43 protein-coding genes (1 of these 43 running past the window's edge) are annotated in these 42,201 nt (G+C 68.2%); 32 read left to right on the plus strand and 11 right to left on the minus strand.

All coding sequences use genetic code 11. The features are described from left to right. The 7 genes from JHD77_RS26605 to JHD77_RS26635 all read left to right on the plus strand — a co-directional run. On the plus strand, positions 1-516 hold the 3' portion of the coding sequence (locus JHD77_RS26605) for a TauD/TfdA dioxygenase family protein (protein ID WP_023083875.1). 384 nt of this gene lie to the left of the window's left edge; only the last 516 of its 900 coding nucleotides appear in the window; its start codon lies beyond the left edge, outside the window; the stop codon is at positions 514-516. A gap of 646 nt (positions 517-1,162) precedes the next feature. Beyond that, positions 1,163-2,281: a Re/Si-specific NAD(P)(+) transhydrogenase subunit alpha gene (locus tag JHD77_RS26610; protein ID WP_191519391.1), complete on the plus strand. Its 1,119-nt coding sequence runs from the start codon at positions 1,163-1,165 to the stop codon at positions 2,279-2,281. Positions 2,282-2,356: 75 nt separating this feature from the next. Beyond that, on the plus strand, positions 2,357-2,665 hold the full coding sequence (locus tag JHD77_RS26615; protein ID WP_003083974.1) for an NAD(P) transhydrogenase subunit alpha: 309 nt from the start codon (positions 2,357-2,359) through the stop codon (positions 2,663-2,665). Next, positions 2,665-4,101 (plus strand): NAD(P)(+) transhydrogenase (Re/Si-specific) subunit beta, encoded by a 1,437-nt coding sequence (locus JHD77_RS26620; RefSeq protein ID WP_003083975.1) that lies wholly within the window; start codon positions 2,665-2,667, stop codon positions 4,099-4,101. Before JHD77_RS26615 ends, JHD77_RS26620 begins: the two co-directional genes overlap by 1 nt. Positions 4,102-4,443: 342 nt before the next feature. Further along, entirely contained in the window at positions 4,444-5,256 is an 813-nt protein-coding gene (locus tag JHD77_RS26625) for an energy transducer TonB (RefSeq protein WP_191519392.1), read from the plus strand. Positions 5,257-5,284: 28 nt separating this feature from the next. Further along, positions 5,285-6,004 (plus strand): MotA/TolQ/ExbB proton channel family protein, encoded by a 720-nt coding sequence (locus tag JHD77_RS26630; protein WP_003123822.1) that lies wholly within the window; start codon positions 5,285-5,287, stop codon positions 6,002-6,004. 1 nt (position 6,005) lies between these two features. Beyond that, positions 6,006-6,407 carry an ExbD/TolR family protein gene (locus tag JHD77_RS26635; RefSeq protein WP_003106175.1) on the plus strand — a complete coding sequence of 134 codons (402 nt, stop codon included), beginning with the start codon at positions 6,006-6,008 and terminating at the stop codon, positions 6,405-6,407. Positions 6,408-6,589: 182 nt separating this feature from the next. On the opposite strand, the gene JHD77_RS26640 is transcribed toward JHD77_RS26635, so the two are convergent. Then, complete coding sequence (locus JHD77_RS26640) at positions 6,590-6,802, minus strand: DUF3079 domain-containing protein (RefSeq protein ID WP_003111981.1); 213 nt, start codon at positions 6,800-6,802, stop codon at positions 6,590-6,592. A gap of 215 nt (positions 6,803-7,017) precedes the next feature. Between JHD77_RS26640 and JHD77_RS26645 the strand changes: the two genes are divergently transcribed. Beyond that, entirely contained in the window at positions 7,018-7,599 is a 582-nt protein-coding gene (locus JHD77_RS26645) for an alpha/beta hydrolase (RefSeq protein ID WP_003106176.1), read from the plus strand. A gap of 7 nt (positions 7,600-7,606) precedes the next feature. Here JHD77_RS26645 and JHD77_RS26650 read toward each other — a convergent pair whose 3' ends face one another. The 5 genes from JHD77_RS26650 to JHD77_RS26670 all read right to left on the minus strand — a co-directional run bounded on the left by JHD77_RS26650 (position 7,607) and on the right by JHD77_RS26670 (position 13,051). Beyond that, on the minus strand, positions 7,607-9,064 hold the full coding sequence (locus JHD77_RS26650) for an amidase (RefSeq protein ID WP_004346843.1): 1,458 nt from the start codon (positions 9,062-9,064) through the stop codon (positions 7,607-7,609). A 65-nt stretch (positions 9,065-9,129) separates the two neighbouring features. Continuing rightward, on the minus strand, positions 9,130-10,164 hold the full coding sequence (locus JHD77_RS26655) for an ABC transporter substrate-binding protein (RefSeq protein WP_003106178.1): 1,035 nt from the start codon (positions 10,162-10,164) through the stop codon (positions 9,130-9,132). A 22-nt stretch (positions 10,165-10,186) separates the two neighbouring features. Beyond that, positions 10,187-10,996, minus strand: a complete 810-nt coding sequence (locus JHD77_RS26660; protein ID WP_003106179.1) for an ABC transporter permease — start codon at positions 10,994-10,996, stop codon at positions 10,187-10,189. Further along, positions 10,993-11,913 (minus strand): ABC transporter permease, encoded by a 921-nt coding sequence (locus JHD77_RS26665; RefSeq protein ID WP_003106180.1) that lies wholly within the window; start codon positions 11,911-11,913, stop codon positions 10,993-10,995. Before JHD77_RS26665 ends, JHD77_RS26660 begins: the two co-directional genes overlap by 4 nt. 25 nt (positions 11,914-11,938) lie before the next feature. Continuing rightward, entirely contained in the window at positions 11,939-13,051 is a 1,113-nt protein-coding gene (locus JHD77_RS26670) for an ABC transporter ATP-binding protein (RefSeq protein ID WP_003106181.1), read from the minus strand. 230 nt (positions 13,052-13,281) lie between these two features. On the opposite strand from JHD77_RS26670, the gene JHD77_RS26675 reads away from it, so the two are divergent. The 10 genes from JHD77_RS26675 to madM all read left to right on the plus strand — a co-directional run bounded on the left by JHD77_RS26675 (position 13,282) and on the right by madM (position 21,669). Beyond that, positions 13,282-14,175, plus strand: a complete 894-nt coding sequence (locus JHD77_RS26675; RefSeq protein WP_003106182.1) for a LysR substrate-binding domain-containing protein — start codon at positions 13,282-13,284, stop codon at positions 14,173-14,175. A 120-nt stretch (positions 14,176-14,295) separates the two neighbouring features. Beyond that, on the plus strand, positions 14,296-15,960 hold the full coding sequence (gene mdcA, locus JHD77_RS26680) for a malonate decarboxylase subunit alpha (RefSeq protein WP_003106183.1): 1,665 nt from the start codon (positions 14,296-14,298) through the stop codon (positions 15,958-15,960). Further along, entirely contained in the window at positions 15,960-16,841 is an 882-nt protein-coding gene (locus JHD77_RS26685) for a triphosphoribosyl-dephospho-CoA synthase (protein ID WP_003145068.1), read from the plus strand. Before mdcA ends, JHD77_RS26685 begins: the two co-directional genes overlap by 1 nt. A gap of 1 nt (position 16,842) precedes the next feature. After that, the gene (locus JHD77_RS26690) at positions 16,843-17,142 is read left to right on the plus strand and encodes a malonate decarboxylase subunit delta (RefSeq protein ID WP_003084001.1); all 300 of its coding nucleotides are present in this window, start codon (positions 16,843-16,845) and stop codon (positions 17,140-17,142) included. After that, positions 17,135-17,998 (plus strand): biotin-independent malonate decarboxylase subunit beta, encoded by an 864-nt coding sequence (locus tag JHD77_RS26695; RefSeq protein WP_003084003.1) that lies wholly within the window; start codon positions 17,135-17,137, stop codon positions 17,996-17,998. Before JHD77_RS26690 ends, JHD77_RS26695 begins: the two co-directional genes overlap by 8 nt. After that, positions 17,995-18,801 carry a biotin-independent malonate decarboxylase subunit gamma gene (gene mdcE, locus JHD77_RS26700; RefSeq protein ID WP_003158511.1) on the plus strand — a complete coding sequence of 269 codons (807 nt, stop codon included), beginning with the start codon at positions 17,995-17,997 and terminating at the stop codon, positions 18,799-18,801. Before JHD77_RS26695 ends, mdcE begins: the two co-directional genes overlap by 4 nt. Positions 18,802-18,816: 15 nt before the next feature. Beyond that, positions 18,817-19,509 carry a malonate decarboxylase holo-ACP synthase gene (locus JHD77_RS26705; protein ID WP_003118606.1) on the plus strand — a complete coding sequence of 231 codons (693 nt, stop codon included), beginning with the start codon at positions 18,817-18,819 and terminating at the stop codon, positions 19,507-19,509. Next, positions 19,506-20,438: a malonate decarboxylase subunit epsilon gene (mdcH, locus tag JHD77_RS26710; RefSeq protein ID WP_003112670.1), complete on the plus strand. Its 933-nt coding sequence runs from the start codon at positions 19,506-19,508 to the stop codon at positions 20,436-20,438. Before JHD77_RS26705 ends, mdcH begins: the two co-directional genes overlap by 4 nt. Before the next feature lie 56 nt (positions 20,439-20,494). Then, positions 20,495-20,899 carry a malonate transporter subunit MadL gene (madL, locus tag JHD77_RS26715; RefSeq protein WP_003112671.1) on the plus strand — a complete coding sequence of 135 codons (405 nt, stop codon included), beginning with the start codon at positions 20,495-20,497 and terminating at the stop codon, positions 20,897-20,899. Between the two features lie 5 nt (positions 20,900-20,904). Further along, positions 20,905-21,669 (plus strand): malonate transporter subunit MadM, encoded by a 765-nt coding sequence (gene madM, locus JHD77_RS26720; protein WP_003084016.1) that lies wholly within the window; start codon positions 20,905-20,907, stop codon positions 21,667-21,669. 84 nt (positions 21,670-21,753) lie between these two features. Here madM and JHD77_RS26725 read toward each other — a convergent pair whose 3' ends face one another. The 3 genes from JHD77_RS26725 to JHD77_RS26735 all read right to left on the minus strand — a co-directional run bounded on the left by JHD77_RS26725 (position 21,754) and on the right by JHD77_RS26735 (position 24,420). Beyond that, positions 21,754-22,683, minus strand: coding sequence for a LysR family transcriptional regulator (locus JHD77_RS26725; protein ID WP_003084019.1), 930 nt, complete (start codon positions 22,681-22,683; stop codon positions 21,754-21,756). A 187-nt stretch (positions 22,684-22,870) separates the two neighbouring features. Further along, positions 22,871-23,308 (minus strand): hypothetical protein, encoded by a 438-nt coding sequence (locus JHD77_RS26730; protein ID WP_003101914.1) that lies wholly within the window; start codon positions 23,306-23,308, stop codon positions 22,871-22,873. Positions 23,309-23,499: 191 nt separating this feature from the next. Next, complete coding sequence (locus tag JHD77_RS26735) at positions 23,500-24,420, minus strand: LysR substrate-binding domain-containing protein (protein ID WP_003084035.1); 921 nt, start codon at positions 24,418-24,420, stop codon at positions 23,500-23,502. A 350-nt stretch (positions 24,421-24,770) separates the two neighbouring features. Here JHD77_RS26735 and JHD77_RS26740 point away from each other — a divergent pair, with 350 nt between their 5' ends. The 4 genes from JHD77_RS26740 to JHD77_RS26755 all read left to right on the plus strand — a co-directional run bounded on the left by JHD77_RS26740 (position 24,771) and on the right by JHD77_RS26755 (position 30,387). Further along, the gene (locus JHD77_RS26740) at positions 24,771-26,261 is read left to right on the plus strand and encodes an aldehyde dehydrogenase (RefSeq protein WP_191519393.1); all 1,491 of its coding nucleotides are present in this window, start codon (positions 24,771-24,773) and stop codon (positions 26,259-26,261) included. 57 nt (positions 26,262-26,318) lie between these two features. After that, on the plus strand, positions 26,319-27,752 hold the full coding sequence (locus tag JHD77_RS26745) for an APC family permease (protein ID WP_003084045.1): 1,434 nt from the start codon (positions 26,319-26,321) through the stop codon (positions 27,750-27,752). Positions 27,753-27,782: 30 nt separating this feature from the next. Then, positions 27,783-29,165, plus strand: coding sequence for an aspartate aminotransferase family protein (locus tag JHD77_RS26750; RefSeq protein ID WP_003101901.1), 1,383 nt, complete (start codon positions 27,783-27,785; stop codon positions 29,163-29,165). Between the two features lie 163 nt (positions 29,166-29,328). Next, positions 29,329-30,387, plus strand: a complete 1,059-nt coding sequence (locus JHD77_RS26755; protein WP_003101898.1) for an ABC transporter substrate-binding protein — start codon at positions 29,329-29,331, stop codon at positions 30,385-30,387. A gap of 77 nt (positions 30,388-30,464) precedes the next feature. Here JHD77_RS26755 and JHD77_RS26760 read toward each other — a convergent pair whose 3' ends face one another. Both JHD77_RS26760 and JHD77_RS26765 read right to left on the minus strand, forming a co-directional pair. Then, positions 30,465-31,346, minus strand: coding sequence for a dihydrodipicolinate synthase family protein (locus JHD77_RS26760; protein WP_003101895.1), 882 nt, complete (start codon positions 31,344-31,346; stop codon positions 30,465-30,467). 59 nt (positions 31,347-31,405) lie between these two features. Next, positions 31,406-32,188: an aldolase gene (locus tag JHD77_RS26765; protein ID WP_003084054.1), complete on the minus strand. Its 783-nt coding sequence runs from the start codon at positions 32,186-32,188 to the stop codon at positions 31,406-31,408. Between the two features lie 154 nt (positions 32,189-32,342). On the opposite strand from JHD77_RS26765, the gene JHD77_RS26770 reads away from it, so the two are divergent. The 10 genes from JHD77_RS26770 (at position 32,343) to JHD77_RS26815 (ending at position 42,073) form a co-directional block, all read left to right on the plus strand. Then, on the plus strand, positions 32,343-32,882 hold the full coding sequence (locus JHD77_RS26770; protein WP_003084057.1) for a helix-turn-helix domain-containing protein: 540 nt from the start codon (positions 32,343-32,345) through the stop codon (positions 32,880-32,882). 150 nt (positions 32,883-33,032) lie between these two features. Then, positions 33,033-33,884 (plus strand): CoA transferase subunit A, encoded by an 852-nt coding sequence (locus JHD77_RS26775; protein ID WP_003084060.1) that lies wholly within the window; start codon positions 33,033-33,035, stop codon positions 33,882-33,884. Next, complete coding sequence (locus JHD77_RS26780; protein WP_003084062.1) at positions 33,881-34,663, plus strand: CoA-transferase subunit beta; 783 nt, start codon at positions 33,881-33,883, stop codon at positions 34,661-34,663. The genes JHD77_RS26775 and JHD77_RS26780 overlap by 4 nt, the downstream gene beginning before the upstream one ends. Next, positions 34,660-35,865, plus strand: coding sequence for a 3-oxoadipyl-CoA thiolase (pcaF, locus tag JHD77_RS26785; protein ID WP_003101891.1), 1,206 nt, complete (start codon positions 34,660-34,662; stop codon positions 35,863-35,865). Before JHD77_RS26780 ends, pcaF begins: the two co-directional genes overlap by 4 nt. A 149-nt stretch (positions 35,866-36,014) precedes the next feature. Beyond that, a complete protein-coding gene (locus tag JHD77_RS26790) occupies positions 36,015-37,313 on the plus strand; it encodes an MFS family transporter (protein ID WP_003101889.1) in 1,299 nt (432 codons plus the stop codon). Positions 37,314-37,335: 22 nt separating this feature from the next. Further along, positions 37,336-38,715, plus strand: a complete 1,380-nt coding sequence (locus JHD77_RS26795; protein ID WP_003145060.1) for a 3-carboxy-cis,cis-muconate cycloisomerase — start codon at positions 37,336-37,338, stop codon at positions 38,713-38,715. Positions 38,716-38,729: 14 nt separating this feature from the next. Further along, positions 38,730-39,521: a 3-oxoadipate enol-lactonase gene (gene pcaD, locus JHD77_RS26800; RefSeq protein ID WP_003161006.1), complete on the plus strand. Its 792-nt coding sequence runs from the start codon at positions 38,730-38,732 to the stop codon at positions 39,519-39,521. A gap of 10 nt (positions 39,522-39,531) precedes the next feature. After that, positions 39,532-39,933 carry a 4-carboxymuconolactone decarboxylase gene (gene pcaC, locus JHD77_RS26805; RefSeq protein WP_003084072.1) on the plus strand — a complete coding sequence of 134 codons (402 nt, stop codon included), beginning with the start codon at positions 39,532-39,534 and terminating at the stop codon, positions 39,931-39,933. 174 nt (positions 39,934-40,107) lie between these two features. Beyond that, entirely contained in the window at positions 40,108-41,049 is a 942-nt protein-coding gene (locus JHD77_RS26810) for a LysR family transcriptional regulator (RefSeq protein ID WP_003084073.1), read from the plus strand. A 190-nt stretch (positions 41,050-41,239) separates the two neighbouring features. Then, complete coding sequence (locus JHD77_RS26815) at positions 41,240-42,073, plus strand: hypothetical protein (RefSeq protein WP_029610601.1); 834 nt, start codon at positions 41,240-41,242, stop codon at positions 42,071-42,073. The last annotated feature ends 128 nt before the right edge of the window (positions 42,074-42,201 follow it).

Consider the following 42,201-nt stretch of genomic DNA (forward strand, 5'->3'; position numbering starts at 1 on the left):
CCGTCCTCCGGCTCGTTCCTCTACGCACTGGAGGTGCCGTCCAGTGGCGGCGAGACGCGCTTCACCAACCTGGCGCGCGCCTACGAGAGCCTCGACGAGGCGACCCGGCGCGAGATCGATGGCCTGCGCCTGATCAACTACAACCCCTTCATCCGCCTGCACGAGGGCGGCTACGGCGGCGGTTTCGCCACCTACCGCACGCCGGACATCGAACCGATCCAGGGCAGCGAGCACCCGCTGGTACGCACCCACCCGGAAAGCGGCCGGCGCGTACTGTTCCTCAGCGCCCACACCGAGGTGGAGATTCCCGGCTACGACCCCGCGCGGGGCCAGGCGCTGATCGGTCGCCTGCGCGAACATCTGGCGCGCCCGGAACTGAGCTACAGCCACGCCTGGTCGGTGGGCGACATCGTCTGGTGGGACAACCAGGCCGTGCTGCATGCGCGCAACGCCTTCCCGGCCAGCGAGCGGCGGCGCCTGAAGCGCATCAGCCTGGCGGGCAGCCGTCCGTTCTGAGCCGGCATCCCCCAGCGTGCGCCGGCTCCTCCGTTGCCGACCGGCGTAGGTCGCTGCGCGCCGCTCTGGCGAGCCCCTTCCGTTCCGGCGAATAGCTAGCAGAACTGCGACATGCTGTCGCAGTTCTGCCATTTCTCCGCGTCTATCCTGCCCATAGGGCAATTCACCTTTGGTCTAACGAGCTGGCCTGCAGCGCCCATGGAAAGGCGATCCTGACTTTGTAGTCAAAGTTTTGCTTTGCTACTTTGGCCAGGCATCAGGGATTGCTGATACAGCGTATTAAAAACATTAATTACCCCGGCATTCCGCGGCGCTGGCAGGATATTTTCCCGTCGAAACCGTAGCGGCTTGACCTGATAGCCGGTCATTCACGGCAGGGATGTCATATTCTCGCGCGGGCTTCCCCGGATAGGCTGCACGCCAGTCAGGACGCGCCCGGCGGTGATGGGCGGGAATTGTTGGTCGGTTTATGACTTGTAGTTTCTCTGTCGTATGCCTTCAGAACTTGTTGAAGGCTTTTCGGCTCGATTGCACAATGCCGCGCCAAGGTTCGTTCGCGAATCGCGGTATGTGAGCTAGACCTCCGCAGCCGGTGCGCCATCCGCAGTGCCCCGGACTACTCGACAATCACGCAGGAGATTCGTGAGTGCAGATCGGTGTCCCCCTCGAGACCCATGCCGGTGAGACGCGGGTTTCCGCCACCCCGGAAACCGTCAAGAAGCTGATCGGCCAAGGCCACCAGGTGATCGTCCAGAGCGGCGCCGGCGTCAGCGCCAGCCAGCCGGACAGTGCCTATGAAGCCGCCGGCGCGACGATCGGCAGCGCCGCCGAGGCCTTCGGCGCCGACCTGGTGCTGAAGGTGGTCGCGCCCAGCGCCGCCGAGCTGGCCCAGATGAAAAGCGGCGCCGTGCTGGTCGGCATGCTCAACCCCTTCGACAACGAGAACATCGCCCGCATGGCCGAGCGCGGCATCACCGCCTTCGCCCTCGAGGCCGCGCCGCGTACCTCGCGGGCGCAGAGCCTGGACGTGCTCTCCTCGCAGGCCAACATCGCCGGCTACAAGGCGGTGATGCTCGCCGCCAACCACTACCCGCGCTTCATGCCGATGCTGATGACCGCCGCCGGCACCGTGAAGGCCGCCCGCGTGCTGATCCTCGGCGCCGGCGTCGCCGGCCTGCAGGCGATCGCCACGGCCAAGCGCCTGGGCGCGGTGATCGAGGCTTCCGACGTGCGTCCGGCGGTGAAGGAGCAGATCGAGTCGCTCGGCGCCAAGTTCGTCAACGTGCCCTACGAGACCGACGAAGAGCGCGAGTGCGCCGAAGGCGTCGGCGGCTACGCGCGGCCGATGCCGGCCTCGTGGATGGAGCGCCAGGCCAAGGCCGTGCACGAGCGCGCCAAGCAGTCGGACATCGTCATCACCACCGCGCTGATCCCCGGCCGCAAGGCGCCGACGCTGCTGCACGAGGCGACCGTGGCGGAGATGAAGCCGGGCTCGGTGGTCATCGACCTGGCCGCCGCCCAGGGCGGCAACTGCCCGCTGACCGAGGCCGACCAGGTCGTGGTCCGGCACGGCGTGACCATCGTCGGCCACAGCAACCTGGCCGCGCTGGTACCGGCGGACGCCTCGGCGCTATACGCGCGCAACATCCTCGACTTCCTCAAGCTCACCCTGAACGCCGAAGGCTTCAGCGTGAACCTCGAGGACGACATCGTCGCCGCCTGCCTGATGTGCCGCGACGGCCAGGCGGTGCGCAAGAACGGCTGAGCCGCTGCGTCGGGAAGCTTCGATAACGATAAATGCGCACGCCTCGCGCCTGCGCCCTGAAGACCGGTGAAAACGATGGATATCATTTCTGACGGGATCTACAACCTGATCATCTTCGTGCTGGCCGTGTACGTCGGCTACCACGTGGTATGGAACGTCACCCCTGCCTTGCACACCCCGCTGATGGCGGTGACCAACGCGATTTCCGCGATCGTCATCGTCGGCGCCATGCTCGCCGCCGCCCTGACCGTGACCCCGCTGGGCAAGGCCATGGGCACCCTCGCCGTGGCCCTGGCCGCGGTCAATGTGTTCGGTGGCTTCCTGGTCACCCGGCGCATGCTGGAAATGTTCAAGAAGAAAGCGCCGAAGGCGGGGGGCCACTGATGAGCATGAACCTGGTCACCCTCCTGTACCTCATCGCCTCGGTCTGCTTCATCCAGGCCCTGAAAGGCCTGTCGCACCCGACCACCTCGCGCCGCGGCAACCTCTTCGGCATGGTCGGCATGGCCATCGCCGTGGCCACCACCGTCGGCCTGGTGTTCAAGCTGGGCGCGGAGATCGCCACCACCGGCGTCGGCTACATCGTCGTCGGCCTGCTGGTCGGCGGTACCGCCGGCTCGATCATGGCCAAGCGCGTCGAGATGACCAAGATGCCCGAGCTGGTCGCCTTCATGCACAGCATGATCGGCCTGGCCGCGGTGTTCATCGCCATCGCAGCGGTGGTCGAGCCGCAGTCGCTGGGGATCGTCGCGCACCTGGGCGACACCATTCCCACCGGCAACCGCCTGGAGCTGTTCCTCGGCGCGGCCATCGGCGCCATCACCTTCTCCGGTTCGGTGATCGCCTTCGGCAAGCTCTCCGGCAAGTACAAGTTTCGCCTGTTCCAGGGCACCCCGGTGCAGTTCTCCGGGCAGCACCTGCTGAACCTGGTGCTCGGCCTGGCAACCCTCGGCCTGGGCCTGGTGTTCATGTTCACCGGCAACCTCACCGCCTTCGCCGTGATGCTGGCGCTGGCCTTCGTCCTCGGCGTGCTGATCATCATCCCCATCGGCGGCGCCGACATGCCGGTGGTGGTGTCGATGCTCAACTCCTATTCCGGCTGGGCCGCGGCGGGTATCGGCTTCTCGCTGAACAACTCGATGCTGATCATCGCCGGCTCGCTGGTCGGCTCTTCGGGCGCGATCCTCTCCTACATCATGTGCAAGGCGATGAACCGCTCGTTCTTCAACGTCATCCTCGGCGGCTTCGGCGCCGAAGCCGACGCCGGCGGCCCGGCGGGCTCCAAGGAGCAGCGTCCGGTGAAGTCCGGTTCGGCCGACGATGCCTCGTTCCTGCTGACCAACGCCGACAGCGTGATCATCGTCCCCGGCTACGGCCTGGCGGTGGCCCGCGCCCAGCACGCGCTGATGGAACTGGCGGAGAAGCTGACCCATCGCGGGGTCACCGTGAAGTTCGCCATCCACCCGGTCGCCGGGCGCATGCCGGGGCACATGAACGTGCTGCTGGCCGAGGCCGAGGTGCCCTACGAGCAGGTGTTCGAGATGGAGGACATCAACTCCGAGTTCGGCCAGACCGACGTGGTCCTGGTGCTCGGTGCCAACGACGTGGTCAACCCGGCGGCGAAGAACGATCCGAAGTCGCCCATCGCCGGCATGCCGATCCTCGAGGCCTACAAGGCCAAGACCGTGATCGTCAACAAGCGCTCCATGGCCAGCGGCTACGCCGGCCTGGACAACGAGCTGTTCTACCTGGACAAGACCATGATGGTGTTCGGCGACGCCAAGAAAGTCATCGAAGACATGGTCAAGGCGGTGGAGTGATTCCCCGCTGAGTCCACCAGAACCCCGGCCCAGGCCGGGGTTTTTCGTTTTCGCGGGTTGTCCGCGCAGCGTTCTCCGCCGCTTCCAACGGCGAAAACACCAGCCTTTCAGGAATATTTTTCATGCCCGCAAGGCATGGGTTTTTCGTCGGATCGCTGTAGCCCGCCAACCACGCGGCCTGTGGCGACAGGGGCGAAACCCATAGCTCCAGAAGTTATTTCCATAACAAAAATAATTACTTCAGGCGCTAAGCCTCCTTGCCAATCATGCAACTCCCTGCGCCGCTAGGACTCCAGCACGGACCTGAGCGGCCATCGAGTTCGTCAGTGCAAGGAGCTTTTCATGGCAACACCCCAGCCCGTCGATGCCCGCACGCAGCCCTGGCGCGAGACGCCCGGCGGCGACCTGGTGGCGCTCGGTCGGCCGGTTCGCCAGGCGTTGCACCTGGTTCGCCACAACCCGGCACAGGGTCGGGTGCTCAGCCGGCGCGAGACGATCCTGCTGGTCCTGTTCGCCCTGACCCTGCACGGAGCGGTGATCCATTGGCTGAGCCAGCAGAGAACCCCGGCGCTGCCCGAGGTGCCGCCACAGGTGCCGCCGATGACCATCGAGTTCACCGCCCCGGCGCCGCCGGTGGTGGAACCGCCGCCGCCCGAGCCGTTGCCGCCGGTGGTCGAGGAACCGCCACCACCGGTGTTCGACGAGAACGCGGTGAAGCCGCCGCCGCCGAAGCCGGTGCCAAAGCCGAAACCCAAGCCCAAGCCGCAACCCCGGCCCAAGCCGGCGCCGAAGGCCGTCGAGCCGGCTCCGCCCGCGCCGCCGCAACCCGCCGCGCCACCCGCCCCGCCGGCGCCGGCCGCCGCCCCGGCGCCGCTGACGCCGCCGTCGGCGAACGCCGGCTACCTGCACAACCCGGCGCCGGAATACCCCGCCCTGGCCATGCGCCGCGGCTGGGAGGGCACCGTGCTGTTGCGGGTGCATGTCCTCGCCAGCGGCAGCCCGAGCGAGATCCAGGTGCAGAAGTCGAGCGGACGCGAAGCCCTCGACCAGGCCGCGGTGAAAGCGGTCAAGCGCTGGTCCTTCGTTCCCGCCAAGCGCGGCGACAAGGCCGAGGACGGCTGGGTCAGCGTACCGATCGATTTCAAGTTGAACTGAATCTGCAGCGTCACGAGGAGCATCCGTCATGAGTCTGTTAACCACCCCGCTCGAATCCGTCGAAGGCGCCGTCATCTGGCTGCTGGTCGGCTTTTCCGTGGTCACCTGGGGCCTGGCCCTGGTCAAGGGCGTGCAGTTCGCCCGGCAGAAGCGCCAGGACCGCCAGTTCCAGAAGCAGTTCTGGAGCGCCACCAGCCTCGACTCCGCCGGCGAGCAGGCGCAGGACAAGCAGGGCGCCGGCGCCCGCGTGGCCCAGGCCGGCTTCGCCGCGATCCAGGTGCAGGACAACGGCCAGCCCGACCTGGCCCAGTCGATCAACCACCAGGACCGTCTCGAACGCGCCCTGCGCCAGCAGATCCAGCGCGAGCGGCGTTCCCTGGAGTCGGGCCTGGCGGTGCTCGCCTCGATCGGCTCGACCTCGCCCTTCATCGGTCTGTTCGGCACCGTCTGGGGCATCATGGAGGCGCTCAAGGGGATCAGCGCGGCCGGCTCGGCGAGCCTGGAGACCGTGGCCGGGCCGATCGGCAGCGCGCTGATCGCCACCGGCGTGGGAATCGCCGTCGCGGTGCCGGCGGTGCTGGTCTACAACTACTTCCTGCGGCGCCTGAAGCTGACCGCCGCCGACCTCGACGACTTCGCCCACGACTTCTACAGCCTGGCGCAGAAGAGCGCGTTCCGCGTCATCGTCCATCCCACCGCCGCGCGCCAGGCCGGCAACCCCTCGCGCAACGTGAAGGAGGCGTCCTGACATGGCCTTCTCGACCCAGGACAGCGACGAAGTCCTTTCCGAAATCAACGTCACCCCGCTGGTCGACGTGATGCTGGTGCTGCTGGTGGTGTTCATCGTCACCGCGCCGCTGCTGACCAACTCGATCCCGATCAACCTGCCGAAGACCGAATCGGTGGCCCCGCCGGAGCAGAAGGATCCCCTGGTGGTGAGCATCGATGGCGCCGGCAAGCTGTTCGTCAACAAGGACGAGATCCAGCCGGAGCTGCTGGAGAGCAACCTGGCCGCGGCCAAGGCGAAGGACGCCGAGGTCCGCGTGCAGTTGCAGGCCGACGAAGGGGTGAACTACGGCCAGGTGGCGAAGGCCATGGCTTCCATCGAGCGCGCCGGGATCACCAGGCTGGCGGTGATCACCGCACGCTGAAGCGAATCCACGCCGTCCGGCGCAGGCCGGGCGGGCAACGGTTTCGACCGCTCCGATCCGGGCAGGGGAGAGCGGTCTTTTTTTTATTCCGGATGGACGCTCCTCGGGCGTATCCGCCGAGGCCGGGCTCGCGAATGCGTCGCGCACCCTGTCCGGCGCTCGCACGTCCCACGCCTGGGCGCTCAGGCCTGGCGTGCCGGCGCCTCCTGCTCCTTGGCGTCCTCCGTTCCTTCGACTTCCCATTCACCGGCCCAGTCCTCGCCGAACAGTTCGCTGGGATGCTGGGTGCGGCTGGCGCCGTTGCCGCAGCCCATAGATTCCGCCGAGCAATAGCGGTCGCAACCCCAGCAGATGCGCTCCGGATGGCTGGGATGGAGAGGAAATTTCTTGGCCATGATCCTGTCCCGATACCTGATGCCTGCGCTCAGGTATACCGCCGATGGCTTGCGCCGCCCAGGCGTTGCCGCGGAAAAGTGGCTTCGGCTTGCGCTGGATCAACTCGATTGGCATATATGTATTAATAGAATATTAAAATTGCTTTTTATTCCTTAGAGAAAAAAGGCTGCGCCCTTACACTTCCCTGGTGATGAATTTTTCTGGAGGGTTCTCCATGCACAGCGAACGCGTCCGTTATGTGTTGGTGCCCGGTTGGTACGGCTCGGAAGACGCCCATTGGCAAAGTCACTGGCAGCGCGCGCTGCCCAATGCCTCACGGGTCGAGCAACAGGACTGGATCACCCCGCTGCGCGCCGACTGGATCGCCGAGCTGGACGCCGAGATCCGCCGCCAGCCCGGGCCGGTGGTGCTGATCGCGCACAGCCTGGGTTGTGTGACAGTGGCGCTGTGGGCGGCCCAGGCCGAGCGCCGGGTGCGCGACCAGGTACGCGGCGCCCTGCTGGTGGCGCCGGCCGACGTCGAGCGCGAGAGCTGCGCCGAGGCGCTGCGCAACTTCGCGCCGATCAGCCGCGAGCCGTTGCCGTTCCCCAGCGTGCTGGTGGGTTCCGACAACGACCAGGCCTGCAGCCCGCAGCGCGCCATGCACCTGGCCCGCGCCTGGGGCGCGGAGACGGTGATCCTGCCCGAGGCCGGGCACATCAACGTGAAGTCCGGCCACGGCGCCTGGGAGGCCGGCTACCGACACCTGTTCCGCTTGCAGTACCTGATCGACAGCCAGGCTCGCCGCCGCGCCTGAGACCACTTCAGTTCGCCAGCAGCGGCGACGGCTGGCGCTCGAACCAGCGGCTGGCCCGCTCGTAGGCGTGGGCCAGTTGCAGTACCGCGAAGTCGGCCTGGTGCGGACCGATGATTTGCAGGCCCATCGGCAGTCCCTCGGCATTGAAGCCCGCCTGCACATTGGCCACCGGGCAGCCGGACAGGCTGCCGGGAACCACCACTTCCATCCAGCGGTGGTAGGTGTCCATTGCCACGCCTTCGATGCTGCGCGGCCAGGGGGTTTCCTTGGCGAAGGGAAATACCTGCGCGCTGGGCAGCAACAGGTAGTCGTAGCGCTCGAACAGCCGGCCGATGGCGCGATACCAGTCGCTGCGGATGACCGACGCGCGAAAGACCGCGTCGGCGCCCAGGCGCAGCCCGTTCTCCACCTCCCAGAGCGCTTCCGGCTTCAGCAGGGCACGCTTCGCCGGATCGGCATGCACGCCGCCGAGCGAGCCGGCCACCAGCCAGTGGCGCAAGGTGCGCCAGCATTCCCAGAGGCGCTCCGGGGCGAAGCCGAGGTTCGCTTCTTCGATCTCGCAGCCGAGGCTGCGGAAATCGCCTAGCGCGCGCTGGCACAGTTGGAGGATGCCGTCCTGCATAGGCAGGTAGCCATCGAGGTCGCCCAGCCAGCCCAGCCGGATGCCTTCGAAATCGCGCTCCAGCGGAGCGGCGAACCGCGCGCCGGGTTCGGCGATGGATAGCGGCGCGCGGCGATCGGCGCCAGCCTGCACCGAGAGCAGCAGGGCGGTGTCGCGCACGCTGCGGCCCATCGGGCCTTCGTAGCCGAGCTGGTCGAAGAACAGGTCGGCGCTGTCGTCGAACGGTACGCGGCCTTGGGAAGGGCGGAAGCCGATGACGTTGTTGAAGGCCGCCGGGTTGCGCAGCGAGCCCATCATGTCGCTGCCGTCGGCCACCGGTACCAGGTGCAGCGCGAGGGCAGCGGCGGCTCCGCCGCTGCTGCCGCCGGCGCTGAGGCGTTCGTCGTAGGCGCAGGCGGTGGCGCCGAACAGCGGGTTGTAGGTCTGCGAGCCGAGGCCGAACTCGGGGGTATTGGTCTTGCCGATGAGAATCGCGCCGGCGGCCCTGATCCGCTCCACCATGATCCCGTCGCGCTCGGGAATGTAGTCGCGGTACAGCGGCGAGCCGAGGGTGGTGCGGATGCCACGGGTCAGCGACAGGTCCTTGATGGCATGTGGCAGACCGTGCATCCAGCCACGCCATTCGCCACGGGCGAGTTCGCCGTCGCGCGCGTCCGCCTCTTCCAGCAGGCGTTCCGCCGGCAGCAGGCTGACCAGGGCGTTGACCCGTGGGTTGAAGCGCTCGATATGCGCCAGGTAGGCCTGCATCACCTCGCGGCAGGACACCTGGCGCAGGCGGATGCGTTCGGCAAGCTGGTGGGCCTGGAGCAGGACCAGCTCGTTGATCGGAGGGTTGGGCTTCATCGGGGTCGGGCCTTGGCAGTCGAGAAGGGGCGCCCCTGTGCCAGGGGCGCGAAACGGCGCTGCGCTCAGCGCATCAGGTTGGTCCACAGGCGGTCGGCGAGGCGGATCGCGTCTTCGCCGCAGGTCTGGCTGAACACCACGCGGGTACCGGCGGGGACGTGCAGCTCCGGGGCGTCCTTGAGACTGGCGTCGAGGTAGGGCTCGACGCCCTTCACCGGGCTCTGGTGCTTGAGGAAGTTCTGGGTCAGCGCGGCGTTCTCCGGCTGGGCGAGGAAGGCGATGAAGCGCCGCGCGTTGTCCGGGTTGCGGCTGCCGCGCGGGATCACCAGGTTGTCCACCCAGGCCAGCACGCCTTCCTTCGGATACAGGTACTTCAGGCTCGGCTTGAGTTCGCGCGCACGCATCGACGAGCCGCCCCAGAACATCGACATGTCCACCTCGCCCGCGGCGAGGTTCTCGCGGATCGAGCCGGCCTTGGAGCTGTAGGTCTTGACGAAGGGTTTCTGCGCCTTGAGCAGTTCGAGGACGCGCTGCATCTGCTTCGGGTCCGCGCTACAGAGCGGGATGCCCAGGTACAGGCTGGCCATGTCGACCACCTCGCTCACCGAGTCGAACATGTTGATCCGCCCGCGCAGCTCTTCCGGCGGCTGGTAGAGCACCGCGTAGCTGTCGGCCGGGCCGGCGTAGCGCGCGCCATCCAGCACCACGCTGGTGGTGCCCCAGATGAAGGGCACGCTGTAGGCGCCCTCCGGGTCCCAGGCGGGCTTCTTCAGGTTGTCGAGCAGGTTGGCGTAGTACGGCTCGGCGGCCGGGTCGAAGCGCTCGAGCAATGCTTCCTTGACCAGGATCGGAACGAACTGCTGCGAAGGAATCGCCACGTCGTAGCCGGCGCCGCCCTGCTTGAGCTTGGCCAGCAGGGTTTCGTTGGAGTCATAGGAGTCCACCGTGACGCGGATGCCGCTTTCCTTCTCGAATTTCTCCAGCAACTGCGGCGAGAAGTAGCCGCTCCAGCTGACCACGTTGAGTTGCCCGGCGGCCTGGGCGCTGCCGCCCAGGGCCAGGGTGAGGCCGAGGCCGATGCTTGCGATCCGTTGATGCATGGGGATTTCTCCGACGTAGGGCTCAGGCGCGTGGCTTGCCGAGCAGGTAGGAAAGGCTGACGAAGATCACGGAGACGCCGAGGATCAACGTCGACACGGCGTTGACGTCGGGCGTGACGCCCATCCGCAGCAGTCCGAAGATGAAGATCGGCAGGGTGGTGGTGCCGGCCTGCGAGACCATCATCGAGATCACGAAGTTGTCCAGCGAGACGATGAAGGCGAGCATCAGGCCGGAGAAGATGCCCGGCGCCAGCAGCGGCAGCGTCACCTTGCGCAGGGTCCGCCACGGACCGGCGTAGAGGTCGGCGGCGGCCTGCTCCAGGGAAAGGTCCATGTCATCCAGGCGGGCACGGATCGGCAGGTAGGCGAACGGGATGCAGAACACCGTGTGGGCGATGATCAGGTTGCCGTAGCCGAGAGACAGCCCGACGGTGGAAAACAGCGCCAGGGTGGCGACCCCGACCACGATTTCCGGCAGCACCAGGGGCAGCATGATCGCTCCCATCGACAGGCGCAGGCCCCTGAACTTCGCCCCACGCGAGGTGCCGAGGGCGGCCAGGGTGGCGATCGCGGTGGCCGCGGCGCTGGCGCACACGGCGATCAGCAGGCTGTTGCCGGCGGCCTGGCGCAGCGCCTGGTTGGCGAAGGCGGCGCGGTACCAGTCGAGGCTGAAGCCGGTCCAGACGGTGGCCGACTGGTTGGCGTTGAAGGAGTACACCACCAGCACCAGGATCGGCGCGTACAGGTACAGGTAGAACAACAAGCTGAAGGCACCGAAGCCGGGGAAGTCCTGGACGTTATGGCGGCTGCCTTTCCACAGGCGCGCGATCATCGGCCCATCCCCCGTGCGAGACGTTCGGCGCGCCAGGCGTAGACGGTCAGGATCAGCATCACCGCGGCCATCAGCACCAGCGACAGGGCGGCGCCGAACGGCCAGTTCCGGGCGTCGGCGAACTGCCGGAAAATCAGGTTGCCAAGCATCATGCGGGTGCCGCCGCCAAGCAGTTCTGGGGCGATCATCGCGCCCAGGCAGGGCACGAAGGTCAGGATGGCGCCGGCCAGGATGCCCGGCCGGGCGGTCGGCAGGACCACCTTGCGTAGCGTGCGCAGGCGGCCGGCGTAGAGGTCCTGGGCGGCTTCCAGCAGGCGCATGTCCATTTTCTCCAGGGTCGCGTAGATCGGCAGTACCACGAAGGGCGCGTAGGTGTAGACCAGGCCGAGCAGCACCGCGCCGTCGCTGTAGAGCAGCGGCAACGGGTGGTCGACCAGGCCGAGGCCGAGCAGGCCGTTGTTGATCACTCCGCTGCCGCGCAGCAGGAGAATCCAGGCGTAGGTGCGGATCAGCAGGTTGGCCCAGAACGGCACGGTGATCAGGAAGATCAGCAGGCCGCGCCGACGCGGCGGCTGCATGGCCAGCCAGACCGCCACCGGGAAGCCGAGCGACAGGGTGATGAGGGTGGTCAGCGCGGCGATGCCGAGCGAGCGCAGGGCGATTGTCAGGTAGGAGTCGGCGAAGGCCAGGCTGTCGTCCATCTGCCGTTCGAAGAGCAGGGATACGTACGCCTCGCCGCTGAAGGCCCGGTCGACCCCGCCATAGGGGTTGGCCTCCATCAGCGAATAGGCGGCGACGATGAGGATGGGCAACACCAGGAACAGGCCGATGGCGACCAGCGCCGGCGTGACGCCGAGGAAGCTGCGCAGGGCCTGGCGACGCTGCAAGGCTGCGCCGGGGGAAGGGATCGGATGCATGGCTGGGGTCCGTTGCCGAAGGGGATCAATCCAGCAGGACGCTGGCGCTGTCTTTGGCCACGGCCAGGCAGGCAGCTTCGCCGGTGGCGAAGCGCCGTGCCGTGCCGTTCGGTGTGCGCACCGTCAGCAGGCTGCCGTCGGCCAGGCGCACCCGGTATTGCAGGTCGGTGCCGAGGTAGACTTGGCTTTCCACCGTGCAGGGCAGGCCGCCGCCGGTGTTGGCCGCCAGCAGGTCCAGGCGTTCCGGGCGGATCGACAGGCAGACCCGGGCTCCGGCTGCCAGGCCGTCGCGCGCGGCGGCCTCGAACGCTTCACCGCCGGGACCGCGGTACAGCGCCAGCGGGCCGTCGCGCTGGAGCAGCTCGGCTTCGATGAAATTGGTCTCGCCAATGAAGTCGGCGACAAAGCGGTTGCCGGGGCGCTCGTAGATCTCTTCCGGCGGTCCGACCTGTTGCACCTGGCCCTCGGAGAGCACGGCGATGCGATCGGACATGGTCAGCGCCTCCTCCTGGTCGTGGGTGACGAAAATGAAGGTGATCCCGGTCTTCGCTTGGATCGCCTTGAGTTCCTCGCGCATCGCCTGGCGCAGCTTCAGGTCGAGGGCCGAGAGCGGTTCGTCGAGCAGCAGCACCCGCGGTTGCGGCGCCAGCGCACGGGCCAGTGCCACGCGTTGCTGCTGGCCTCCTGAAAGCTGCCCGGGACGGCGATCGGCGAAACGTTCCATCTGCACCAGGGCGAGCATCTCGCGGACCCGCTCGGCGATCTCCGCCTTGCCCAGGCTGCGTCCCAGTGGGCGCGATTCGAGGCCGAAGGCGAGGTTCTCGGCGATGCTCATGTGCGGGAACAGCGCATAGTGCTGGAACACGGTGTTCACCGGGCGCTCGAAGGGCGGTCGCGCGGCGATGTTCTCGCCGTAGAGGAGGATCTCGCCCTCCGTGGGAAACTCGAAGCCGGCGATCATCCGCAGCAGGGTGGTCTTGCCGCAGCCAGACGGGCCGAGGAGGGTGAAGAACTCATTGTCGCGGATATCCAGGTCGACGCGCTTCAGTGCCACCGGGCCGCTCTCGGGATCGCCGTACACCTTGCGTACCGCGCGGATGGACACTGCATGGGTACGCAGCGAATGCAGGGCACTCATGGACTTACCTCCGATTCCCCTTCGTGCGTGCCGCAATGCGGCGCGACGATGGTTGTTGTTCTTATGGCAGGGCTGGAAAGTAGGCTTCCGCGAGGTGGCGGAAGGGTAGCGCCGGCTTGTGGTCGCCGATGGCTGGAGCGGATGATGCGGAAAAGGGGCGGCTGTCGAAAGCTCAATTTTTTTATATAAGGTGTTAAAAAAATTAACATCTAGCGAGGTTCGCAAGGCCCATGTCGATCCCCCGTTTGCCCCCGTTGAACGCTGTGCGCGCCTTCGAGGCCGCCGCCCGCCTGGGTAGCTACGTGGCGGCGGCGAAAGCCCTGCACGTAACCCAGCCGGCGGTCGGCCGGCATGTCCGGCTGCTGGAAGACTGGCTCGGCGCGCGTCTGTTCGAACGTACTTCGCGTGGCGTGCTGTTGACCCCGGCCGGGCGGCAGTACTACGCCGCGGTGTCCACCGCGTTGCAGCAGATCGCCGAGGCCGGCGGCCAGCTCAGTGGCGCGCGCTGGCTGCGGATCATGGCGGTGCCGGCGTTCTCCCGGCGCTGGCTGACGTCGCGCCTGGAAACCCTCTGCGCACAGCGGCCGGGGCTGAAGATCGCCCTCGAACCCAATCCCACCTTCGACCACGTGGAGGAGCGCAGCGCCGACCTCGGTATCGTCTATGGCCTGCCGGGCCAGTACGCCAACCCGCGCGCGCTGCTGATCCGGCCCAAGGTGTTCCCGGTGTGTTCGCCGGCCTACCTGGCCGCCGCCGGGCCGCTGGAGTCGGCGGAGCAACTGGTCGCGCACAAGCTCATCCATGTCGACGACGGCGAGTGGTGGAACCTCTGGTTCTCCGCCATCGGGGTCGACGTCGAGGTCCGTCCGGCGGTGCTCTACCTGAGCAACGACCATGCCCTGGCGCGGGCCGAGGAGGGTCTCGGCATCGCCCTGGCCAACGAGGTGCTGGTCCGCCAGGAACTGCGCAGCGGCGCTCTGGTGCGGCCCCTGGCCGCCGAGGCGGCACTGGAGTGCTACCAGGTGCTGACCCCGCCCGGCACGCCCTCGGCGGACGTCGAGTGGTTCATCGGCTGGCTGGGCGAGGCCCTGCGCGAAGAGTTTCCGGACGCCGTGACGTCCTGAACGCAGCGCCAGCGCTGCATCGTTAACCCAAGCGTAACGATCATGGCGGCTGCTTGATTGAACAGGCCTGGCGGCCTGCCTAACGTGGCTCCTCACGACAGCGTGAAACCTGGAGCCGACATGACGACACCGATCTCTCCCCCGCCGCAGTGGTCGCGGCGCCGCCAGGAAAAGCAGCGGCGCCTCGAGCGCGTGCGCGGCCTGGCTGACGGCGCGGTGCTGCCGCGCGAACGCCTGGTCGCCGCGCTGGAGGCGCTGATCGCGCCGGGCGATCGGGTGGTGCTGGAAGGCAACAACCAGAAGCAGGCGGATTTCCTCTCCCGTTCGCTGGCGCGGGTCGATCCCGGCAAGCTGCACGACCTGCACATGATCATGCCCAGCGTCGGCCGCCCGGAGCATCTCGACCTGTTCGAACTGGGCATCGCGCGCAAGCTCGACTTCTCCTTCTCCGGCCCGCAGAGTTTGCGCATCGGCCAGTTGCTCGAAGACGGCCTGCTGGAGATCGGCGCGATCCACACCTACATCGAGCTGTACGCGCGGCTGGTGGTCGACCTGATCCCCAACGTGGCGCTGGTCGCCGGTTTCGTCGCCGACCGCGAAGGCAACGTGTACACCGGGCCGAGCACGGAAGACACCCCGGCGCTGGTGGAGCCCACCGCGTTCAGCGACGGCATCGTCATCGTCCAGGTCAACCGTATCGTCGACGACCCGCGCGACCTGCCGCGAGTGGACATCCCGGCGTCCTGGGTGGACTTCGTGGTCGAGGCCGACCAGCCGTTCTACATCGAGCCGCTGTTCACCCGCGACCCGCGCCACATCAAGCCGGTCCACGTGCTGATGGCGATGATGGCGATCCGCGGCATCTACCAGCGGCACAACGTGCAGTCGCTGAACCACGGCATCGGCTTCAACACCGCGGCCATCGAGCTGATCCTGCCGACCTACGGCGAGTCCCTCGGCCTGAAGGGCAAGATCTGCCGGCACTGGACCCTCAACCCGCACCCGACCCTTATCCCCGCCATCGAGAGCGGCTGGGTCGAGAGCGTGCACTGCTTCGGCACCGAGCTGGGCATGGAGGGCTACATCGCCCAGCGTCCCGACGTGTTCTTCACCGGTCGCGACGGCTCGCTGCGTTCCAATCGGATGTTCTGCCAACTGGCCGGGCAGTACGCCGTCGACCTGTTCATCGGCGCTACCCTCCAGGTCGACGGCGACGGCCATTCCTCCACCGTCACCCGCGGACGCCTGGCCGGCTTCGGCGGCGCCCCGAACATGGGCCACGACCCGCGCGGCCGGCGCCACTCGACGCCGGCCTGGCTGGACATGCGGGGCGAACCCGAGGCCTTGCTGGAGCGCGGCAGGAAGCTGGTGGTGCAGATGGTCGAGACCTTCCAGGACGGCGGCAAGCCGACCTTCGTCGAGCGCCTCGACGCGCTGGAGGTGGCGCGCGAGACCGGCATGCCGCTGGCGCCGGTGATGATCTATGGCGACGACGTCACCCATGTGCTCACCGAGGAAGGCATCGCCTACCTGTACAAGGCGCGCTCGCTGGAGGAGCGCCAGGCGATGATCGCGGCGGTGGCGGGGATCAGTCCGATCGGCCTGCGCCACGATCCGCGCGAGACCCTGCGGATGCGCCGCGAAGGGCTGATCGCGCTGCCCGAGGACCTCGGCATCCGCCGCACCGACGCCTCGCGCGAGCTGCTGGCGGCGAAGAGCATCGCCGAGCTGGTCGAGTGGTCCGGCGGGCTGTACCAGCCGCCGGCGCGTTTCAGGAGCTGGTGATGAACGCCATCGCGAACCTCGCGGCGACGCCGTGTGCCGACCTCGGCGAATGCCTGGCCGACCTGGCGGTGGACGCCCTCATCGACGAAGCCGAACTGTCGCCCAAGCCGGCCCTGGTGGACCGCCGCGGCAATGGCGCGCATGCCGACCTGCACCTGGGCCTGATGCAGGCCTCGGCGCTGAGCCTGTGGCCGTGTTTCAAGGAAATGGCCGACGCCGCCCAGCGGCATGGGCGCATCGATGCGCGCCTGCGCGGCGTCCTTGGCCAACTGGGGCGCGACGGCGAGGCGGCGATGCTGCGTACCACCGAAGGCGTGAACACCCATCGCGGAGCGATCTGGGCGCTCGGCCTGCTGGTCGCGGCCGCCGCTCTCGAACCGCGCCGCACGCAGGCCGGCGAAGTGGCCGCGCGCGCAGGACGCATCGCCCTGCTCGACGATCCGGCGGCCGCCATCGGCGACAGCCACGGCGAGCGCGTCCGTCGGCGCTACGGCGTCGGCGGCGCCCGCGAGGAGGCGCGTCTCGGCTTCCCCCGCGCAGTGCGCCACGGCCTGCCGCAGCTATGGCGCAGCCGCGAAGGCGGCGCTGGCGAGCAGAACGCCAGGCTCGATGCGCTGCTGGCGATCATGAGCATCCTCGACGATACCTGCGTGCTGCACCGCGCCGGCCGCGTCGGCCTCGCCGCGATGCAGGATGGCGCCCGCGCGGTGCTCGCCGCCGGCGGCAGCGCCAGTCTCGCCGGTCGTCGCCGCCTGTGCGAGCTGGACCGCCGCCTGCTGGCGCTGAACGCTTCGCCCGGCGGCGCCGCCGACCTGCTGGCCGCCTGTCTTTTCCTCGATCGCCTGCCCGCCGTGTCCGGTGGGTGGGCTGGGAGTCTCTGAGATGGAAACCCTGACCTTCGAATTTCCCGCCGGCGCTCCGGCGCGCGGTCGCGCCCTGGCCGGCTGTGTCGGCTCCGGCGACCTGGAGGTGCTGCTCGAGCCGGCCGCCGGAGGCGCGCTGAGCATCCAGGTGGTGACCTCGGTAAACGGCAGCGGCCCGCGCTGGCAACAACTCTTCGCGCGGGTCTTCGCGGCGTCCACGGCGCCGGCCGCGTCGATCCGCATCCACGATTTCGGCGCCACTCCCGGGGTGGTCCGCCTGCGCCTGGAGCAGGCACTGGAGGAGGCTGGCCATGACTGACGTCGCCCGCCTGCTGGCGCTGCGCAGCTTCACCGAACTGGGAGCGCGCCAACGCGCCCGGGCCCTGCTTGACGCGGGCAGCTTCCGCGAGTTGCTCGATCCCTTCGCCGGCGTGCAGTCGCCCTGGCTGGAACGACAGGGCATCGTGCCCCAGGCCGACGATGGGGTAGTGGTCGCCCGTGGCCTCCTCGACGGCCAGCCGGCGGTGCTCGCCGCCATCGAAGGTGCTTTCCAGGGCGGCAGCCTTGGCGAAGTCAGCGGAGCGAAGATCGCCGGCGCGCTGGAGCTGGCCGCCGAGGACAATCGCAACGGCGTTCCGACCCGGGCCCTGCTGTTGCTGGAAACCGGTGGCGTGCGCCTGCAGGAAGCCAACCTCGGACTGGCGGCGATCGCCGAGATCCAGGCGGCCATCGTCGATCTGCAGCGCTACCAGCCGGTGGTGGCGGTGATTGCCGGGCCGGTCGGCTGCTTCGGCGGCATGTCCATCGCCGCCGGGCTGTGCAGCTACGTGCTGGTGACCCGCGAGGCGCGCCTCGGCTTGAACGGTCCGCAGGTGATCGAACAGGAGGCCGGCATCGCTGAATACGACTCGCGCGACCGGCCGTTCATCTGGAGCCTCACCGGCGGCGAGCAGCGCTTCGCCAGCGGTCTCGCCGACGCCTACCTGGCCGACGACCTCGATGAGGTACGCACCTCGGTACTCGCGTATTTCGCCAAGGGCCTGCCGGCACGGCCGCGCTGCCGCCGCGCCGAGGATTACCTGCGGCGGCTGGGCGACCTCGATACCGCCGAGCAACCGGATGCCGCCGGCGTGCGCCGGCTGTACCAGGGGCTGGGCCAAGGAGATGCAACATGAGCCAACCGTTCGCTTCCCGTGGCCTGGCCTGGTTCCAGGCGCTGGCCGGTAGCCTCGCGCCGCGTCCCGGCGATCCTGCTTCGTTGCGCGTCGCCGATGCCGAGCTGGACGGCTACCCGGTGCGTTTCCTGGCCGTCGTGCCCGATCCCGACAATCCGTTCCCGCGCGCTCGCCAGGGCGAGGTCGGGCTGCTCGAGGGCTGGGGCCTGGCCGCCGCCGTCGACGAGGCGCTGGAGGCCGACCGCGAGGCGCCACGCAAGCGCGCGCTGCTGGCCATCGTCGACGTGCCGAGCCAGGCCTACGGCCGCCGCGAGGAGGCCCTGGGTATCCACCAGGCGCTGGCCGGGGCGGTGGATGCCTACGCCCGCGCCCGACTCGCCGGGCATCCGCTGATCGGCCTGCTGGTGGGCAAGGCGATGTCCGGCGCGTTCCTCGCCCACGGCTACCAGGCCAACCGCCTGATCGCCTTGCACGATCCGGGGGTGATAGTCCACGCCATGGGCAAGGCCGCCGCCGCGCGGATCACCCTGCGCAGCGTCGAGGAACTGGAGGCGTTGGCGGCGAAGGTGCCGCCGATGGCCTACGACATCGACAGCTACGCGTCGCTCGGCCTGCTCTGGAGGACCCTTCCGGTGGAGACCGTCGAGGTGCCGTCGACGGCGGACCTGGTGCGGGTCCGCACCTGCCTGGGCGAGGCCCTGGCCGATATCCTCGGCGGCCCGCGCGACCTCGGCGGCCGCCTCGGCGCGGCCAACCGCGAGGCGTCGGCGCGGGTGCGCCGGCTGCTGCGCGAGCAGTGGTGAATTCAGGAGCGAGCCGTGGTCATCGCGAACAGCTCACAGCGGGGCTCCAGCCGGCGACGGCTCGCTCCTGATCCGATGCGTCGCAGGGCAGGGCCGGAACCCCATGACTTGCTCCTGGGCATGGCGCCGGCGCATTTGCCGGAGAATGCTCCGGCCTGGGTCTGCGCGGCACTGAAGGCCGGCTGGCCGGTGGTGGTGCGCCGTGCGCCGGCAGATCCCGCGCGGGTGGCCATCGGCGTGCGCGGCCTGGCGCGGGAGCAGCGCTGGGCCGGCTGGATGCCGTTGGCGGCAATCACCCGGCGCTTGCGCCCGGAAGCGCTGGGCCAGCGCGAGCCGGCGATGCTGCGCGATCTGCCGGCCTGGCGTGCCTTGCGCGACCTGCGTGCGCCGCTGAACGCGCTGGGACTGGCCTGGGGCGTGACCGGCGGCGCCGGTTTCGAGCTGGCCAGCGGGGTCGCCGTGCTGCATCCGGACAGCGACCTCGACCTGCTGCTGCGCACCCCGCGCCCGTTCCCGCGCGATGACGCGCTGCGCCTGCTGCAGTGCTTCGAGCAGTGTCCCTGCCGGATCGACCTGCAACTGCAGACCCCGGCGGGCGGCGTGGCCCTGCGCGAATGGGCCGAGGGTCGGCCCCGGGTGCTGGCGAAAGGCAGCGAGGCGCCGCTGTTGCTGGAAGACCCCTGGCGGATCGCGGAGGTCGAGGCATGAGCGTGCTGTTCGCCTATCCCGGCCAGGGCGCCCAACGTCCCGGCATGCTCGCGGCCTTGCCCGACGAACCGCCGGTGCGCGCCTGCCTGGAGCAGGCGGCGGACTGTCTCGGCCAGGCGCCGGCCGAACTGGAGAGCGCCGAGGCCTTGCGCGGCACCCGCGCGGTGCAGTTGTGCCTGCTGATCGCCGGGGTCGCCGCCAGCCGCCTGCTGGAGACGCGCGGGCATCGGCCGGGGCTGGTCGCCGGGCTGTCCATCGGCGCCTATCCGGCGGCGGTGGTAGCCGGCGCGCTGGACTTCGACGACGCGCTGCGTCTGGTGGCGCTGCGTGGCGAACTGATGCAGGCCGCCTGGCCCGAGGGCTACGGGATGAGCGCCATCCTCGGTCTCGAACAGGCGCAACTGGAAGCGCTGATCCTGGCGGTGCGGCGCGAGCACCCGCCGCTCTACCTGGCCAACGTCAACGCCGAGCGGCAACTGGTGGTGGCCGGCAGCGAAGCGGCTCTGGCCGCCCTCGCCGAACGCGCCCGTGCCGCCGGCGCCAGCGCGGCGAAGCGCCTGGCGGTGAGCGTACCGTCGCACTGTGCGCTGCTCGACGAACCGGCCGCGCGCCTGGCCGAAGCCTTCGCCGGCATCCGCCTGCATCGGCCGCGCGTGCCCTACCTGAGCAGCAGCCGGGCGCGCCTGGTCGCCGAACCGGCCGCGCTGGCCGACGATCTCGCCGGCAACATGGCGCGCCGCGTCGAGTGGCTGGCGACATTGCGCAGCGCCTACGAGCGCGGTGCCCGCCTGCATCTCGAGCTGCCGCCGGGACGGGTCCTCAGCGGTCTGGCGCGGCCTCTGTTCGGCTGCGCCACGCCGGCCTTCGAAGGCTCCCGGGCGGATACCCTGGACGCGCTGTTGCGCGAGGAGGAAAAGAGAACCCGATAAGCGTTCGTTCGAGGCATAAAAACAACAACATCGATCCGCAACCGAGGACAACAATAATGATTATCTACGGTGTCGCACTGCTGTCTCTGTGTACCCTCGCCGGGCTGTTCATCGGCGAGATCCTTGGCGTGCTGCTCGGCGTGCCGGCCAACGTCGGTGGCGTCGGCATCGCCATGCTGCTGCTGATCTTCGTCGGCAGCTACCTGGGCAAGCGTGGCCTGCTCTCGGCGAAGACCGAGCAGGGCGTGGAGTTCTGGAGCGCGGTCTATATTCCCATCGTGGTCGCCATGGCCGCCCAGCAGAATGTCCTCGGCGCGCTGAGCGGCGGGCCGGCCGCTATCCTCGCCGGCATCGCCGCGGTCGCCGTGGCCTTCGCCCTGGTCCCGCTGCTCGACCGCTTCGGCCGGAAGAAAGCCGAAGGCGCCCGGCCATTGAAACCGCGCACCAGCGTGCAGGGGTGAGCGCCATGTTCGAGTCCCTGAACAAAGTCATCAATGGCTACGGCCTGATCAGCGGCTTCGCCATCATCGGCGTGACCATGGCGGTGTCCTACTGGTTGTCGGCGCGCCTCACCCGCGGGCGCCTGCACGGCTCGGCGATCGCGATCTTCCTCGGCCTGGTGCTGTCCTACGTCGGCGGCGTCGCCACCGGCGGGCAGAAAGGATTGGTGGACGTGCCCCTGATGTCCGGTATCGGCCTGCTGGGTGGCGCCATGCTGCGCGACTTCGCCATCGTCGCCACGGCCTTCGGGGTGAATGTCGAGGAACTGCGTCGGGCAGGGGTTTCCGGGGTGGTGTCGCTGTTCCTCGGGGTCGGATCGTCGTTCGTCGCCGGGGTCGCGGTGGCCATGGCGTTCGGCTATACCGATGCGGTCAGCCTGACCACCATCGGCGCCGGCGCGGTCACCTACATCGTCGGACCGGTGACCGGCGCCGCCCTGGGGGCCAGCTCCGAGGTGATGGCGCTGAGCATCGCCGCCGGGCTGGTGAAGGCGATCCTGGTGATGGTCCTGACGCCTTTCGTCGCGCCCTACATCGGCCTGAACAATCCACGTACGGCGGTGATCTTCGGTGGTCTCATGGGCACCTCCAGCGGCGTCGCCGGCGGCCTCGCCGCCACCGACCCGAAGCTGGTGCCCTACGGTTGCCTGACCGCGGCGTTCTATACCGCCATCGGTTGCCTGCTGGGGCCGTCGCTGCTGTATTTCAGCGTGCGTGGCCTGGTTGGGTGAGCGGGCTCGTCCGGGCACCCTCTCCCTGAAGGGCGAGGGTTGGGGAGAGGTCAGCGGGCCAGCGGTAATGTGGACTTCCGTCCGCTATCCCGCCGCCTCCTGCTCCAGGCGCAGGCTGTACATCCGGCACTCCGCGAGCAACGCCAGCAGGTTCGGGTCGCGCTCCTTGGCCTTGAGGAACACCACGCCGATGTGCTGCTGCAGGCGATAGCGCGGTTGCAGCGGGATCAGCCGCACGCGGTTCTCGTAGACCGCCTCGATGCGTTTGGGCAGCAGCGCATGGCCGACCCCCGAGCTGACCATGCTGAGGAGGGTGAATATGTCGTTCACCTGCATGGCGATCTGCGGTTCGAAGCCGGCCTGCTGGAACACCCGGGTGCCGTCCTGATGGGTGGCGAAGCCCTGGGTGAGCGTGACGAAGGGCGTGTCGCGCAGGGTGCTGAGATCGATCTCGGCGAGCCTGGCGTAGGGCGAGTCCACCGGCACGGCGAGGAAGATGTCATCGGAGAACAGCGGCAGGTGCTCGCAGTCGGGATCGCTGACGCTGTCGTTGAGCGACACCAGGATGGCGTCCAGCTCCATGTTCTTCAGCTGGTAGAACAGATCGACGTTGGAGCCGAGGATCAGGTCGATGTTCAGCGCGCTGCGTCGCAGCTTGAGACCCATGATCAGTTGCGGCACGGTCTTCACCGTCAGCGAATAGAGCGCGCCGAGCTTGAAGCGCTCGGCGGAGAAGCCGGCCGCCTCGCGGGTCAGGCGCACCGTGTCGAGTACCTCCTGGACCAGCTTCTGCGCGCGCTCCTCGAGCACGTAGGCGCTTTCCAGCGGGGTCAGGTTGCGTCCCTCGTGCTTGAACAGCGGGCAGCGCAGGGCGCTTTCCAGCGAGTGGATGGCGCGGTGCACGCTGACGTTGCTGGTGCCCAGTTCCGCCGCCGCGCGCGCCAGGTTGCCGGTGCGCATGAAGGCGAGGAAGGTTTCCAGCTTCTTGAGGGTGATTTCTTCGTCGATCAGCATCCGCGTTCCCCTGGCCGGTGGCGTCGGGGGATTGTGCCTGAGGCGGCGCGGGAGGGGTAAAAAGGGCCGTCATGTCCTAGCGCGTGGCGGAGCATGACGGCCTGGAAACGCCTTGGGGAAGGCGGAGTTGCACTGACCGGATGGAATCCCGCTTCGGCAGCCTGAGCCGCCGATAGGCTAACGGAACTCAGCGGATGGAGCGGATGGTGCCCTTGCTGCCGGTGACCTTGACGTCGACCTTCTTGAACAGGAAGTAGTCGTTCACCGAAACCTCGTAGCGCGGCGCCACGATCAGGTCGGCATTGGAGTTCTTCACCGCCTTGAACGCGGCGGCGGCCTTGGCCGAGGACACCGGGTCGAAGGCGCCGAGGCTCAGGCCCGAGCCGCTTTCTGCGCCGTAGGTGACGCCGTCGGCGAACTGGCTGTCGCCGCCGAACTTGAGGAAGCCGAACAGGATATTGACCGAGGAGTCTCCGCTGATCGGCTCGCCGACGGCGACGTCGGCCTTGAGGTCGGTTTTCACCGCGCCGGCCACCGGGGCGATGGGCTGGCTGACGTTGTAGCTGGCGCAGCCGGTCAGCGAGGCCGCGGCGAACAGCAGGGCGGGCAACAGGAACTTCTTCATCTGACTCTCCATGATGATTCATCGATGAGGCGGCAGGCCCGAATGTCCATCGATCCCTGGGCGCTGCCGGACTGCCGGACCGGGGTGGTCCGGAGCGCCGGCCACCCTAGCAACGGAGGCTTTTTGCCACAGTCATCGGATTCGTCTTTGTCAGAAAGAAAGTTCCTCTTGGAATGTCGGAAAGCTGAGGGTCAGTGCCGGCGCTCGGCAAGCTTGCCCAGTTGCTCCCGGCAGTAGTCGACGAACAATCGTGCCGGCTTGGTCAGTTGCGCGCGTTTCAGCCAGGCGGCGGCGAGCCCGGAGGTGGACACCGGCTCGGCGAGGTCGACCATGACCACCTTCTTGCCGTCGTAGGTGCATTCCGAATGCGGGCGGGTGACCAGCAGGGAGAAGCCGAAGCCCTGGCCGACCATGCCGCGCACCATCTCGATGGACGGCGAGCTGAAGGCGATGTTCGGCGTCAGGCCGAGTTCCTCGAACAGGCTGACGAAATAGGTGCGGCTGGGCTGCACGTCGAGCAGGATCATCGGTTCCAGGCACAGGTCGCGCAGCGACACTTGCGCCTGCCCGGCGAAGCGGTGCCCTTCGGGGAGCAGCGCGTGGGGTCGTTGCGGCGGCATCAGCGGCTCGGTCTCGATGGTCGAGTCGAGGTCGTGCTCGTAGAGGAAGGCCAGGTCGAAGCGCCCGGAGGTGAGGCCTTGCACCAGTTCCTGCTGCTCGCCGTCGCGTATGCGGATCTCCACCCCCGGATAGGCCTGGCGAAAGCCGGCGATCAGGCCCGGCAGGTAGAGCGGGGCGACCGTCTCGAAGCAGCCGATGTCGATCTGCCCGGCGATCACGTCGTTGTCGGCCAGGGCGTTCTGCTCGAACTCGTGGGCCATCCGCAGCAGTTCCTGGGCCTTGCGGTAGAAGCGCGCGCCGGCGGGGGTCAGCGACACGCCCTGGGCGTGGTGGCGGATGAACAGCTGCACGCCGAAGCTTTCCTCCAGACCCTTCACCGCCGTGGAGATCGACGGCTGGGCGATGTACAGCTTGCGCGAGGCCTCGGCCACGCTGCCGCATTCCACGGTGGTCACGAAATACTTGAGTTGCCGCAAGGTATAGGACGCCACTGCAAGACCTCATCGGCGCATCATCCTCCCCGGGCCGGGCGTGCGCGCCTCGATTGTTGTGTCCGCCGCGCTGCAAGCAAGTTGCAGGCCGCTGCCGAGCGTCGCGGCGCTGGCCGCGACGACGATTGCCCGCCTGCACGATAACCCAGCACGACGCACTTTGCCGGGGCACGCCTGGCCAGCTTTTTCTTATGTCCCGAGGACATTTTTAATAATTTTCCTTCGCCGCGGCTTGCGCGACCATCCTTCCCCATCGACCCCATGGACAGCGGTCCGCCTCCCGGCGGTCCGGGCCATGCGTGCAGAACCACGACCGGCGCAGACCGGCGAGATAACAAGGAGAAGGTGGGGTGTTCGAACTCAGCGATTGGCAACGGCGCGCCGCGACACAGCGCTTCATCGACCAGGCCCTGATCGGCGGCCGCCAGCGTCCGGCCGCCAGCGGCGCTACCTTCGACGCCATCGATCCGGCGAGCAATCGCCTGCTGGCGCGGGTCGCGGCCTGCGATGCGGCCGACGTCGACGCGGCAGTGGCCGCCGCCCGCCGCGCCTTCGACGAAGGCCCCTGGGCGCGTCTCGCCCCGGTCGAGCGCAAGCGCGTGCTGCTGCGCCTGGCCGAGCTGATGCTGGCCCATCGCGAAGAGCTGGCGCTGCTCGACTCGCTGAACATGGGCAAGCCGGTGATGGACGCCTGGAACATCGATGTACCCGGCGCCGCCCACGTCTTCGCCTGGTATGCGGAAAGCCTCGACAAGCTCTACGACCAGGTCGCGCCGACCGCCCAGCAGACCCTGGCCACCATTACCCGCGTGCCGCTGGGGGTGATCGGCGCGGTGGTGCCGTGGAACTTCCCGCTCGACATGGCCGCCTGGAAGCTCGCCCCGGCCCTGGCCGCCGGCAACTCGGTGGTGCTCAAGCCGGCCGAGCAGTCGCCGTTCTCCGCCCTGCGCCTGGCCGAGCTGGCCCTGGAGGCGGGGGTGCCGGAAGGCGTGCTGAACGTGGTGCCGGGCCTCGGCGAGCAGGCCGGCAAGGCCCTCGGCTTGCACCCGGAGGTGGACACACTGGTGTTCACCGGCTCCACCGAGGTCGGCAAGTACTTCATGCAGTATTCCGCGCAATCCAACCTCAAGCAGGTCTGGCTGGAGTGCGGCGGCAAGAGTCCGAACCTGGTGTTCGCCGATTGCCGCGATCTTGACCTGGCGGCGGAAAAGGCCGCCTTCGGCATTTTCTTCAACCAGGGCGAGGTCTGTTCGGCGAACTCGCGCTTGCTGGTGGAGCGATCGATCCACGACGAGTTCGTCGAGCGCCTGCTGGCCAAGGCCCGCGACTGGCAGCCGGGCGATCCGCTGGACCCGGCCAGCCGCGCCGGCGCCATTGTCGACCGCCGGCAGACCGCCGGGATTCTCGCCGCCATCGAGCGGGCGCAAGGCGAGGGCGCGACCCTGCTCGGCGGTGGCCGCCAGTTGACGATCAACGGTTCGGACAACTTCATCGAACCGACCCTGTTCGGCGACGTACGCCCGGACATGCAGCTGGCCCGCGAGGAAATCTTCGGTCCGGTGCTGGCGATCAGCGCCTTCGACTCCGAGGACGAGGCCATACGCCTGGCCAACGACAGCCGCTACGGCCTCGCCGCCTCGCTGTGGAGCGACGACCTGCACCGTGCACACCGGGTGGCGCGGCGCTTGAATGCCGGAACGGTGTCGGTGAATACCGTGGACGCGCTGGACGTCGCGGTGCCTTTCGGCGGCGGCAAGCAGTCCGGCTTCGGTCGCGACCTGTCGCTGCATTCCTTCGACAAGTACACCCAGTTGAAGACGACCTGGTTCCAGTTGCGCTGAAGACGCGACGGACGCGACACGACTCGATGCCGATAACGACAACAAGAGGACGATCGAATGAACGACACGCCGAACGTGCGTGAGCCGGCCCTGCGCCGCGTGCTCGGGCTGGGACCGCTGCTGGCGGTGGCCATCGGCCTGGTGGTTTCCCAGGGCGTGATGGTACTGATGCTGCAAGGCGCCGGGACGGCCGGCCTGGGCTTCATCGTGCCGCTGGGAGTGGCCTACCTGCTGGCGCTGAGCTACGCCTTTTCCTTTTCCGAGCTGGCCCTGATGATTCCCCGCGCCGGTAGCCTGAGCAGCTACACCGAGGTGGCCATCGGGCATTTCCCGGCGATCCTGGCGACCTTTTCCGGCTACGTGGTGGTGGCGATGTTCGCCCTCTCGGCGGAACTGCTGCTGCTCGACCTGATCATCGGCAAGGTCTACCCCGGCGCGCTGCCGCCGATGCTGGTGGCCTACGGCGTGCTCGGCCTGTTCACCCTGCTCAACCTGCTCGGCATCGACATCTTCGCGCGCCTGCAGAGCGCCCTGGCGCTGCTGATGATGATCGTCCTGCTGGTGCTCGGCCTGGGTGCGGTGAGCAGCGACCACGCTTCCGCGCAGACCGCCCTGGCGAGCGGCTGGAACCCGCTCGGGGTAAGCGCCCTGGCGCTCACCGCGATGGCCGTGTGGGGCTTCGTCGGCGCCGAGTTCGTCTGCCCGCTGGTGGAGGAGACGCGGCGTCCGGAGCGCAACATCCCGCGTTCGATGATCCTCGGCCTGAGCATCATCTTCCTGACCATCGCCCTCTACTGCTTCGGTGCGCTGCTGTGCATCCCGCAGGCGGAACTGGCCGGCGACCCGCTGCCACACTTCCTCTTCGCCAACCGCGTGTTCGGCGAGTACGGCCAGCTGTTCCTGGTGATCGCCGCGATCACCGCCACCTGCAGCACCCTCAACTCGTCGCTGGCGGCGATCCCGCGGATGCTCTACGGGATGGCGCAGAACGGTCAGGCCTTCCCGCAATTCAAGCAGCTCAGCCGGCGGGCGCGCACGCCCTGGGTGGCGGTGCTGTTCGTCGCCGCGATCACCGGCCTGCCGATCCTGATCCTCGGCCAGGACCCGGACTCGATCAACCTGCTGCTGCTCGCTGCCGCGCTGGCCTGGCTGCTGGCCTACATCATCGCCCACGTCGACGTGCTGGCCCTGCGCCGTCGCTATCCGCACATCGCCCGTCCGTTCCGCACGCCGTTCTACCCGCTGCCGCAACTGTTCGGCATCGCCGGGATGATCTACGCGGTGGTCCACGTCTCGCCGACCCCGGAAATGACCGGACGGATCTTCGCCAGCGCCGGCGTGGTGCTCGGCGTGGTCTCGCTGGTGGCGGTGGTGTGGATCAAGGGCGTGATGCGCAAGCCCCTCTTCGTACCCGAACCGCTCGAGACGGCCGGTGAGACTGCCCAGGGCAAGTCCGTCGCCCTCGATCCCCTGCAATCCCCTTCGGCCTGACGCGCCAAGGGAACAAGGAGAACACAGACGATGACCGCTCAGCTCAACCCGCAGCGCGACACCCGCGACTACCAGCAACTGGACGCCGCGCACCACATCCACGCCTTCCTCGACCAGAAGGCGCTGAACCGCGAAGGCCCGCGGGTGATGGTCCGCGGCGATGGCCTGCAGCTCTGGGACAACGACGGCAAGCGCTACCTGGACGGCATGTCCGGCCTCTGGTGCACCAACCTCGGCTACGGCCGCCAGGACCTCGCCGCCGCCGCCAGCCGCCAGCTGGAACAACTGCCGTACTACAACATGTTCTTCCACACCACCCACCCGGCGGTGGTGGAGCTTTCCGAGATGCTCTTCAGCCTGCTGCCGGACCACTACAGCCACGCGATCTACACCAACTCCGGCTCCGAGGCCAACGAGGTGCTGATCCGTACCGTGCGGCGCTACTGGCAGATCCTCGGCAAGCCGCAGAAGAAGATCATGATCGGTCGCTGGAACGGCTACCACGGCTCGACCCTGGGCAGCACCGCGCTCGGCGGGATGAAGTTCATGCACGAGATGGGCGGCATGCTGCCGGACTTCGCCCACATCGACGAACCCTACTGGTACGCCAACGGCGGCGAGCTGAGCCCGGCCGAGTTCGGTCGCCGCGCGGCGCTGCAACTGGAGGAGAAGATCCTCGAACTGGGCGCGGAGAACGTCGCCGCCTTCGTCGCCGAGCCCTTCCAGGGCGCCGGCGGCATGATCTTCCCGCCGCAAAGCTATTGGCCGGAGATCCAGCGCATCTGCCGGCAGTACGACGTGCTGCTGTGCGCCGACGAAGTGATCGGCGGCTTCGGCCGCACCGGCGAATGGTTCGCCCACGAACACTTCGGCTTCCAGCCGGACACCCTGTCCATCGCCAAGGGCCTGACGTCCGGCTACATCCCCATGGGCGGCCTGGTACTCGGCAAGCGCATCGCCGAGGTGCTGGTGGAGCAGGGCGGGGTGTTCGCCCACGGCCTGACCTATTCCGGCCACCCGGTGGCGGCGGCGGTGGCCATCGCCAACCTCAAGGCGCTGCGCGACGAGGGCGTGGTCACGCGGGTCAGGGAGGAGACCGGACCCTACCTGCAACGCTGCCTGCGCGAGGTCTTCGGCGACCATCCGCTGGTCGGCGAGGTCCAGGGCGCCGGCTTCGTCGCCGCGCTGCAGTTCGCCGAGGACAAGGCGACCCGCAAGCGCTTCGCCAACGAGAACGATCTGGCCTGGCGCTGCCGCACCATCGGCTTCGAGGAGGGCGTGATCATCCGCTCCACCCTCGGCCGCATGATCATGGCCCCGGCGCTGGTGGCCGGGCGTGCCGAGATCGACGAACTGATCGACAAGACCCGTATCGCGGTGGATCGCACCGCGCGCGAGATCGGCGTGCTCTGACGCGCCCCGGCGGCCCGGCCTCGGCCGGGTCGCCTGCGACACGGAGCGTCCCCCCATAACGACGATGCGGCGCCTGGCGACCGCGCGCGGAACCGTTTCGGCCTCTGGCCGGCAACTGCCTCAGCAACATCACAACAATGCCAATCGGCTGTGGGAGTGTTCCATGTTCAAGTCCTTGCACCAGTACGCACACGTGTTTTCCCGGTTGTCCCTGTTCGGCCTGGCGTTCGCCGCGGCGGCCCAGGCGCAGAGCCAGAGCCTGACGGTGATCTCCTTCGGCGGCGCGACCAAGGCCGCCCAGGAACAGGCCTATTTCAAACCCTTCGAGCGAAGCGGCGGCGGGCAGGTGGTCGCCGGCGAATACAACGGCGAAATGGCCAAGGTGAAGGCCATGGTCGACGTCGGCAAGGTCAGCTGGGACGTGGTCGAGGTGGAGAGCCCCGAACTGCTCCGCGGCTGCGACGAGGGGCTGTTCGAACGCCTCGACCCGGCGCGTTTCGGCGACCCCGCGCAGTTCGTCCCCGGCACTTTCAGCGAGTGCGGGGTGGCCACCTACGTCTGGTCGATGGTGATGGCCTACGACTCGACGAAGCTGGCCAGGGCGCCGCAGTCCTGGGCGGATTTCTGGAACGTCCGCGAGTTCCCCGGCAAGCGTGGCCTGCGCAAGGGCGCCAAGTACACCCTGGAAGTGGCGTTGCTGGCCGACGGGGTGAAGGCGGAGGACCTCTACAAGGTACTTGCCACCCCGGAGGGGGTCAGCCGCGCCTTCGCCAAGCTCGACCAGCTCAAGCCGAACATCCAGTGGTGGGAGGCCGGCGCCCAGCCGCCGCAATGGCTGGCGGCCGGCGACGTGGTGATGAGCGCGGCCTACAACGGGCGCATCGCCGCTGCGCAGAAGGAGGGGGTGAAACTGGCCATCGTCTGGCCCGGCAGTCTCTACGATCCGGAGTACTGGGCGGTGGTGAAGGGCACGCCGAACAAGGCGCTGGCGGAGAAATTCATCGCCTTCGCCAGCCAGCCGCAGACGCAGAAGGTGTTCTCCGAGCAGATCCCCTACGGGCCGGTACACAAGGGCACCCTGGCGTTGCTGCCGAAGACGGTGCAGGAGGCGCTGCCGACCGCGCCGGCCAACCTCGAAGGCGCGCGGGCGGTGGATGCCGAGTTCTGGGTGGACCACGGCGAGGAGCTGGAACAGCGTTTCAATGCCTGGGCGGCGCGCTGAGCGCGCTGCGCGTCGGCAAAAAAAATGACGGGCCCCAAGTCGTCCGGGCCCGTCGGGTCAAAGCGCTGACGGGGTGATCAGCGCAGCTCTTCCAACAACCCCTGCAGATACCGACAGCCCTCGGTATCCAGCGCCTGCACCGGAAGGCGCGGCGCCCCCACCTCCAGGCCGGAGAGGCCCAGGCCGGCCTTGATGGTGGTCGGCAGGCCCCGGCGGAGGATGAAGTCGAGCAGCGGCAACTGCCGGTAGAACAGCGCGCGGGCCTTCTCCAGGTCGCCGTCGAGCACCGCCTGGTAGAGCTGGCCGTTGAGCGTCGGGATCAGGTTCGGCGCGGCGCTGCACCAGCCTTTCGCGCCGGCCACGAAGGCCTCCAGCGCCAGCGGGTTGCAGCCGTTGTAGAAGGGCACCCGGCCTTCGCCGAGCAGGCGCAGCTTGTGCATGCGCTGGATGTCGCCGGTGCTCTCCTTGACCATGGTCACGTTGTCCACTTCGCGGACGATGCGCAGGATCAGTTCCACCGACATGTCGATGCCGCTGGTGCCCGGGTTGTTGTAGAGCATCACCGGCACGCCGATGGCTTCGCCCACCGCGCGGTAGTGCTGGAACACTTCCGCCTCGTTGAGCTTCCAGTAGGAGATCGGCAGGACCATCACCGCCTCGGCGCCGAGGGATTCGGCGAACTGCGCGCGGCGCACGGTCTTGGCGGTGGTCAGGTCGGAGACGCTGACGATGGTCGGCACGCGATGGGCGACGGTCTTCAGGGTGAAGTCGACCACCTCGTCCCATTCCGGGTCGCTCAGGTAGGCGCCTTCGCCGGTGCTGCCGAGCGGGGCGATGGCGTGCACGCCGCCGTCGATCAGGCGCTCGATGGAGCGGCCGAGGGCCGGCAGGTCGAGACCGCCGTCGGCGGCGAAGGGGGTGATGGTGTAGCCGATGATGCCGTGGATGGATGCGGACATTGGATGTACCCGTGACATTGAGTGGGAAATGCCAGGACGGACCTGGTGGGAAAGGTCGTTCAGCTCAGGCAGTCGCTGTTGCGCGGCAGGCAGCGCCGGGCGTAGTAGTTGAATGCGGCGCCGTGGCGCTTCGGGGTGGAGATCCAGTCGTGGGCCTCGCGCGCCAGGGCCGGCGGGATCGGCTTGATCTCTCCGGCGGCCATCGCCAGCAACTGCATCTTCGCCGCGCGCTCGAGCAGCACCGCGATCACGCAGGCCTCCTCGATGCTCGCACCGGTGGCCAGCAGGCCGTGGTGGGAGAGCAGGATGGCGCGCTTGTCGCCGAGGGCGGCGGAGATGATCTCGCCTTCCTCGTTGCCTACCGGCACGCCCGGCCAGTCCTTGAGGAAGGCGCAGTCGTCGTATAGCGGGCAAAGGTCCATGTGCGAGACCTGCAGCGGTACTTCCAGGGTCGACAGCGCGGCGATGTGCAGCGGGTGGGTGTGGATGATGCAGTTGACGTCCGGGCGGGCGCGATAGACCCAGCTGTGGAAGCGATTGGCCGGATTCGCCATGCCGTGCCCGTGGAGGACGTTGAGGTCTTCGTCGACCAGCAGCAGGTTGCCGGCGCTGATCTCGTCGAAGCCCAGGCCCAGTTGCTGGGTGTAGTAGGTCCCCGCCTCCGGGCCGCGCGAGGTGATCTGCCCGGCGAGCCCGGAGTCGTGGCCGGCCTCGAAGAGAATCCGGCAGGTCAGGGCCAGCTTTTGCCGGTCAGTCCACGTATTATCGCCGAGGCTGCTTTTCATCTGCTTCAGCGCGTGCTGGATCAGTTGATCCTTGGGTAATTCCAGTGTCGTAGCCATGCGAGGTTCCTTTGACGGAGCGAGTCGGGGGAAACGCCAGGCAGTTGCGCGCCACGCAACGACCCGGCTGTAAATGACACGGATCAAGTTATATGATACAAAGTGTCATTAGCAAGAGAAAAGTTTCATCGCCATCGGGAGAAGGCTGTCCTCAATGTCCATGCGCTTGAAATTGCTGAGAAAAAAACTCGGGGTCACGCTGGAGACCCTGGCCGACAAGACCGGCCTGACCAAGAGCTACCTGTCCAAGGTCGAGCGCGGGCTGAACACGCCGTCCATTGCCGCCGCGCTGAAGCTGGCGAAGGCGTTGAACGTGCAGGTGGAGGAGCTGTTCTCCGAGGAAAGCGACGGTGTCGACGGCTACAGCATCGTTCGTCGCGACCAGCGCAAGTCGCTGTCCAGCGGCGACGACGGCCCGGCCTACGCCTCCCTCGCGCAGCAGATCGGCGCCCGCGCGCTGTTGCCGTTCATCGTCCACCCCCCGCGCGATTTCAGTCACTCGACGTTCAAGGAGCACCTCGGCGAAGAGTTCATCTTCGTCCATGAGGGCCAGGTCGAGGTCGACTTCATGAACCAGCGGATCATCCTCGAGCGCGGCGACGCCCTGCATTTCAACGCACAGAAGCCGCACCGCATCCGCTCCCTGGGGGAGACCCAGGCGGAATTGCTGGTGGTGATCCACAGCGACGAATGAGGCGACGGCTTCGGTCGATCGGATGCTTGCTAACGTTCTGTTCGATTATCGAACTGTTAATCGATTATCGGATTGTGAGCCCTCGGACCCCGGCGTAAGGTTCTCGTCACGTGCCGTCCAGGCAGCGCACAACAAGACGAGACCCGACCGATGGCTGAAATCCTCTCCCTGCGCGAAGCGGTGCGACGCTTCGTCCACGATGGCGACAGCGTCGCCCTCGAAGGCTTCACTCACCTGATCCCGACGGCCGCCGGCCACGAGCTGATCCGCCAGGGCAGGAAAGACCTGACGCTGATCCGCATGACTCCCGACCTGGTCTACGACCTGCTGATCGGTGCAGGCTGCGCGAAGAAGCTGGTGTTCTCCTGGGGCGGCAACCCCGGTGTCGGTTCGCTGCACCGCCTGCGCGACGCGGTGGAGAAGGGCTGGCCGCAACCGCTGGAGATCGAGGAACACAGCCACGCCGACCTCGCCAACGCCTATGTCGCCGGCGCCTCCGGGCTGCCCTTCGCGGTGCTGCGCGCCTACGCCGGCTCCGACCTGCCGAAGGTCAACCCGCTGATCCGCAGCGTCACCTGCCCGTTCACCGGCGAAGTGCTGGCGGCGGTGCCCTCGGTGCGTCCGGACGTCAGCGTGATCCACGCGCAGAAGGCCGACCGCAAGGGCAACGTGCTGCTCTGGGGCATCCTCGGCGTGCAGAAGGAAGCCGCCCTGGCGGCGAAGCGCTGCATCGTCACCGTCGAGGAGATCGTCGACGAACTGGACGCCCCGATGAACGCCTGCGTCCTGCCGAGCTGGGCGCTCAGCGCCGTGTGCCTGGTGCCCGGCGGCGCGCATCCGTCCTATGCCCACGGCTACTACGAGCGCGACAACCGCTTCTACCAGGACTGGGACCCGATCGCCCGCGACCGCGAAAGCTTCACCGCGTGGATCGACGAATACATCCGGGGGACCGAGGATTTCGGCGCCTTCCAGGCCAAGCTCGCGGAGGGCAAGCGATGAGCAGCTACAGCACCAACGAGATGATGACCGTGGCCGCCGCCCGCCGCCTGCACAACGGCGCGGTGTGCTTCGTCGGCATCGGCCTGCCGTCGAAGGCCGCCAACCTGGCGCGCCTGACTTCCTCGCCGGACGTCGTGCTGATCTACGAGTCCGGGCCGATCGGCGCCAAGCCCAGCGTCCTGCCGCTGTCCATCGGCGACGGCGAGTTGGCCGAGACCGCCGATACCGTGGTCCCCACCGGCGAGATCTTCCGCTACTGGCTGCAGGGCGGACGGATCGACGTCGGCTTCCTCGGCGCGGCCCAGGTCGACCGCTTCGGCAACATCAACACCACCGTGATCGGCGACTACCGCCAGCCCAAGGTGCGCCTGCCGGGAGCCGGCGGCGCGCCGGAAATCGCCGGCAGCGCCAAGGAAGTGCTGATCATCCTCAAGCAGTCGCACCGCACCTTCGTCGACAAGCTGGCCTTCGTCACCTCGGTCGGCCATGGCGAGGGCGGCGACTCGCGCCAGCGCCTGGGCCTGCCGGGCAAGGGGCCGGTGGCGATCATCACCGACCTGTGCATCATGGAGCCGGAAGCCGGCAGCAACGAGTTCGTGGTCACTTCGCTGCATCCGGGCGTGACCCGCGAGCAGGTGGTCGAGGCCACCGGCTGGGCGATCCGCTTCGCCGAGCGGGTCGCCGAGACGCCCGCGCCGAGCGAGGTCGAACTCGCCGCGCTGCGCGACCTCGAGGCGCGCACCGCGGCCGCCCATGGACAGAAGGGGAGCGACGAATGAGCCGCGAGGTATTCATCTGCGATGCCGTGCGCACGCCGATCGGCCGTTTCGGCGGCAGTCTTTCCGCGGTGCGCGCCGACGACCTCGCGGCGGTGCCGCTGAAGGCCCTGGTCGAGCGCAACCCGGGGGTCGACTGGTCGGCGTTGGACGAGGTGTTCCTCGGCTGCGCCAACCAGGCCGGCGAGGACAACCGTAACGTGGCGCGCATGGCGCTGCTGCTGGCCGGTTTGCCGGAGAGCGTGCCCGGCGTCACCCTCAACCGCCTCTGCGCCTCGGGGATGGACGCCATCGGCACGGCGTTCCGCGCCATCGCCTGCGGCGAGATGGAGCTGGCCATCGCCGGCGGCGTCGAGTCGATGTCGCGCGCGCCGTACGTGATGGGCAAGGCCGATAGCGCCTTCGGGCGCGGCCAGAAGATCGAGGACACCACCATCGGCTGGCGCTTCGTCAATCCGCTGATGAAGGAGCAGTACGGCATCGACCCGATGCCGCAGACCGCCGACAACGTCGCCGACGACTATCGCGTGTCGCGTGCCGACCAGGATGCCTTCGCCCTGCGCAGCCAGCAGCGCGCCGGCAGGGCGCAGGAGGCCGGTTTCTTCGCCGAGGAAATCGTCCCGGTGACGATTCGCGGGCGCAAGGGCGACACCCTGGTCGAGCACGACGAGCATCCGCGTCCCGACACCACCCTGGAGGCGCTGGCCCGGCTCAAGCCGGTCAACGGGCCGGAGAAGACCGTCACCGCCGGCAACGCGTCCGGGGTCAACGACGGCGCCGCCGCGCTGGTCCTGGCCTCCGCCGAGGCAGTGGAGAAGCACGGCCTGACTCCGCGCGCGCGGGTGCTGGGCATGGCCAGCGCCGGCGTCGCCCCACGGATCATGGGCATCGGCCCGGTGCCGGCGGTGCGCAAGCTGCTGCGGCGCCTGGACCTGGCGATCGACGCCTTCGACGTGATCGAACTCAACGAAGCCTTCGCCAGCCAGGGCCTGGCCTGCCTGCGCGAACTGGGCGTGGCCGACGACAGTGAGAAGGTCAACCCGAACGGCGGTGCCATCGCCCTCGGCCACCCGCTGGGGATGAGCGGTGCGCGGCTGGTCCTCACCGCGCTCCATCAACTTGAGAAGAGCGGCGGCCGGCGCGGCCTGGCGACCATGTGCGTAGGCGTCGGCCAAGGCCTGGCGCTGGCCATCGAGCGGGTCTGACTGGCACAACCGGGTCGCCCGCCCGGTATCAAGAGCGCGCGTCGCGCGGCGCTGCCCATGTTTCGGCGGCGGCGCGGCGCGTGTGCAGCGGAACAGGACGCTCCGTCGCACGGTCAGGATGAAACGGACCCTGTCGAGAGAACAACAGCATGACTGCCCCTGTTCACCAGTACAGCAACGAAGAACGCCGCAAGCGCATCTTCGCCATCGTCGGCGCCTCCTCCGGCAACCTCGTGGAATGGTTCGACTTCTACGTCTACGCCTTCTGCGCGATCTACTTCGCACCGGCCTTCTTCCCCTCCGACAACCCCACGGTGCAGTTGCTGAACACCGCCGGGGTCTTCGCCGCCGGCTTCCTCATGCGCCCCATCGGCGGCTGGATGTTCGGCCGCATCGCCGACAAGCACGGGCGCAAGACCGCCATGCTGATCTCGGTGGTGATGATGTGCGCCGGCTCCCTGGCGATCGCCTGCATGCCCACCTACGCCAGCATCGGCACCCTGGCGCCGGCGCTGCTGTTGCTGGCGCGGATGTTCCAGGGCCTGTCGGTGGGCGGCGAGTACGGCACCAGCGCGACCTACATGAGCGAGGTGGCGCTCAAGGGCCAGCGCGGCTTCTTCGCCTCGTTCCAGTACGTCACCCTGATCGGCGGACAGTTGCTGGCGGTGCTGGTGGTGGTGATCCTGCAGCAGTTGCTGAGCGAAGACGAACTGCGCGCCTGGGGCTGGCGGATTCCCTTCGTGATCGGCGCGATCACCGCGGTGATCGCCCTCTGGCTGCGGCGCTCGCTGAACGAGACCGCTTCGAAGTCGACCCTGGAGCGCAAGGAATCCGGCACCTTCGCCGAGCTGTTCAAGCACAAGCGGGCCTTCTTCACCGTGCTCGGCTTCACCGCCGGCGGCTCGCTGATCTTCTACACCTTCACCACCTACATGCAGAAGTACCTGGTCAACACCGCCGGGATGAGCGCCAAGACCGCCAGCGCGGTGATGACCTTCGCCCTGCTGGCGTACATGCTGATGCAACCGCTGTTCGGCATGCTTTCCGATCGCATCGGGCGCAAGACCTCGATGCTCTGGTTCGGCACCCTGGGCACGCTCTGCACCCTGCCGATCCTGCTCGCGCTGAAGACCGTGAGCAGTCCCTACATGGCCTTCTTCCTGATCATCCTGGCGCTGGCCATCGTCAGCCTGTACACCTCCATCAGCGGCCTGATCAAGGCCGAGATGTTCCCGCCGGAGGTGCGCGCCCTCGGCGTCGGAGTGTCCTACGCGGTGGGCAACGCGATCTTCGGCGGCTCGGCCGAGTACGTCGCCCTGGGGCTGAAGTCGGTAGGGATGGAGAACGTCTTCTACTGGTATGTTTCAGCCATGTGCCTGCTGGCGCTGCTGGTCTGCGTGAGCCTGCCGGACCTGCGCAAGGTCAGCTACCTGAACGACGAGCCCTGACGGGCCGGGAAAAGGAAAACCGATGAGCGACGTACCCGCCAACCAGTTGTTCGATGCCTATTTCACGGCGGCGCCGATGCGCGCGGTGTTCTCCGACCGCGGCCGCCTGCAAGGCATGCTCGACTTCGAGGCCGCCCTGGCCCGCGCCGAGGCGCGCACCGGGGTGGTTCCCGCGACGGCGGTGGCGCCGATCGAGGCGGCCTGCCGCGCCGAACTGTACGACCCGCTGGCGCTGGCCGAGGCGGTCGCCACTGCCGGCAACTCGGCGATCCCGCTGGTCAAGGCGCTGGGCCGCCAGGTGGCGGCTGGCGACGCCGAGGCCGAGCGCTACGTGCATCTCGGCGCCACCAGCCAGGACGCCATGGACAGCGGCCTGGTGCTGCAACTGCGCCGTGCGCTGGCCTTGCTCGAGCAGGATCTGCAACGTCTTGCCGAGGTCCTGGCGGACCAGGCCGAACGGCATGCCGACACGCCGCTGGCCGGGCGCACCTGGTTGCAGCACGCCACCCCGGTGACCCTGGGCATGAAGCTCGCCGGCCTGCTCGGTGCCTTGACCCGGCACCGCCAGCGCCTGCGCGAGTTGCGCCCGCGCCTGCTGGTGCTGCAATTCGGCGGCGCCTCGGGGACGCTCGCCGCGCTCGGCGAACAGGCCCTGCCGGTGGCCGCGGCGCTGGCCGAGGAGCTGGGCCTGGCTTTGCCCGAACAACCCTGGCACACCCAGCGCGACCGCCTGGTGGAATTCGCCAGCGTGCTCGGCCTGGTGGCCGGTAGCCTCGGCAAGTTCGGTCGCGATGTCAGCCTGCTGATGCAGACCGAGGCCGGCGAGGTCTTCGAGCCGGCCGGCGCCGGGCGCGGCGGTTCCTCGACCATGCCGCACAAGCGCAACCCGGTGAGCAGCGCGGTGCTGATCGCCGCCGCCACCCGTGCGCCGGGGCTGGTCTCGACCCTGTTCGCGGCGATGCCGCAGGAACACGAGCGCAGCCTCGGTCTCTGGCACGCCGAGTGGGAAACCCTGCCGGAACTCTGTTGCCTGGTTGCCGGCGCGCTGCAACAGGCGATCGGCCTGCTCGAAGGCCTGGAGGTGGACGCCCAGCGGATGCGCCGCAACCTTGGCCTGACCCACGGCCTGGTGCTCGCCGAGGCTGTGAGCATCGCCCTGGCCCGCCGTATCGGCCGCGAAGCCGCGCACCATCTGGTGGAACAGTGCTGCCGCCGCGCCGTCGAGCAGCGCCGCGAGTTGCGCGCGGTGCTCGGCGAAGAGGCGCGGGTGAGCGCCGAGTTGTCCGGCGACGAACTGGACCGCCTGCTCGATCCCGCCCATTACCTCGGCCAGGCCCGCGCCTGGGTCGAGCGCGCGCTCGCCGAACACCATGCCCTGGGCTTCGAACCCCATCCCGCCTGACTGGAGATCCCTTCGTGCCAACCGTACGCCTCGCCGACGGCGACCTGAACTACTCCCTGGAAGGACCGGCCGGCGCGCCGGTCCTGCTGTTGTCAAACTCGCTGGGCACCGACCTGGGCATGTGGGACACGCAGATCCCCGCACTCACCGCCCATTTCCGCGTGCTGCGCTACGACACCCGCGGCCACGGCGCCTCGCTGGTCACCCCCGGACCGTACGCCATCGGCCAGCTCGGCGCCGACGTGCTTGCCCTGCTCGATGCCCTCGAGCTGCCGCGCGTGCATTTCTGCGGGCTGTCCATGGGCGGCCTGATCGGCCAGTGGCTGGGCATCCACGCCGGCGAGCGGCTCGGCCGGCTGGTGCTGTGCAACACCGCGGCGAAGATTGCCAGCGACGAGGTCTGGAACACCCGCATCGATACCGTCCTGAAAGGCGGCGAGCAGGCCATGCGTGACCTGCGCGACGCCTCGGTGGCGCGCTGGTTCACCGCGGGCTTCGCCGAGCGCGAACCGGCGCAGGTCGAGCACATCGTCGCGATGCTCGCGGCCACCTCGCCGCAGGGCTACGCGGCCAACTGCGCTGCGGTACGCGACGCCGATTTCCGCGAGCAGCTCGGGCTGGTCCAGGCGCCGACGCTGATCGTCGCCGGCAGCCACGATGCCGTGACCACTCCGGACAACGCCCGCTTCATGCAGGCGCGCATCGCCGACGCGCAGTTGGTCGAGTTCGCCGCCGCGCACCTGTCCAACGTCGAAGCGGGCGACGCCTTCAGCCGCCGCCTGGTCGATTTCCTGCTGTCCGCCTGAGGAGCCGCCGATGGACGAGAAACAACGCTACGAAGCCGGCATGCAAGTGCGCCGCGCGGTGCTCGGCGACGCCCATGTCGAGCGCAGCCTGGCCAACCTGACGCCGTTCAACGAAGAGTTCCAGGAAATGATCACCCGCCACGCCTGGGGCGACATATGGACCCGTCCGGGGCTGCCGCGACACACCCGCAGCCTGGTCACCATCGCCATGCTGATCGGCATGAACCGCAACGAGGAACTCAAGCTGCATCTGCGCGCGGCGAAGAACAACGGGGTGAGCCGCGACGAGATCAAGGAAGTGATCATGCAGAGCGCCATCTACTGCGGTATTCCCGCAGCCAACGCGACCTTCCACCTGGCCGAATCGGTGTGGGACGAGCTTGGCGTGGAGTCGCAGCAGGCGTCCCGGTAGGTCGCCGGCGGCGCTAGCGGTAGGGCGAATGGCGTCGCAGGCGTTATCCGCCGATACCCCGAGGGCCAACGGCGGTTATCCGTCCTGCGCGTGGGTCGGCAAGGCGGCGCTTCCCCTTGCCAATCGCCGGCGTTTCCCGGAAGGTCGACAGCTCCGTCATCCCTTCGGTCCGCCATGAGCCGCAAGCTGCATATCCACGCGCCCGCGATCCACTACTTCGACATGGTTCGCCGCTGCCATTCGATCCGCGAAGCCGCGCGGCGCCTGAACGTCGCCTCGTCGGCGGTGAACCGGCAGATCCTCAAGCTGGAGGACGAGATCGGCGCGCCGCTGTTCGACCGCCTGCCCGGCGGCCTGCGCCTGACCGGAGCCGGGGAGATCTTCGCGCGCCACGTCACCGTGGTCCTGCAGGACATGGAGCGCGTGCGTTCCGAACTGGACGCGCTGCAAGGCCTGCGCACCGGCCATGTGGAGATCGCCACCATCGAAGCGGTGACCAGCGACCTGCTGCCCTGCGTGCTCAAGGCGATGCGCGAACGCTACCCGGACATCACCGTCGGCGTCACCCTGCTCGGTTCCCAGGCGATACCCGAGGCGGTGAGCAGTGGCGCGGTCGACCTCGGCCTGGCCTTCGCCCTGCCGCGCAGCGCCGACCTGCAACAGGTCAGCGTCGGCCATTTCCGCCTCGGTGCCATCGTCTCCCCGCAGCACCCGTTGGCGCGACACCAGGCCATCGCCTTCGCCGATTGCGTCGAACATGGCCTGATCATGGCCAAGAGCGAGCTGTCCATCCATCACCTGCTGGCGCCGCTCCAGCGCCGTTTGCGCGAACCGCGCCGGGCGGTGCTGGAGAGCAGCTCCCTGGAGCTGTCGCGACAACTGGCGCGGCGCGGGCTCGGCGTCGCCTTCCAGACCCGCCTGGGGATCGAGGCCGACATCGCCCAGGGCGAGCTGCGTTTCCTGCCGCTGAAAGACAATGGCGGCATCCACAGCGACCTCGGCCTCTACGTGCGTACCGGCCGTTACCTGCCGGTGGCGGTGGACGCCCTGGCCCGGCAGATCGCCGAGGAAGTGCGCCTGCGCGAGCGCGAGGAAGCGCGCCTGAACGAGGCCTGAGCGGCGCTCGCGCCGATGCCAGACGGCTTGCCCGAGCTTGCCCGTCCGCTGATGCCGTTTCGGCATCGGCATGTTCGATATTCTGTTCTTTGGTCAGCGCGGCGAAGTGCCGATACTGCCCCGCGACCCCGGCGCGAAACCGGGGGCTGAGTCGCCACAAGAACAACAAGCAACCAGCAGGACACACAGCATGAAGAAGATGATGCAGGGCGCCGCCGCCCTGATCGCGCTCGTCGGCGCCGGGGAGAGCATGGCGCTGGAATGGATGAGCAACAGCGTCGGTTTCCGTTACGGCCAGCAATTCACCAACCCGAACAACCCGGACAAGTTCGCCAAGCGCATCTACAGCTTCACCCACGCCGACGGCTATCGCTACGGCAGCAATTTCTTCAATCTCGATGTGTTCCTTTCCGACAACCGCGACCCGCGCAAGGGCACCGACCATGGTGGCAGCGAAGTCTATGCGGTCTACCGCCACCAGCTCTACGCTTCGCGGGTGTTCGACCGGCCGCTGGGCACCGGCCTGGTCAAGGACTACGCCTTCACCCTGGGCTTCGACGCCAGCCGCAACAACAACCTGGCTTCGGCCAAGAAGCGCGCCCTGGTGTTCGGCCCGACCCTCAAGTTCAACGGTCCCGGCGTGCTCGACCTGAGCCTGCTCTACTACCGCGAGAAGAACCACTTCGGCGTGCCCGGCGTGCGCCATCCCGACCACACCTTCGACACCACCTACATGCTTAACCTGACCTGGATGCGGCCGTTCAAGGTCGGCAACCATGCGGCGAAGTTCCAGGGCTTCGTCAACTACGTGGGAGAGAAGGGCGAGGACTACAACGACAAGGACACCGCGGCGGAAACCCTGGTCCGCACCGCCCTGATGGTCGCCGCCCTGCCAGGCGACAAGCGCCAGCCGAACCTGTGGCTCGGCGTCGGCTACGAGTATTGGCACAACAAGTTCGGCGTCGACGGTGGCACCGGCAGCCGCACCTCGACGCCGACGTTGAATATGGAATTCACCTTCTGAAGCGAAGCGCCGTCGCCCTACGCGATGCCGCCAACCCTGGGGTGGGGCGGATAACGCCACCGGCGTTATCCGCCGATACACCGAAGCCCGACGGCGGATAACCGCAAGCGGTTATGCGCCCTACGCGA

Origin of the sequence: Pseudomonas sp. P20, from assembly GCF_016463925.1 — a bacterium.
In the GTDB taxonomy this organism is placed as follows: Bacteria; Pseudomonadota; Gammaproteobacteria; order Pseudomonadales; family Pseudomonadaceae; genus Pseudomonas; species Pseudomonas aeruginosa.

What these genes read in the sequence shown, in the direction of transcription:
- madM (WP_003084016.1), top strand. Translation starts at nt 20,905, where the DNA reads ATGTTCGAGTCCCTGAACAAAGTCATCAATGGCTACGGCCTGATCAGC.
- JHD77_RS26640 (WP_003111981.1), bottom strand. Translation starts at nt 6,802, where the DNA reads ATGGCCAAGAAATTTCCTCTCCATCCCAGCCATCCGGAGCGCATCTGC.
- JHD77_RS26765 (WP_003084054.1), bottom strand. Translation starts at nt 32,188, where the DNA reads ATGGCTACGACACTGGAATTACCCAAGGATCAACTGATCCAGCACGCG.
- JHD77_RS26775 (WP_003084060.1), top strand. Translation starts at nt 33,033, where the DNA reads ATGGCTGAAATCCTCTCCCTGCGCGAAGCGGTGCGACGCTTCGTCCAC.
- JHD77_RS26815 (WP_029610601.1), top strand. Translation starts at nt 41,240, where the DNA reads ATGAAGAAGATGATGCAGGGCGCCGCCGCCCTGATCGCGCTCGTCGGC.
- mdcH (WP_003112670.1), top strand. Translation starts at nt 19,506, where the DNA reads ATGAGCGTGCTGTTCGCCTATCCCGGCCAGGGCGCCCAACGTCCCGGC.
- JHD77_RS26650 (WP_004346843.1), bottom strand. Translation starts at nt 9,064, where the DNA reads ATGAAGCCCAACCCTCCGATCAACGAGCTGGTCCTGCTCCAGGCCCAC.
- JHD77_RS26615 (WP_003083974.1), top strand. Translation starts at nt 2,357, where the DNA reads ATGGATATCATTTCTGACGGGATCTACAACCTGATCATCTTCGTGCTG.
- JHD77_RS26725 (WP_003084019.1), bottom strand. Translation starts at nt 22,683, where the DNA reads ATGCTGATCGACGAAGAAATCACCCTCAAGAAGCTGGAAACCTTCCTC.
- JHD77_RS26780 (WP_003084062.1), top strand. Translation starts at nt 33,881, where the DNA reads ATGAGCAGCTACAGCACCAACGAGATGATGACCGTGGCCGCCGCCCGC.
- JHD77_RS26745 (WP_003084045.1), top strand. Translation starts at nt 26,319, where the DNA reads ATGAACGACACGCCGAACGTGCGTGAGCCGGCCCTGCGCCGCGTGCTC.
- JHD77_RS26755 (WP_003101898.1), top strand. Translation starts at nt 29,329, where the DNA reads ATGTTCAAGTCCTTGCACCAGTACGCACACGTGTTTTCCCGGTTGTCC.
- JHD77_RS26655 (WP_003106178.1), bottom strand. Translation starts at nt 10,164, where the DNA reads ATGCATCAACGGATCGCAAGCATCGGCCTCGGCCTCACCCTGGCCCTG.
- pcaC (WP_003084072.1), top strand. Translation starts at nt 39,532, where the DNA reads ATGGACGAGAAACAACGCTACGAAGCCGGCATGCAAGTGCGCCGCGCG.
- JHD77_RS26620 (WP_003083975.1), top strand. Translation starts at nt 2,665, where the DNA reads ATGAGCATGAACCTGGTCACCCTCCTGTACCTCATCGCCTCGGTCTGC.
- madL (WP_003112671.1), top strand. Translation starts at nt 20,495, where the DNA reads ATGATTATCTACGGTGTCGCACTGCTGTCTCTGTGTACCCTCGCCGGG.
- JHD77_RS26770 (WP_003084057.1), top strand. Translation starts at nt 32,343, where the DNA reads ATGTCCATGCGCTTGAAATTGCTGAGAAAAAAACTCGGGGTCACGCTG.
- JHD77_RS26695 (WP_003084003.1), top strand. Translation starts at nt 17,135, where the DNA reads ATGACTGACGTCGCCCGCCTGCTGGCGCTGCGCAGCTTCACCGAACTG.
- pcaF (WP_003101891.1), top strand. Translation starts at nt 34,660, where the DNA reads ATGAGCCGCGAGGTATTCATCTGCGATGCCGTGCGCACGCCGATCGGC.
- JHD77_RS26625 (WP_191519392.1), top strand. Translation starts at nt 4,444, where the DNA reads ATGGCAACACCCCAGCCCGTCGATGCCCGCACGCAGCCCTGGCGCGAG.
- mdcE (WP_003158511.1), top strand. Translation starts at nt 17,995, where the DNA reads ATGAGCCAACCGTTCGCTTCCCGTGGCCTGGCCTGGTTCCAGGCGCTG.
- JHD77_RS26750 (WP_003101901.1), top strand. Translation starts at nt 27,783, where the DNA reads ATGACCGCTCAGCTCAACCCGCAGCGCGACACCCGCGACTACCAGCAA.
- JHD77_RS26635 (WP_003106175.1), top strand. Translation starts at nt 6,006, where the DNA reads ATGGCCTTCTCGACCCAGGACAGCGACGAAGTCCTTTCCGAAATCAAC.
- JHD77_RS26660 (WP_003106179.1), bottom strand. Translation starts at nt 10,996, where the DNA reads ATGATCGCGCGCCTGTGGAAAGGCAGCCGCCATAACGTCCAGGACTTC.
- JHD77_RS26670 (WP_003106181.1), bottom strand. Translation starts at nt 13,051, where the DNA reads ATGAGTGCCCTGCATTCGCTGCGTACCCATGCAGTGTCCATCCGCGCG.
- JHD77_RS26675 (WP_003106182.1), top strand. Translation starts at nt 13,282, where the DNA reads ATGTCGATCCCCCGTTTGCCCCCGTTGAACGCTGTGCGCGCCTTCGAG.
- mdcA (WP_003106183.1), top strand. Translation starts at nt 14,296, where the DNA reads ATGACGACACCGATCTCTCCCCCGCCGCAGTGGTCGCGGCGCCGCCAG.
- JHD77_RS26645 (WP_003106176.1), top strand. Translation starts at nt 7,018, where the DNA reads ATGCACAGCGAACGCGTCCGTTATGTGTTGGTGCCCGGTTGGTACGGC.
- JHD77_RS26795 (WP_003145060.1), top strand. Translation starts at nt 37,336, where the DNA reads ATGAGCGACGTACCCGCCAACCAGTTGTTCGATGCCTATTTCACGGCG.
- JHD77_RS26810 (WP_003084073.1), top strand. Translation starts at nt 40,108, where the DNA reads ATGAGCCGCAAGCTGCATATCCACGCGCCCGCGATCCACTACTTCGAC.
- JHD77_RS26790 (WP_003101889.1), top strand. Translation starts at nt 36,015, where the DNA reads ATGACTGCCCCTGTTCACCAGTACAGCAACGAAGAACGCCGCAAGCGC.
- JHD77_RS26665 (WP_003106180.1), bottom strand. Translation starts at nt 11,913, where the DNA reads ATGCATCCGATCCCTTCCCCCGGCGCAGCCTTGCAGCGTCGCCAGGCC.
- JHD77_RS26690 (WP_003084001.1), top strand. Translation starts at nt 16,843, where the DNA reads ATGGAAACCCTGACCTTCGAATTTCCCGCCGGCGCTCCGGCGCGCGGT.
- JHD77_RS26685 (WP_003145068.1), top strand. Translation starts at nt 15,960, where the DNA reads ATGAACGCCATCGCGAACCTCGCGGCGACGCCGTGTGCCGACCTCGGC.
- JHD77_RS26630 (WP_003123822.1), top strand. Translation starts at nt 5,285, where the DNA reads ATGAGTCTGTTAACCACCCCGCTCGAATCCGTCGAAGGCGCCGTCATC.
- JHD77_RS26760 (WP_003101895.1), bottom strand. Translation starts at nt 31,346, where the DNA reads ATGTCCGCATCCATCCACGGCATCATCGGCTACACCATCACCCCCTTC.
- JHD77_RS26730 (WP_003101914.1), bottom strand. Translation starts at nt 23,308, where the DNA reads ATGAAGAAGTTCCTGTTGCCCGCCCTGCTGTTCGCCGCGGCCTCGCTG.